Source organism: Kitasatospora sp. NPDC038210 (assembly GCF_055600605.1).
The window spans coordinates 1-57,314 of sequence record NZ_JBVJYK010000007.1; the positions used below are offsets into that span (position 1 = coordinate 1).

Annotated in this window: 48 protein-coding genes, 2 rRNA genes and 3 riboswitches (1 of these 53 running past the window's edge); of the genes, 30 read left to right on the top strand and 20 right to left on the bottom strand. The window is 72.8% G+C overall.

What is annotated here, in order from left to right; all coding sequences use genetic code 11:
- The 13 genes from ACZ7KX_RS16220 to ACZ7KX_RS16280 form a co-directional block, all read left to right on the top strand.
- Window positions 1-1,824: ribosomal RNA gene (locus ACZ7KX_RS16220) — 23S ribosomal RNA — on the top strand; the annotation flags it as partial.
- Window positions 1,825-1,903: 79 nt separating this feature from the next.
- Window positions 1,904-2,020, top strand: a 5S ribosomal RNA gene (gene rrf / locus ACZ7KX_RS16225).
- Window positions 2,021-2,118: 98 nt separating this feature from the next.
- A complete protein-coding gene (locus ACZ7KX_RS16230) occupies window positions 2,119-2,739 on the top strand; it encodes a CDP-alcohol phosphatidyltransferase family protein (RefSeq protein ID WP_350633128.1) in 621 nt (206 codons plus the stop codon).
- A gap of 124 nt (window positions 2,740-2,863) precedes the next feature.
- Window positions 2,864-5,359, top strand: a complete 2,496-nt coding sequence (locus tag ACZ7KX_RS16235; protein ID WP_350526591.1) for a mannose-1-phosphate guanyltransferase — start codon at window positions 2,864-2,866, stop codon at window positions 5,357-5,359.
- Window positions 5,360-5,554: 195 nt separating this feature from the next.
- Window positions 5,555-6,646 (top strand): DUF881 domain-containing protein, encoded by a 1,092-nt coding sequence (locus tag ACZ7KX_RS16240; RefSeq protein WP_350526590.1) that lies wholly within the window; start codon window positions 5,555-5,557, stop codon window positions 6,644-6,646.
- On the top strand, window positions 6,643-6,975 hold the full coding sequence (locus ACZ7KX_RS16245; RefSeq protein ID WP_030062488.1) for a small basic family protein: 333 nt from the start codon (window positions 6,643-6,645) through the stop codon (window positions 6,973-6,975). The genes ACZ7KX_RS16240 and ACZ7KX_RS16245 overlap by 4 nt, the downstream gene beginning before the upstream one ends.
- A gap of 352 nt (window positions 6,976-7,327) precedes the next feature.
- Window positions 7,328-8,230: a DUF881 domain-containing protein gene (locus ACZ7KX_RS16250; RefSeq protein WP_470327257.1), complete on the top strand. Its 903-nt coding sequence runs from the start codon at window positions 7,328-7,330 to the stop codon at window positions 8,228-8,230.
- A gap of 226 nt (window positions 8,231-8,456) precedes the next feature.
- Entirely contained in the window at window positions 8,457-9,338 is an 882-nt protein-coding gene (locus ACZ7KX_RS16255) for an FHA domain-containing protein (RefSeq protein ID WP_396546177.1), read from the top strand.
- Window positions 9,339-9,517: 179 nt separating this feature from the next.
- A complete protein-coding gene (gene ftsR, locus ACZ7KX_RS16260; RefSeq protein WP_470327258.1) occupies window positions 9,518-10,213 on the top strand; it encodes a transcriptional regulator FtsR in 696 nt (231 codons plus the stop codon).
- A 97-nt stretch (window positions 10,214-10,310) separates the two neighbouring features.
- On the top strand, window positions 10,311-10,787 hold the full coding sequence (locus ACZ7KX_RS16265; RefSeq protein WP_030062493.1) for a bifunctional nuclease family protein: 477 nt from the start codon (window positions 10,311-10,313) through the stop codon (window positions 10,785-10,787).
- A 223-nt stretch (window positions 10,788-11,010) separates the two neighbouring features.
- A complete protein-coding gene (locus tag ACZ7KX_RS16270) occupies window positions 11,011-11,652 on the top strand; it encodes a MerR family transcriptional regulator (RefSeq protein WP_470326980.1) in 642 nt (213 codons plus the stop codon).
- A 111-nt stretch (window positions 11,653-11,763) separates the two neighbouring features.
- On the top strand, window positions 11,764-12,474 hold the full coding sequence (locus ACZ7KX_RS16275; RefSeq protein ID WP_470327259.1) for a SanA/YdcF family protein: 711 nt from the start codon (window positions 11,764-11,766) through the stop codon (window positions 12,472-12,474).
- Between the two features lie 66 nt (window positions 12,475-12,540).
- Window positions 12,541-14,022, top strand: a complete 1,482-nt coding sequence (locus tag ACZ7KX_RS16280) for a DNA polymerase IV (RefSeq protein WP_470326981.1) — start codon at window positions 12,541-12,543, stop codon at window positions 14,020-14,022.
- Between the two features lie 194 nt (window positions 14,023-14,216).
- On the opposite strand, the gene ACZ7KX_RS16285 is transcribed toward ACZ7KX_RS16280, so the two are convergent.
- Window positions 14,217-15,713, bottom strand: a complete 1,497-nt coding sequence (locus ACZ7KX_RS16285; RefSeq protein ID WP_470326982.1) for an MFS transporter — start codon at window positions 15,711-15,713, stop codon at window positions 14,217-14,219.
- Window positions 15,714-15,926: 213 nt separating this feature from the next.
- The gene (locus ACZ7KX_RS16290; RefSeq protein WP_470326983.1) at window positions 15,927-17,033 is read right to left on the bottom strand and encodes a PRC and DUF2382 domain-containing protein; all 1,107 of its coding nucleotides are present in this window, start codon (window positions 17,031-17,033) and stop codon (window positions 15,927-15,929) included.
- A 223-nt stretch (window positions 17,034-17,256) separates the two neighbouring features.
- A riboswitch (glycine riboswitch) is annotated at window positions 17,257-17,359 on the top strand.
- Between the two features lies 1 nt (window position 17,360).
- Window positions 17,361-17,495: riboswitch (glycine riboswitch) on the top strand.
- A 103-nt stretch (window positions 17,496-17,598) separates the two neighbouring features.
- On the opposite strand from ACZ7KX_RS16290, the gene gcvP reads away from it, so the two are divergent.
- The gene (gene gcvP, locus ACZ7KX_RS16295; RefSeq protein WP_470326984.1) at window positions 17,599-20,499 is read left to right on the top strand and encodes an aminomethyl-transferring glycine dehydrogenase; all 2,901 of its coding nucleotides are present in this window, start codon (window positions 17,599-17,601) and stop codon (window positions 20,497-20,499) included.
- Between the two features lie 121 nt (window positions 20,500-20,620).
- Here gcvP and ACZ7KX_RS16300 read toward each other — a convergent pair whose 3' ends face one another.
- Together ACZ7KX_RS16300 and ACZ7KX_RS16305 are read right to left on the bottom strand one after the other, a co-directional pair.
- Window positions 20,621-20,812, bottom strand: coding sequence for a DUF5999 family protein (locus tag ACZ7KX_RS16300; protein ID WP_030256473.1), 192 nt, complete (start codon window positions 20,810-20,812; stop codon window positions 20,621-20,623).
- Window positions 20,813-21,348: 536 nt separating this feature from the next.
- Entirely contained in the window at window positions 21,349-21,921 is a 573-nt protein-coding gene (locus tag ACZ7KX_RS16305; RefSeq protein WP_350526584.1) for a hypothetical protein, read from the bottom strand.
- A gap of 382 nt (window positions 21,922-22,303) precedes the next feature.
- Between ACZ7KX_RS16305 and ACZ7KX_RS16310 the strand changes: the two genes are divergently transcribed.
- Together ACZ7KX_RS16310 and ACZ7KX_RS16315 are read left to right on the top strand one after the other, a co-directional pair.
- Window positions 22,304-23,809, top strand: a complete 1,506-nt coding sequence (locus ACZ7KX_RS16310) for a glutamate-cysteine ligase family protein (protein WP_470326985.1) — start codon at window positions 22,304-22,306, stop codon at window positions 23,807-23,809.
- Between the two features lie 174 nt (window positions 23,810-23,983).
- Window positions 23,984-24,772 carry a CPBP family intramembrane glutamic endopeptidase gene (locus ACZ7KX_RS16315; protein WP_470326986.1) on the top strand — a complete coding sequence of 263 codons (789 nt, stop codon included), beginning with the start codon at window positions 23,984-23,986 and terminating at the stop codon, window positions 24,770-24,772.
- Here the strand turns inward: ACZ7KX_RS16315 and ACZ7KX_RS16320 are convergent.
- The 6 genes from ACZ7KX_RS16320 to ACZ7KX_RS16345 form a co-directional block, all read right to left on the bottom strand.
- The gene (locus ACZ7KX_RS16320; RefSeq protein ID WP_470326987.1) at window positions 24,750-25,280 is read right to left on the bottom strand and encodes an HAD domain-containing protein; all 531 of its coding nucleotides are present in this window, start codon (window positions 25,278-25,280) and stop codon (window positions 24,750-24,752) included. The two genes, ACZ7KX_RS16315 and ACZ7KX_RS16320, sit on opposite strands and share 23 nt — an antisense overlap.
- Before the next feature lie 99 nt (window positions 25,281-25,379).
- Window positions 25,380-26,648, bottom strand: a complete 1,269-nt coding sequence (locus ACZ7KX_RS16325) for an MFS transporter (RefSeq protein ID WP_470326988.1) — start codon at window positions 26,646-26,648, stop codon at window positions 25,380-25,382.
- Between the two features lie 118 nt (window positions 26,649-26,766).
- Entirely contained in the window at window positions 26,767-27,468 is a 702-nt protein-coding gene (locus ACZ7KX_RS16330) for a dienelactone hydrolase family protein (RefSeq protein ID WP_470326989.1), read from the bottom strand.
- A gap of 57 nt (window positions 27,469-27,525) precedes the next feature.
- On the bottom strand, window positions 27,526-28,938 hold the full coding sequence (locus ACZ7KX_RS16335; protein ID WP_470326990.1) for a sugar porter family MFS transporter: 1,413 nt from the start codon (window positions 28,936-28,938) through the stop codon (window positions 27,526-27,528).
- A 118-nt stretch (window positions 28,939-29,056) separates the two neighbouring features.
- Entirely contained in the window at window positions 29,057-29,836 is a 780-nt protein-coding gene (locus ACZ7KX_RS16340) for an FMN-binding negative transcriptional regulator (protein WP_470326991.1), read from the bottom strand.
- Window positions 29,837-29,849: 13 nt separating this feature from the next.
- Window positions 29,850-30,521, bottom strand: coding sequence for a pyridoxamine 5'-phosphate oxidase family protein (locus ACZ7KX_RS16345; RefSeq protein ID WP_350524803.1), 672 nt, complete (start codon window positions 30,519-30,521; stop codon window positions 29,850-29,852).
- Window positions 30,522-30,555: 34 nt separating this feature from the next.
- Here ACZ7KX_RS16345 and ACZ7KX_RS16350 point away from each other — a divergent pair, with 34 nt between their 5' ends.
- Window positions 30,556-31,893 (top strand): aminotransferase class I/II-fold pyridoxal phosphate-dependent enzyme, encoded by a 1,338-nt coding sequence (locus tag ACZ7KX_RS16350; protein WP_470326992.1) that lies wholly within the window; start codon window positions 30,556-30,558, stop codon window positions 31,891-31,893.
- A gap of 282 nt (window positions 31,894-32,175) precedes the next feature.
- A complete protein-coding gene (locus ACZ7KX_RS16355) occupies window positions 32,176-33,378 on the top strand; it encodes a GDSL-type esterase/lipase family protein (RefSeq protein WP_396546166.1) in 1,203 nt (400 codons plus the stop codon).
- An 86-nt stretch (window positions 33,379-33,464) separates the two neighbouring features.
- Here ACZ7KX_RS16355 and ACZ7KX_RS16360 read toward each other — a convergent pair whose 3' ends face one another.
- Window positions 33,465-34,823 (bottom strand): NAD(P)/FAD-dependent oxidoreductase, encoded by a 1,359-nt coding sequence (locus ACZ7KX_RS16360; RefSeq protein WP_350524800.1) that lies wholly within the window; start codon window positions 34,821-34,823, stop codon window positions 33,465-33,467.
- A gap of 163 nt (window positions 34,824-34,986) precedes the next feature.
- Between ACZ7KX_RS16360 and ACZ7KX_RS16365 the strand changes: the two genes are divergently transcribed.
- The 4 genes from ACZ7KX_RS16365 (at window position 34,987) to purB (ending at window position 38,354) form a co-directional block, all read left to right on the top strand.
- Complete coding sequence (locus tag ACZ7KX_RS16365; RefSeq protein ID WP_470326993.1) at window positions 34,987-35,742, top strand: HipA family kinase; 756 nt, start codon at window positions 34,987-34,989, stop codon at window positions 35,740-35,742.
- A complete protein-coding gene (locus tag ACZ7KX_RS16370; protein ID WP_350524798.1) occupies window positions 35,739-36,155 on the top strand; it encodes a DUF3037 domain-containing protein in 417 nt (138 codons plus the stop codon). Before ACZ7KX_RS16365 ends, ACZ7KX_RS16370 begins: the two co-directional genes overlap by 4 nt.
- Before the next feature lie 151 nt (window positions 36,156-36,306).
- On the top strand, window positions 36,307-36,762 hold the full coding sequence (locus ACZ7KX_RS16375) for a MarR family winged helix-turn-helix transcriptional regulator (protein WP_350524797.1): 456 nt from the start codon (window positions 36,307-36,309) through the stop codon (window positions 36,760-36,762).
- A 152-nt stretch (window positions 36,763-36,914) separates the two neighbouring features.
- Window positions 36,915-38,354, top strand: a complete 1,440-nt coding sequence (purB, locus tag ACZ7KX_RS16380; protein WP_470326994.1) for an adenylosuccinate lyase — start codon at window positions 36,915-36,917, stop codon at window positions 38,352-38,354.
- Between the two features lie 39 nt (window positions 38,355-38,393).
- On the opposite strand, the gene ACZ7KX_RS16385 is transcribed toward purB, so the two are convergent.
- On the bottom strand, window positions 38,394-39,932 hold the full coding sequence (locus tag ACZ7KX_RS16385) for an MFS transporter (protein WP_470326995.1): 1,539 nt from the start codon (window positions 39,930-39,932) through the stop codon (window positions 38,394-38,396).
- A 312-nt stretch (window positions 39,933-40,244) separates the two neighbouring features.
- A riboswitch (cyclic di-AMP (ydaO/yuaA leader) is annotated at window positions 40,245-40,425 on the top strand.
- Window positions 40,426-40,427: 2 nt separating this feature from the next.
- On the opposite strand from ACZ7KX_RS16385, the gene ACZ7KX_RS16390 reads away from it, so the two are divergent.
- A complete protein-coding gene (locus ACZ7KX_RS16390) occupies window positions 40,428-41,402 on the top strand; it encodes a M23 family metallopeptidase (protein ID WP_470326996.1) in 975 nt (324 codons plus the stop codon).
- A 291-nt stretch (window positions 41,403-41,693) separates the two neighbouring features.
- Here the strand turns inward: ACZ7KX_RS16390 and ACZ7KX_RS16395 are convergent, their stop codons facing one another.
- From ACZ7KX_RS16395 to ACZ7KX_RS16410, 4 genes are all read right to left on the bottom strand, one after another.
- On the bottom strand, window positions 41,694-42,413 hold the full coding sequence (locus tag ACZ7KX_RS16395) for a DUF2470 domain-containing protein (protein WP_470326997.1): 720 nt from the start codon (window positions 42,411-42,413) through the stop codon (window positions 41,694-41,696).
- Between the two features lie 127 nt (window positions 42,414-42,540).
- The gene (locus tag ACZ7KX_RS16400) at window positions 42,541-42,987 is read right to left on the bottom strand and encodes a RidA family protein (RefSeq protein ID WP_470326998.1); all 447 of its coding nucleotides are present in this window, start codon (window positions 42,985-42,987) and stop codon (window positions 42,541-42,543) included.
- Between the two features lie 38 nt (window positions 42,988-43,025).
- Complete coding sequence (locus tag ACZ7KX_RS16405) at window positions 43,026-43,775, bottom strand: IclR family transcriptional regulator (protein WP_470326999.1); 750 nt, start codon at window positions 43,773-43,775, stop codon at window positions 43,026-43,028.
- Between the two features lie 31 nt (window positions 43,776-43,806).
- On the bottom strand, window positions 43,807-45,000 hold the full coding sequence (locus ACZ7KX_RS16410) for a sugar kinase (protein ID WP_470327000.1): 1,194 nt from the start codon (window positions 44,998-45,000) through the stop codon (window positions 43,807-43,809).
- Window positions 45,001-45,202: 202 nt separating this feature from the next.
- Here ACZ7KX_RS16410 and ACZ7KX_RS16415 point away from each other — a divergent pair, with 202 nt between their 5' ends.
- From ACZ7KX_RS16415 to ACZ7KX_RS16435, 5 genes are all read left to right on the top strand, one after another.
- A complete protein-coding gene (locus ACZ7KX_RS16415; protein ID WP_470327001.1) occupies window positions 45,203-46,534 on the top strand; it encodes a type III PLP-dependent enzyme domain-containing protein in 1,332 nt (443 codons plus the stop codon).
- On the top strand, window positions 46,534-48,216 hold the full coding sequence (locus ACZ7KX_RS16420) for an N-acyl-D-amino-acid deacylase family protein (RefSeq protein WP_470327002.1): 1,683 nt from the start codon (window positions 46,534-46,536) through the stop codon (window positions 48,214-48,216). Before ACZ7KX_RS16415 ends, ACZ7KX_RS16420 begins: the two co-directional genes overlap by 1 nt.
- The gene (locus ACZ7KX_RS16425; protein ID WP_470327003.1) at window positions 48,213-48,833 is read left to right on the top strand and encodes a bifunctional 4-hydroxy-2-oxoglutarate aldolase/2-dehydro-3-deoxy-phosphogluconate aldolase; all 621 of its coding nucleotides are present in this window, start codon (window positions 48,213-48,215) and stop codon (window positions 48,831-48,833) included. The genes ACZ7KX_RS16420 and ACZ7KX_RS16425 overlap by 4 nt, the downstream gene beginning before the upstream one ends.
- A 271-nt stretch (window positions 48,834-49,104) precedes the next feature.
- Window positions 49,105-50,718, top strand: a complete 1,614-nt coding sequence (locus tag ACZ7KX_RS16430) for an alpha-amylase family glycosyl hydrolase (protein WP_470327004.1) — start codon at window positions 49,105-49,107, stop codon at window positions 50,716-50,718.
- Between the two features lie 181 nt (window positions 50,719-50,899).
- Window positions 50,900-51,952 (top strand): ABC-2 transporter permease, encoded by a 1,053-nt coding sequence (locus ACZ7KX_RS16435; RefSeq protein WP_470327005.1) that lies wholly within the window; start codon window positions 50,900-50,902, stop codon window positions 51,950-51,952.
- Window positions 51,953-52,103: 151 nt separating this feature from the next.
- Here ACZ7KX_RS16435 and ACZ7KX_RS16440 read toward each other — a convergent pair whose 3' ends face one another.
- Window positions 52,104-53,303: a CaiB/BaiF CoA transferase family protein gene (locus tag ACZ7KX_RS16440; protein WP_470327006.1), complete on the bottom strand. Its 1,200-nt coding sequence runs from the start codon at window positions 53,301-53,303 to the stop codon at window positions 52,104-52,106.
- The gene (locus ACZ7KX_RS16445; RefSeq protein ID WP_470327007.1) at window positions 53,300-54,055 is read right to left on the bottom strand and encodes an APC family permease; all 756 of its coding nucleotides are present in this window, start codon (window positions 54,053-54,055) and stop codon (window positions 53,300-53,302) included. The genes ACZ7KX_RS16440 and ACZ7KX_RS16445 overlap by 4 nt, the downstream gene beginning before the upstream one ends.
- A 320-nt stretch (window positions 54,056-54,375) precedes the next feature.
- On the opposite strand from ACZ7KX_RS16445, the gene ACZ7KX_RS16450 reads away from it, so the two are divergent.
- Window positions 54,376-55,128 carry a FadR/GntR family transcriptional regulator gene (locus ACZ7KX_RS16450; protein ID WP_470327008.1) on the top strand — a complete coding sequence of 251 codons (753 nt, stop codon included), beginning with the start codon at window positions 54,376-54,378 and terminating at the stop codon, window positions 55,126-55,128.
- A gap of 51 nt (window positions 55,129-55,179) precedes the next feature.
- The gene (locus ACZ7KX_RS16455; RefSeq protein WP_470327009.1) at window positions 55,180-55,935 is read left to right on the top strand and encodes a PDC sensor domain-containing protein; all 756 of its coding nucleotides are present in this window, start codon (window positions 55,180-55,182) and stop codon (window positions 55,933-55,935) included.
- 94 nt (window positions 55,936-56,029) lie between these two features.
- Here the strand turns inward: ACZ7KX_RS16455 and ACZ7KX_RS16460 are convergent, their stop codons facing one another.
- The gene (locus ACZ7KX_RS16460; protein WP_470327010.1) at window positions 56,030-56,818 is read right to left on the bottom strand and encodes a (2Fe-2S)-binding protein; all 789 of its coding nucleotides are present in this window, start codon (window positions 56,816-56,818) and stop codon (window positions 56,030-56,032) included.
- A 201-nt stretch (window positions 56,819-57,019) separates the two neighbouring features.
- A protein-coding gene (locus tag ACZ7KX_RS16465) for a hypothetical protein (RefSeq protein ID WP_470327011.1) crosses the window boundary here: on the bottom strand, window positions 57,020-57,314 show its 3' portion. Its footprint extends 260 nt past the window's final position; the window shows 295 of its 555 coding nt (coding positions 261-555); the start codon falls outside the window, past its right edge — the gene reads right to left on this strand; the stop codon is at window positions 57,020-57,022.

Below are 57,314 nucleotides of genomic sequence, written 5' to 3' on the forward strand. Positions count from 1 at the left end.
GATGGGTAGGGGAGCGTCGTGTGCCGGGTGAAGCGGCGGTGGAAACCAGTCGTGGACGGTATACGAGTGAGAATGCAGGCATGAGTAGCGATACAAGAGTGGGAAACTCTTGCGCCGATTGACCAAGGGTTCCTGGGTCAAGCTGATCTGCCCAGGGTAAGTCGGGACCTAAGGCGAGGCCGACAGGCGTAGTCGATGGACAACGGGTTGATATTCCCGTACCCGCTTTGAAGCGCCAACGCTGAACCTCTTGATGCTAAGCCCGTGAAGCCGTCCTGGAGCCTTCGGGCAAAGGGAAGTGGTGGAGCCGGTGACCCAACGGGGTAGTAGGTGAGCGATGGGGTGACGCAGGAAGGTAGTCCAGCCCGGGCGGTGGTTGTCCCGGGGTAAGGGTGTAGGACGTAGGGTAGGCAAATCCGCCCTGCATATAGTCTGAGACCTGATGCCGAGCCGATTGTGGTGAAGTGGATGATCCTATGCTGTCGAGAAAAGCCTCTAGCGAGTTTCATGGCGGCCCGTACCCCAAACCGACTCAGGTGGTCAGGTAGAGAATACCGAGGCGTTCGGGTGAACTATGGTTAAGGAACTCGGCAAAATGCCCCCGTAACTTCGGGAGAAGGGGGGCCATTCCTGGTGACGAGTCTTGCACTCTGAGCTGGGGGTGGCCGCAGAGACCAGCGAGAAGCGACTGTTTACTAAAAACACAGGTCCGTGCGAAGCCGTAAGGCGATGTATACGGACTGACGCCTGCCCGGTGCTGGAACGTTAAGGGGACCGGTTAGCTCCACTTCGGTGGGGCGAAGCTGAGAACTTAAGCGCCAGTAAACGGCGGTGGTAACTATAACCATCCTAAGGTAGCGAAATTCCTTGTCGGGTAAGTTCCGACCTGCACGAATGGCGTAACGACTTCTCGACTGTCTCAACCATAGGCCCGGTGAAATTGCATTACGAGTAAAGATGCTCGTTTCGCGCAGCAGGACGGAAAGACCCCGGGACCTTTACTATAGCTTGATATTGGTGTTCGGTTCGGCTTGTGTAGGATAGGTGGGAGACTTTGAAGCAGCAACGCCAGTTGTTGTGGAGTCGCCGTTGAAATACCACTCTGGTCGTGCTGGATGTCTAACCTGGGTCCGTGATCCGGATCAGGGACAGTGTCTGGTGGGTAGTTTAACTGGGGCGGTTGCCTCCTAAAGGGTAACGGAGGCGCCCAAAGGTTCCCTCAGCCTGGTTGGCAATCAGGTGTTGAGTGTAAGTGCACAAGGGAGCTTGACTGTGAGACTGACGGGTCGAGCAGGTACGAAAGTAGGGACTAGTGATCCGGCGGTGGCTTGTGGAAGCGCCGTCGCTCAACGGATAAAAGGTACCCCGGGGATAACAGGCTGATCTTCCCCAAGAGTCCATATCGACGGGATGGTTTGGCACCTCGATGTCGGCTCGTCGCATCCTGGGGCTGGAGTAGGTCCCAAGGGTTGGGCTGTTCGCCCATTAAAGCGGTACGCGAGCTGGGTTTAGAACGTCGTGAGACAGTTCGGTCCCTATCCGCTGTGCGCGTAGGAGTGTTGAGAAGGGCTGTCCCTAGTACGAGAGGACCGGGACGGACGAACCTCTGGTGTGCCAGTTGTTCTGCCAAGGGCATGGCTGGTTGGCTACGTTCGGGAGGGATAACCGCTGAAAGCATCTAAGCGGGAAGCCTGCTTCGAGATGAGCACTCCCACCTCCTTGAGAGGGTAAGGCTCCCAGTAGACGACTGGGTTGATAGGCCGGATATGGAAGCCCTGTGAGGGGTGGAGTTGACCGGTACTAATAGGCCGAGGGCTTGTCCTCAGTTGCTCGCGTCCACTGTGTTGTTCTGAAACAACGACCCGCCCGATATTCGGGTGTGCGGTTGACAGTTTCATAGTGTTTCGGTGGTCATAGCGTGAGGGAAACGCCCGGTTACATTCCGAACCCGGAAGCTAAGCCTCACAGCGCCGATGGTACTGCAGGGGGGACCCTGTGGGAGAGTAGGACGCCGCCGAACAATTCTTCGAGAGAAGCCCCCGCCGGGTGAACCGGACGGGGGCTTCTCTGTTGTAAGGTCAATGTGCATTGTCGTCACGACGGACAGGAGGCCCCCGGGTGGAGGTCCAGGAGACGCGGGTCCAGACCGATCGCGTCCTCACCATCCCCAACCTGCTGAGCATGGGCCGGCTGGTCGGCGTCCCGCTTTTTCTCTGGCTCATTCTGTGGCCGGTCTTCGGCGGGCCCAACAATGACGGCTGGGCGCTGCTGATCCTGGCGCTGAGTGGTGTCAGCGACTACCTGGACGGAAAGCTCGCCCGGCGGTGGGGGCAGATCAGCCGGGTGGGGCAGTTGCTGGACCCGCTGGCCGACCGGCTCTATGTGCTGTCCACGCTGGTCGGATTGACCTGGCGTGAGATTCTGCCCTGGTGGCTGACGGCGATTCTGCTGGCCCGGGAGCTTTTCATCGCCGCGCTGCTGCCCATTCTGAACAAGCACGGGTACGGTCCGCTGCAGGTGAGTTTCCTGGGGAAGGCGGCGACCTTCAATCTGATGTACGCTTTCCCGCTCCTGTTGCTCGGCAGCGTGGACAGCTGGATCGCGCGGCCGGCCGAGGTGGTGAGCTGGGCCTTCATCTGGTGGGGGACCACGCTGTACTGGTGGGCCGCCATTCTTTACGCGGTGCAGGCGCGGCAGATCGTCAAGGGGCGTCCCGCGGGCTCGGCGTCCGCAGTCTGAGACGTGATCTGAGAGAAGCCCCACGCCTCATCGGTGCGTCGGACGATACCTTCCGGGTAGAGAACCCTCTGGAACGGTTTGATGGACCTGCTGGTCCACCACCGCGAAGGAGGACGCACCCGTAATGAAAGCCGTTGTAATGGCAGGGGGCGAGGGGACTCGACTCCGCCCGATGACCTCCAGCATGCCGAAGCCGCTGCTTCCGGTCGCCAACAGGCCGATCATGGAGCACGTGCTTCGGCTGCTGAAGCGGCACGGTCTCTCCGACACCGTCGTCACCGTGCAGTTCCTTGCGTCACTGGTCAAGAACTACTTCGGTGACGGCGAAGAGCTGGGCATGCATCTGACCTATGCCCACGAGGAGACACCACTGGGCACTGCGGGGAGTGTCAAGAACGCCGAGGACGCACTCAAGGACGACTCGTTCCTGGTGATCTCCGGTGACGCGTTGACCGACTTCAATCTCTCCGAATTGATCGACTTTCATCGCAGCAAGGATGCTCTGGTCACCGTCTGTCTCACCAGGGTGCCGAATCCACTGGAGTTCGGTATCACCATCACGGATGACGACGGACGGGTCGAGCGATTCCTGGAGAAGCCGACCTGGGGGCAGGTCTTCTCCGACACGGTGAACACCGGTATCTACGTGATGGAACCCGCGGTCTTCGACTACGTCGCAGCGGGTGAGTCCGTCGACTGGTCGAGTGACGTCTTCCCGCAGCTCCTGAAGGAGGGCAAGCGGGTCTACGGCTACGTCGCCGAGGGCTACTGGGAGGACGTGGGCACGCACGAGAGCTACGGCAAGGCCCAGGCGGACGTCCTGGAGGGCAAGGTCGAGGTCGAGTTGGACGGGTTCGAGATCTCGCCCGGCGTGTGGGTCGCCGAGGGGGCCGAGGTGGACCCCGAAGCGGTGCTCCGCGGGCCGTTGTACATCGGGGACTACGCCAAGGTCGAGGCCGGTGTCGAGATCCGCGAGCACACCGTGCTGGGCAGCAACGTCGTCGTCAAGCGCGGTGCGTTCCTGCACAAGGCCGTGGTGCACGACAACGTGTACGTCGGGCCGCAGAGCAATCTGCGGGGCTGCGTGATCGGCAAGAACACCGACGTGATGCGGGCCGCGCGGATCGAGGACGGGGCGGTGATCGGGGACGAGTGCCTGGTCGGCGAAGAGTCGATCATCGGGGCGAACGTCCGGGTCTACCCGTTCAAGACCATCGAGGCCGGCGCCGTCGTCAACACCTCGGTGATCTGGGAGTCGCGCGGTCAGGAGCACCTCTTCGGCGTCCGTGGCGTCTCGGGGATCCTGAACGTCGAGATCACCCCGGAACTCGCCGTCCGGTTGGCCGGGGCGTACGCGACGACGCTGAAGAAGGGGGCGACCGTCACCATTGCGCGTGACCACTCGCGTGGTGCGCGTGCGCTCAAACGGGCGATGATCTCGGCGCTGCAGACCTCGGCGATCGACGTCCGCGACCTGGAGAACGTGCCGATGCCGGTGGCGCGGCAGCACACGGCCCGGGGGAGTGCGGGCGGGATCTTCCTGCGGACCACGCCGGGGGTGCCGGACTCGCTGGACATCCTCTTCTTCGACGAGCGCGGTGCGGACCTGTCGCAGGGCGGGCAGCGCAAGCTGGACCGCGTGTACGCGCGCCAGGAGTACCGGCGGGCCTTCCCCGGCGAGATCGGGGACCTGACCTTCCCGTCCAGCGTCTTCGACTCCTACGCGGGCAACCTGCTGCGGACGGTGGACACCACCGGGGTCCGGGAGGCCGGGCTGAAGGTGGTGGTGGACACCGCGCACGGCAGCGCGGGCCTGGTCCTGCCGAGCATCCTCGGGCGGCTCGGGGTGGAGGCGCTTACCGTCTCCAGCGGGCTCGACGAGGCGCGGCCGACGGAGGACGCGGAGACGCGGCGGGCGGGGCTGGCCAGACTCGGTGAGCTGGTGGCCTCCTCGCGGGCGGCCTTCGGGGTCCGCTTCGACCCGGTAGGCGAGCGCGTCGCGTTCGTGGACGAGCTGGGCCGGGTGATCGACGACGACCGGGCGCTGCTGGTGCTGCTGGACCTGGTGGCGGCCGAGCGCCGCAGCGGGCAGGTGGCGCTGCCGGTGACCACGACCAGGATCGCCGAGCAGGTCGCCGCGTACCACGGCACCCAGGTCATCTGGACCACGACGACGCCGGACGACCTCGCGAAGGCGGCCTCCGCGGAGGGCACGGTGTTCGGCGGGGACGGACGCGGCGGCTTCGTGGTGCCCGAGTTCAGCGGAGTGCTGGACGGCGCCGCGGCCTTCGTCCGGCTGGTCGGCCTGGTCGCGCGGACCCAGCTCACGCTGAGCCAGATCGACGCGCGGATCCCGCAGGCGCACATCCGGCGCCGCGACATCGCGACGCCGTGGGCGGCGAAGGGCATGGTCATGCGCTCGGTGGTGGAGGCGGCCGGCAGCCGGCGGCTGGACACCACCGACGGCGTCCGGGTGGTCGAGGCGGACGGGCGCTGGACGCTCGTGCTGCCGGACCCGGCCGAGGCGATCACCCACCTCTGGGCGGAGGGCCCGGACGACGAGGCCACCGAGGCGCTGCTGGACGAGTGGGCGGCGGTGGTGGAGGGCGCCGGGCGGTGACGGACCGGGTCTGAGGACCGAAGGGGCCCGAGGACGGAACGACCCCGATCGGCGGGGCGCACGGCATCGTTCGTGCGCCCCGCTGTCCGTTTTCACATCAATCGGAACAATTCGTCACTTCCGCCTTGTGTGCAGCGTGTGTGCAGCTCAGGGGCCGTGCACGGACCCCCTCGCCGTCATGGGACGATGGTCCCCATGCCAGCGACGCCGACACCGAGTACCCCGAACGGGCGGTACAACCGCCCGGACGCCTCGATGTCCCTGCTGACCAACGTGATGGACCACAGCCTGGACGAGGGCTACGCCGAGGCGGCCGCGGCCCGCGGTGGCGCCCGCGACAGCCGGATACCCGGGACGCTCCAGGGCCTGCTCACGCTGGGCGCCGGTCTGGCGCTGGTCGGAGCGGTGGTGACGGTCGGCGCGGTGAACGCGCACAAGGCCGAGCCGACACTGGCCAAGGAGCGGGACGCGCTGATCCACCGGATCAACGACAGCAACACCTCGGCCGACCAGCTGCAGAAGCAGGTGCAGGAGCTGCGGCGGAAGGTCGACAACACGCAGCAACAGGCGCTCGCCTCGGGGGACGGTGACACGGGGGGTCTGAGCGGCGCCGTGGGCCTGGGCGAGGTCACCGGGCCGGGAGTGAAGCTGGTCCTGGAGGACGCCGCGGGGACGGGCCTGGGCGGCAACGTCGACCCGCGGGCGGGGCAGGGCTTCTCCAACAGCGGCCGGCTGCGGGACCGCGACCTGCAACTGGTGGTGAACGGCCTCTGGGGATCCGGCGCCGAAGCCCTCGCGATCAACGGCCAGCGGCTCACCGCGCTCTCCGCGATCCGGGCCGCCGGCGAGGCGGTGCTGGTGGACAACCGGCCGCTGGTGCCCCCGTACACCATCCAGGCGATCGGGGACGGGCCGAAGCTCCTCACCGCCTTCGAGAACGACATGGCCGGGCAGTACCTGCGGCTGCTCCAGGAGAAGTACGCCATCAAGTCGACGCTCTCCACGCAGAAGAGCCTGACGCTTCCGGCGGCGGTGGGGGTGACGCTGCGGACCGCGCAGCCGGTCACGCCCGAGCCCTCGCCGCCGGCGACACCGTCGGCCACGGCCACGGCGAGCGGAACGGCCTCGCCCGGCCCAGGAACCCCGGAGGGCCCGGGAGCGTCCGTCTCACCGTCGGCCTCATCGAGCCCTTCACCATCCGCGACCAGCGGTGGTCAGAACCCCAAGCGGCGCCCGTCGACCGGATCCGCCAAGACCACGACAGGGACAGGAGCAGCCAGACCGTGATTGCCGTACTGGGTCTTGTGATCGGGGTGGTCGTCGGCCTGTTCGTCCAACCCGAGGTGCCGGACGCCGTCGTGCCCTACCTGCCGATCGCGGTGGTCGCGGCCCTGGACGCGGTGTTCGGCGGCGTCCGGGCGATGCTCGACGGGATCTTCAACGACAAGGTCTTCATCGTCTCGTTCCTGTCGAACGTGGTGGTCGCGGCCCTGATCGTCTTCCTCGGTGACCAGCTGGGCGTCGGCTCGCAGCTGTCCACGGGTGTGGTCGTCGTCCTCGGCATCCGCATCTTCTCCAACGCGGCTGCGATCCGGCGCCATGTCTTCCGTGCCTGAGCAGGGCCGCGAGGAGGCGGCACAGGAGCAGCGGGACGCGGCGGTGGCCGAGCGGGCCGCTGTGCGGACCGTCGCCGGGCCGGCCGCGAAGCCGACCGCGGAGTCGGACGGCAGGACGGCCGAGGAGTCCGTCGTGGAAGCCGCCGAGGCGCCCGAGCCGGAGTCGGGCGGAGAGGCCGGGCCGGACGGGGCGGCGGAGCCGGACGAGGCTGCTGAGGCGGCCGGAGCAGCCGTCCCGGCCGCGCGGGCCGAGCCGGTCGGGGATGCCGCGGAGAAGCCGGCGGAGGACGCGACCGAGGAGAAGCCTGACGCTGAGGCTGAGCTTGAGGCCGACTCGCTGCCGGAGCCCACGCTGCGGCTGGTGAAGCCGGTCCGGCCGGAGCCGAAGGCCGAGCCGGCGCCGCCTGCCGCCCCGACGCCGAAGGCGATCCCGGCGCCGCAGGCCGAGCCGGAGTCCGAACGGGAGCCTGAGGGTGAGCCCGGCCCCGCAGCGGCGGAGCCCGGCGAGCAGGCGCCCGCCGTGGACGGGAGCGCCGGCCGGCGGCGTCTGAAGGCGGCGCTGTGGCCGCCGCGACTGTCCCGCGGGCAGCTGGTGGTGGCACTGCTGCTGTTCTCGCTCGGTCTGGCGCTGGCCATCCAGGTGCGGTCGACCAACGACCACCACAGCCAGCTGCGCGGCGCCCGGCAGGAGGACCTGGTCCGGATCCTCGACGAACTGGACAGCCGTCAGCAGCGTCTCCAGCAGGAGAAGGCGGAGCTGGAGCAGTCCCTGGCGAAGTTGGAGAACAGCTCCAACCAGGCCAAGGAGGCCCAGGAACAGACCAGGAAGAAGGTGACGGAACTCGGCGTGCTCGCCGGTACCGTCAGAGCCACTGGTCCGGGCATCGTACTCACGGTCGATGATCCCCAAGGGCAGGTGAAGGCAGATATGCTGCTGGACACCCTGCAGGAACTTCGAGCGGCGGGGGCGGAGGCGATTCAGATCAACGATGTGCGCGTGGTGGTCAACACCTACTTCACCGACCTCTCGGGCGGTGGGGTGCAGATCGACGGGAAGAAGGTCTCGCAGCCCTATCGGTTCACCGTCGTGGGGAACCCGCAGGATCTGACACCCGCGCTGAACATCCCGGGAGGGGTCGTCCGCACCCTGGAGAGCCACCAGGCGCGGGCGACGATCACCCAGCAGCAGAAGGTTGTCGTGGACGCCCTCGTGGATCCGAAGACGCCGCAGTACGCCAAGCCGGCTTCGAAGTGACGAGGCGTCCGACGAACGGCCCGTCACGGGCCGGCGGCCCCCGGTGCGGGGCGCCGCCGCCACGTGGGCGAGACTGGTTCGCACCAGTACGCTCCGGATCAAGAACCGCAGCACCAACTGTCGGAGTACCACTCAAGCGGGCCCGAGCCGCAACCGGGCTCGCAGCCTGTCCGAGGTTCTCACCCTGCCCCGCGGGCGGGTCTGTCACACGCAAGGGGATTCGCCCGTGAGTTTCTTCTCGAAGTTGTTCGGTCGCAACAAGGACAACGACGCGGCCGCCGTTGAGGCGCCGACCGCGCGGCACCGCCGGCCGGAGGACGAGCCCGCCGTGCCGGGCATGCGACCCGCCCCCGAGGCCGCGCCGTACGCCGGTCAGCAGCTGTTCCGGGACGGCGGCGCCGCCCAGTACGCCGGGAATCCGGCGGGCTACGGCGCGTCGGTTGACCCCTCCGGTGACCCGCGCATAGGTTTCCCGTCAGCACCCTCAACCTCTGGTGGAGGGTTTGCCCCGGACCCGTACGCCGGGCACAACCCGTCGGGTGTGCCGCGCCAGGAGGCTGTGAACATGGCTGGCCCCTCTCCGTGCCCCAGGTGCGGCAACCAGAACCCGGCCGCGGCCCGGTTCTGCTCCAACTGCGGTACGGCGCTGCGCGGCGGTCTGCTGCCGGAGGGGGCGGCGGAGACCACGTCGACCATCTCCATCTCCGGCCTGGAGTCGTACGACCCCAACACCACGACCGGCACCGGCGCCACGCCGGCCCTGTCGGCCGAGGTGCTGTCGGCGATCGACGCCCTGCCGCCGGGCTCGGCGCTGCTGATCGTGCAGCGCGGCCCGAACTCGGGCAGCCGTTTCCTGCTGGACTCGGACGTCACCACGGCGGGGCGCCACCCGCAGGGTGACATCTTCCTGGACGACGTGACGGTCTCGCGCCGCCACGTGGAGTTCCGCCGCACCCCGGCCGGCTTCAGCGTCGCGGACGTGGGCAGCCTGAACGGCACCTACGTGAACCGGGAGCGGATCGACGAGGTGTCGCTGAACAACGGCGACGAGGTCCAGATCGGGAAGTACCGGCTGGTGTTCTTCGCCGGCCACAACCGGGGGTACTGAAACCAACGTCGGCAGGAGCCCGAGTGAATACGAATACCCCTTCCTCTTCTCTCGGGGCGGCCACCCCAGCTCCGTCCGGTCCGCAGGCGGACCGCGGCGGGCGCGGGGTGGTCGCGGGCCCCAGGCAGCCGGTCCGCGCGGACCGGCCCGCCGGCCGGCGGCGCGGCGGTGACGAACTGCTGAGCATCGGCGCTGTGCTGGCCTTCCTGCGCGACGACTTCCCCGAGGTCACCATCTCCAAGATCCGCTTCCTGGAGGCGGAGGGACTGGTCGAGCCGCAGCGCACGCCCTCGGGGTACCGCAAGTTCAGCCCGGCCGACGTCGAGCGGCTGGCCTACGTCCTGCGGATGCAGCGGGACCACTACCTTCCGCTGCGGGTGATCCGCGAGCACCTGGACGCCATCGAGCGCGGCGAGAGCCCGCCGGCGCTGCCCGCCCCGGCCGACAGCCGGCCCGGGCCGTTGGAGGAGGCGGACCGCGAGCTGGTGGCCTCCGCCGAGGTCCCCTCCGGGGTCCGGCTGGGCCGTGCCGAGCTGCTCGCCGCCGCCGAGGCCGGGGAGCGGGAGCTCGCCGAGTGGGAGTCCTACGGGCTGGTCGCACCGGGCCAGGACGGCGGGTACGACGGCGAGGCGCTGCAGGTGGCCCGGCTGGTCGCGGAGCTCGGTCGGTACGGCCTGGAGCCGCGGCACCTGAGAGCCATGAAGGCGGCGGCCGACCGCGAGATCGCGCTGGTGGAGCAGGTGGTGGCGCCGCTGCGCCGGCACCGGAACCCGCAGACCAGGGCCCATGCCGAGGCCACCGCGCGGGAGCTCGCGACGCTTTCCGTCCGCCTGCACGCGGCAATGGTCCAGGCCGGTCTGCGGACCCGCGGGTAGCCTCCCGGGCGGCCTCCGGGCAGCGGTGGCACCGCGCTGACCAGCGGCGTCCGCTCTGCGCTTTCATATCCGGGACCGGAGCCATAGGGTTGCCTGTGTGAATGAGCTCGACGTCGTGGGTGTCCGAGTGGAGATGCCTTCCAACCAGCCGATCGTGCTGCTGCGGGAGGTCGGGGGAGATCGCTACCTGCCGATCTGGATCGGCCCCGGCGAAGCGACCGCGATCGCCTTCGCCCAGCAGGGCATGACGCCGGTGCGCCCGCTGACGCACGACCTCTTCAAGGACGTCCTGGAGGCGCTCGGCCAGCAGCTCACCGAGGTGCGGATCACCGATCTGCGGGAGGGCGTGTTCTACGCCGAGCTGGTGTTCGCCGGTGGGGTCGAGGTGAGCGCCCGGCCGTCCGACGCGATAGCGCTGGCGCTGCGGACCGGTACGCCGATCTACGGGAGCGAGGAGGTGCTCGCCGAGGCGGGCATCGCGATCCCGGACGAGCAGGAGGACGAGGTCGAGAAGTTCCGGGAGTTCCTCGACCAGGTGTCGCCCGAGGACTTCGGGGGCGGCGGCCCGCAGTAGTGGGGACCGGCTGAGCGGGCATTCGGCTTATCGTTTTGCCAAAAACCGTCGACCTACCCAGACTAGGGGCACGAAAAACCACTCTCCTGAGTGATGTGGTTTGTCTGGCCCGGCGTGGCGATCGTTGACGGGTCATAGGGGACTGCCTACCGTCAGGAGTGGCTGTCCGGGTGGCCGATGCCCGCAGTCGGGTTGCCCGCAGCACAAGTGGACGGAGGCAGGCATGAGCAGCACCGGCGATGACGCCGTGGGAGGCCTGTGCGCCGTGCACGTGCCGCGCACCGCCCGCACCGTCACGGACCTTCCCCGGGTGAGCAGGTTCCCCGCCGTACAGCCGGGGCAGCCGGCCATCGAGCGGCTGGCCCCGACGTCGGAACTGATCGGCTTCCGCGGCCCGACGGCCTGTGCGGCAGCCGGCATCACCTACCGCCAGCTGGACTACTGGGCCCGCACGGGGCTGCTGGAGCCCAGCGTCCGGACGGCCTACCCGGCGACCAGCCAGCGGCTCTACAGCTTCCGCGACGTCCTGCTGCTGAAGATCGTGAAGCGGCTGCTCGACGCGGGTGTCTCGCTGCAGAACATCCGGGTGGCCGTCGCCCACCTGCAGGCCGCCGACCAGGGCGGCCTCGCCGGGATGACGCTGATGTGCGACGGCGCGACGGTGTACGAGTGCACGACGCCGCAGCAGGTGGTGGACCTGCTGAAGGGCGGTCAGGGGGTCTTCGGCATCGCGGTGGGAGCGGTCTGGCGGGAGCTGGAGCTGACCCTCGGGCGGCTGCACGCGGAGCGCACGGACACCGGCGAGACCGTGGTCGGGCAGGACCCGGGCGACGAACTGGCCCAACGGCGCAACCGGGCGGTCTGAGCAACGATTCGACGGGGCCGCGGGCCCGGACGGGGAACCGTTCGGGCCCGCGGCCCCGTCGTGTTGCCTGGCGAAACGATCGAGGGAGGGCACGTGGGGGTCGGCACGGGGATGGCGGAGCTGCTGCGGCGCAGGGCCGTTCTGTCGTGGGCACGGCTGCGGCAGCGCAGGACGCAGCGCAGGGTCTTCCAGGTCGGGGCGCTGCTCTGCTCGCTGGCACTGGCGCCGAGCGCCTGGGTGTGGTTCTCCGCGGGTGACCGGGTGGGCACGGTGGAGAGCGCTCCGTCCGCGCCGGTCGCGGTGGTCTTCGGCGCCGGGCTGGACCAGGGCAAGCCCTCGCCGTACCTGGAGCACCGGCTCGTGGCGGCGGTGGACCTGTACCGGGAGGGCAAGGTGCAGGCGATCCTGGTGACCGGGGACAACGGGCGGACCGAGTACGACGAGCCCGACGCGATGTTCACGTACCTGACCACGCACGGGGTGCCCGCGGAGCGGGTGGTGCGGGACTACGCGGGCTTCGACACCTGGGACTCCTGCACCCGGGCGCACCGGATCTTCGGGGTGGACCGGGCGGTGCTGGTCAGCCAGGACTTCCACGTCCGGCGGGCGCTGGCGCTGTGCGAGGCGGCGGGCATCCGCTCGTACGCGGTCGGGGTGCCGGAGCTGCACGACGTGACCTGGCTGTACGGCGGGGCGCGGGAGGTGGCCGGGGCGGGCAAGGCGGCGGTCAACGCGTGGCTGCGACCGGACCCGGTGTTCCTCGGGCCCAAGGAGGACGGCATTCCCAAGGCGCTCGCGGACGCGGCGAGGACGCAGCCGTAGGCGGTCGCCCGCCGGGGCGCGGCCGGGTTCGCACGCACTGTCGGACCCGTGCGCGATGATCGGCGGGTGCGATCACTGCCGAGCATCATCCACCTCGACATGGACGCCTTCTTCGCGGCGGTGGAGCAGGCGGCCAAGCCGAGCCTGCGCGGCAAGCCGGTGATCGTCGGCGGGCTCGGCGGGCGCGGGGTGGTCTCCACGGCCTCGTACGAGGCGCGGAAGTTCGGGGTGCACTCGGCGATGCCGATGGCGCAGGCGCGGCGGCTCTGCCCCAACGCGGCCTTCCTGTCGGGCCGTTTCGAGGCCTACCGGCAGGTCAGCGAGATCGTGATGGGCCTCCTGCGGGAGCTGTCGCCGCTGGTGCAGCCGCTCAGCCTGGACGAGGCCTTCGTGGACCTGGAGGCCGGTCCGTACGGAGCGGTGCTGGCGGACACGGACCACGAGACCGGCGAGCGGCTGGTGCTCGCGCTGGCGGAGGACCTGCGGGCGGACATCGAGCGGCTCACCGGGCTGACCGGCTCGGTGGGGGCGGCGGGGTCCAAGCTGATGGCCAAGATCGCGTCCGAGCAGGCCAAGCCGGACGGCCTGGTGCTGATCGAACCCGGGCAGGAGCGCGCGGTGCTCGGGCCGATGCCCGTCCGGGCGCTGCCGGGGATCGGGCCGGCCACCGAGCAGGTGCTGCGGCGGGCCGGGCTGAACACCGTGGCCGACCTCGCGGAGGCCGGCGAGGCGGAGCTGGTGCAGCTGCTCGGGCGGGCGCACGGCGCCGGGATCCACCACATGTCGATAGGGCTGGACGAGCGGCCCGTGGTGGCCGACCAGGACGCCAAGTCCGTCTCGGTGGAGGACACCTACGAGGTGGACCTGGCCGACCGGGACCGGGTGCTTCGGGAGGTGGAGGCGCTGGCCGCGCGGTGCGTGCGGCGGCTGCGGGCGGCCGGGCGCTCGGGCCGGACCGTGGTGCTCAAGGTCCGCCGGTTCGACTTCTCCACGCTGACCCGCTCGGAAACGCTCGGCGGGCCCACGGACGACGAGGCGGTGATCACCGCGACCGCGCGGCGACTGGCCGAGCAGGTGGACATCACCGGCGGGGTCCGGCTGCTCGGTGTGGGCGTCGCCCAACTCGCCGACTACACCCAGGAGGACCTGTTCGCCCAGGCCCTGCGGGAGGAGGCGGCGGAGCACGCGGAGGCGGCGGCCGAGGCCGAGCAGGCCGAGGAGGAGCCGGAGGCGGTCGTGGTCCGGCGCTGGATGCCCGGACAGGACGTCCGACACGCGGAGTTCGGGCCGGGCTGGGTGCAGGGCAGCGGCGTCGGGAGGGTCACCGTACGGTTCGAGACGCCGTGGAGCGGGCCGGGGCGGGTGCGGACCTTCGGGGTGGACGACCCGGCGCTGGAGCCGGCCCGGCCGCTGCCGCTGCGCCGGGGCGCGGACGTGGATCCGGACGCGGGCCCTGTCGGGGGCGTGGATCCGGGCGTGGAGCCCGGTGGGGGCGCGGGCCGGGACCCGGACGCGAGCGCGGACGGCGGGGCGGGCGAGCGGGACTGAGAGGGGGCGCGGGCGCCGGCCGGGAGGGCGGGCGCCCGCGGACGGGGCCGGAACACGAAAACGGCCCCACCCGGTGGGGGAGTACCGGGTGGAGCCGCATCACCGTGCCGGACTCCGTACGTTCGTGATGCCCTCGCGACGTACGGGGACCGGGGCCCCGCGCCCTGTCCCTGAGCGCGGGGCCGGACGCCTCGTCAGGCGTCGGTCTTCACCAGCTTGTCGCTGGAGTCCTGCTGGGCCGAGCCCTCGACGACGGTCAGGGGAGCGGCCGGCTTGACGGTGCGGATCAGGAACGGGACGACACCGGCGACGACGCAGACCACGGCCGCCGTCCAGAACGCGTGCTTGTAGGCGTCCAGGGTGGGCAGCGTCAGCGGGATCTGCGGCGGCAGCTTCATGGTGTCGCCGGTCAGGATGGCGGCCATCACGGCGGTGCCGATCGCGCCACCGACGGTGCGCAGCACCGAGTTCATGCCGTTGGCGATGCCGCTCTGCTCGACCGGCACGGCGCCGTTGATGTAGGCCGGCATCGCGGCGAACGCGAGGCCGACGCCCAGGCCGAAGATCGCCGAGGCGGTGTAGATGTCGCCCTCGTGGCTGTGCCGCAGGGCCAGGTAGGCCATCGCGATGGCGCCGAGGACACCACCGAGGACCAGCGGCAGACGCGGACCGCGACGGGCGATCAGCACCGCGCCGAGCGGGGCGGCCACCATCGAGCCGATCGCGGACGGCAGCAGCATGACACCGGCGTGCAGGACGGTGGCGGTGAAGCCGTAGTGGGTCAGCTTCTCCGGGGTCTGGGCGAAGTTGCTGATGACCATGAAGGAGCCGTACATGCCGAAGCCGATCAGCAGGCCCGCGGTGTTGGTGAAGGCGACGGCCGGGCGGGACATCATCTTCATGTCCACGAGCGGGTGCTTGACCTTGGTCTCGATGATGCCCCAGACCAGGGCGACGACGGCGGCGACGGCGAAGAGGCCGAGGGTCTTGGTGGAGGTCCAGCCCCAGTGGTTGCCCTGGCTGACCGCGACGAGCAGTGCGGAGAGCCAGCCGGCCAGGGTGATCGCGCCGAGCGGGTCGGCGCCGCCCTCCTTGTCGGTGACCGGGTCGGACGGGACGCGGAAGGCGACCAGGGCGACGGCGATCAGGCCGAAGACCAGGCCCATCCAGAAGATCGACTTGTAGTTCCAGTGCTCCAGCAGGAGACCGGTCGCGACCAGGCCGAGGCCGGAGCCGACGCCCATCGAGGCGCTGATGGCGGCGACGCCGCCGGTCACCTTCTGCTTGGGCAGCTCGTCGCGGACGATGCTGATCGCCAGCGGCATCACGCCACCGCCGGCGCCCTGCAGGACGCGGGCGACGACCAGCCACGTGAAGGAGTGGGTGGTGACCGCCAGCGCCGAGCCGGCGACCAGACCGGCCAGCGAGATCAGCAGCATCGGCTTACGGCCCCGGAGGTCGCCGAAGCGGCCGAGAAGGGGAGTCAGCACTGCGGCGGAGAGCAGGTTGGCGGTCATCAGCCAGGTGATGCTGGAGGCCGAGACGCTCAGTTCCTTGGCCAGCGAGGGCAGGATCGGGACGACCGCGGTCTGCACCACGCTGAACGACAGCATCGCCAGGATGAGGGCCGGCAGGACCCGGGCGCTGCTCTGCTTCTCGGCCGCGGTGGTGGGCTGGGGTGCCTCACTCACGGTTGCTTCCTCCCGTACATAGTGAATGAACTGAAGTAACCATGCAGGGAGATACTTCAGAGTGTCAAATATCGAGTGGTTAAGCTTTGGCAAAGGCGGAGCGCCGGGCGCCCGTCGGGCGCCTGTGGCGGGCTTGGGGTGGCCGTCGCAGCGGGTGCCCGGGCACGGGGAAGGGCCCCGGCCGGGTGGTCGGGGCCCTTGGTGGGGTACCGGTCAGACGAGGGGACGCATGACGGCGGGGCGGGAGGTCTCCGGGGCGGGAGCGGCCGGCGACGGGTGCGGGCCCTCGGCGATCTCGGCGGGGGTGTCGTCGTGGACCTCGACGTGTTCGCGGCGGACTTCGTCCCGGATCACCTCCTCGGCGGTGTAGCGCTCGACGACGAGGCGGACGCGCTCGACGGGGGCGAGGTACTTGTGCACCACCGGACGCTCCTCGCGGAGGGTGACCTCCTCGACGGCCTCGGCGATCTCCTTCTCGGTGAGGGAGGCGCGCTCGGCCTCGCCGACCGGAATCCGCTCGACCCGGACGCGCTCGCGGACCACCGGGACGCGGCGCTCGATCTGCTCGGTCGTCACGTACTTGCGCAGCTTGGCGGTGCCCACGGTGTGCCACTCGGTGGTGACGTCCAGCCGCTCCTCGCGGCAGGTGATCTCGATCGGGTCGGTGGGGGCGGGGGCGGCGGCGCCCACGGTGCTCTCGGCGGGCTGCGACTGCGGGTGCGATTGAGGCTGCGGTTGCGGCTTGGGCTCGACGGGAGGCGTGACGGCGGGAGCGGGAGCGGGAGCGTGGGCGGGTGCGGGGGCACTGAGGGTGCGCACGTGGGCCTCCGGGGCGGTGCTGGTGTCGGTCGGGGCGGGCTCGGGCGAGTGGCGGGCGAGCGGCTTGGTGGTGGTGGCCGTGGCCACAGCCGCCGCAGCCGTCGCGGGTGCGGCGGCCGGGGCGGTGCCGAAGTCGAGGTCGGACTGCGCGGCGTGGCCGCCGCTCTCGCCGGCCGGGTCGTCGCTCCCCGGGGTGTCGAGGCCGTAGTAGCGGTAGAGCTGGAGTTCCTGGGCGGGGGACAGGTGCTGGCCCACACCGAAGTCCGGGGACTCCTTGACCAGCGACTTGTCGTACGGGACCCGGAGCTCTTCGCCGGAGAAGTCGCTCGTGGTGAGCGGGACGAAGGCGTCCCGGCCGAAGATGCCGGTCCGGACGGCGGCCCACTCGGGCCGTCCGGTGGCATCGTCCAGATAGACCTCGTCGACCGTGCCGATCTTGTCTCCGTTGCGGTCGACCGCCTTGTGGCCGATGAGGTCCCGGGGGTCGATGTCGGTCTGCACTCATTCCTCCAGGGCGCTGGGCCTGCGGAACCCCCGCAGGAAGGCGGCCGGAGCACCCGTTCCGTCCGCCACTTCACACCAAATGCCATGAATCGGACGGGCGCGACCGGGGTGCGCCGGACGGGCTGCGTGCTGCGCCGTCCGGGGGACGCGCGTAGACCCGGCGTGACCTGAAGCACCCGTGATCGGAAGGCCTCCCGCTGGTACCCTGGGCGGCGACCGCAGAGCCCGCTCGGGAGAGTCTCCGCCGCGAAAACCGCTGGTCGGGGCGCCGAAGGAGCAACTCCTCCCCGGAATCTCTCAGGCATCCGTACCGTGTGGGGTAGGTCACTCTGGAAAGCAGGGCAGGAGTGTCGGCACGGAAGCCGGCGACCACCACCCTCACCGACGGTGCAAGCCGACGGAGCGCTCACAGCGCGCTCCGTGCGGGCGAAGCTCTCAGGTCCCGATGACAGAGGGGGAGGCCTGTCGGGTTCGCCCGCCACGGCTGAGTTCGCTGTCCGCAGCGGGAAGGTCGGCCGGCGTGCGTACCCCCGCCGGTCCGTGACCAGGAGGCCTCGACCACATGAACGCCCAGCCGAACGCGGGACGCCCCACCGGCGCCCCGACCCTCACCGAGCTTGAGCTGGCCAGCCCCTTCGAGAACCGCCACATCGGCCCCGACGCCGCCGCGCAGGAGAAGATGCTGGCGTCCGTCGGCTACGGCTCGCTGGACGAGCTCGCCGCCACGGCCGTGCCCGAGGCGATCCGCTCCATCACCGGCCTGGACCTGCCCGCCGGCCGGTCCGAGGCGCAGGTCCTCGCCGAGCTGCGCGAGCTGGCCGGCCGCAACCAGGTGCTCCAGCCGATGATCGGCCTGGGCTACTACGGCACCTTCACCCCGCCGGTGATCCTGCGCAACGTCATGGAGAACCCGGCCTGGTACACCGCCTACACCCCGTACCAGCCGGAGATCTCCCAGGGCCGCCTGGAGGCGCTGCTCAACTTCCAGACCCTGGTCTCCGACCTGACGGGCCTGCCGACCTCCGGCTCCTCGCTGCTGGACGAGGGCACCGCGGCCGCCGAGGCTATGGCGCTGGCCCGCCGCGTCACCAAGGTCAAGGGCGGCGTCTTCCTGGTCGACGCCGAGACCCTGCCGCAGACCATCGCGGTGATCAACACCCGCGCGGTGCCGACCGGTGTCGAGGTCGTCGTCGCCGACCTGTCCGAGGGCATCCCGGCCGAGATCGCCGAGCGCGGCGTCTTCGGCGTGCTGCTGCAGTACCCGGGCGCCACCGGTGTGGTCCGCGACCTCACCCCGGTGATCGAGCAGGCGCACGGCCTGGGCGCGATCGTCGCCGTCGCCGCCGACCTGCTGGCGCTGACCCTGCTCAAGTCCCCCGGCTCGCTGGGCGCCGACATCGCCTGCGGCACCTCGCAGCGCTTCGGCGTGCCGATGGGCTTCGGCGGCCCGCACGCCGGCTACCTCTCGGTGCGCGCCGAGTACGCCCGCTCGCTGCCCGGCCGCCTGGTCGGCGTCTCCGTCGACTCCGACGGCAACCGCGCCTACCGCCTGGCGCTGCAGACCCGCGAGCAGCACATCCGCCGCGAGAAGGCCACCAGCAACATCTGCACCGCCCAGGTGCTGCTCGCCGTCATGGCCTCGATGTACGCCGTCTACCACGGCCCGGACGGCCTCGCCGACATCGCCCGCCGCACCCACCGCTACGCCGCGGCCCTCGCCGAGGGCCTGCGGGCCGGCGGCGTCGAGCTGCTGCACGGCGAGTTCTTCGACACCGTCACCGCCGTCGTCCCGGGCCGCGCCGCCGAGATCGCCGCCGCCGCCCGCGCCAACGGCATCAACGTCCACCAGGACGGCGCGGACCGGATCTCGATCTCCACCGACGAGACCACCACCCGCGAGCACCTGGCCGGCGTCTGGGCCGCGTTCGGCGTCGAGGCGGTCGAGGTCGCCGAGGCCGCCGACGCGCTGCCGGGCGCGCTGCTGCGCGAGGACGAGTACCTGACCCACCCGGTCTTCCACAGCCACCGCTCGGAGACCGCCATGCTGCGCTACCTGCGCCGCCTGTCGGACCGGGACTACGCGCTGGACCGCGGCATGATCCCGCTGGGCTCCTGCACCATGAAGCTCAACGCGACCACCGAGATGGAGGCCGTGACCTGGCCGGAGTTCGGCCAGCTCCACCCCTTCGCGCCGATCGACCAGGCCCAGGGCTACCTGACCCTGATCCGCCAGCTGGAGCAGCAGCTGGTCGAGGTGACCGGCTACGACGCGGTCTCGATCCAGCCGAACGCGGGCTCCCAGGGCGAGCTGGCCGGCCTGCTGGCCGTCCGCGCCTACCACCACGCCAACGGCGACACCCAGCGTGACGTCTGCCTGATCCCGTCCTCGGCGCACGGCACCAACGCGGCCTCCGCGGTGATGGCCGGCATGCGCGTGGTCGTGGTGAAGACCCTGGTCGACGGCGACGTGGACGTCGAGGACCTGAAGGCCAAGATCGAGCAGCACCGCGACAACCTGTCGGTGCTGATGGTCACCTACCCGTCGACCCACGGCGTGTACGAGACCGAGATCACCCAGATCTGCGCGATGGTCCACGAGGCCGGCGGCCAGGTCTACGTGGACGGCGCCAACCTGAACGCCCTGGTCGGTCTGGCCAAGCCGGGCAAGTTCGGCGCGGACGTCTCGCACCTGAACCTGCACAAGACCTTCTGCATCCCGCACGGCGGTGGCGGTCCGGGCGTCGGCCCGGTCGCGGTGCGCGCCCACCTGGCGCCGTACCTGCCGAACCACCCGCTGCAGGCGGAGGCCGGCCCGGCCACCGGTGTCGGTCCGATCTCGGCCGCGCCGTGGGGCTCGGCGGCGATCCTGCCGATCTCCTGGGCGTACGTCCGGCTGATGGGCGGCGAGGGCCTCAAGCACGCCACCCAGGTCGCGGTGCTGAACGCCAACTACATCGCCAAGCGCCTGGCGCCGCACTTCCCGGTGCTCTACACCGGCCCGGGCGGGCTGGTCGCGCACGAGTGCATCATCGACCTGCGCCCGCTGACCAAGGAGACGGGCGTGACGGTGGACGACATCGCCAAGCGCCTGATCGACTACGGCTTCCACGCGCCGACGATGTCCTTCCCGGTGGCCGGCACGCTGATGATCGAGCCGACCGAGTCCGAGGACCTGCACGAGATCGACCGTTTCTGCGACGCGATGATCGAGATCCGGGGCGAGATCGACAAGGTCGGCTCGGGCGAGTGGGCGGCCGACGACAACCCGCTGCGCAATGCCCCGCACACCGCCGCCGAGCTGGCCGGCGACTGGGCGCACGGCTACTCGCGGCAGGACGCGGTCTTCCCGGCGGGCGTGAACCCGGCGGACAAGTACTGGCCGCCGGTGAGCCGGATCGACGGCGCGTACGGCGACCGCAACCTGGTCTGCTCCTGCCCGCCGCTGGACGAGTACGGCGTCTGACGCACCCGGCCGCCACGGCGGCCGGACGCACGGCAGGGCCCCGGCGGAACTCTCCGCCGGGGCCCTGCCCGTACTGCGATCGATCCGGCGGCCGCGCCCGCCGTACGGTCGGACCGCGCGGTCAGGCCGCGTGGGCGACGGGGCGGCGCGGGGCGATCACCCGGCCGTCCGGCAGCAGCTCTCCGGTGTCCTCGAACAGGACGACGCCGTTGCAGAGCAGGCTCCAGCCCTGCTCCGGGTGGCAGGCCACCGACACGGCCGCTTCGCGGTCCTCGGACTCGGCCGATGGGCACTCAGGACGGTGCTGGCACATACGCGTACCCTCGCTTCGCTCTGCGATCCTCCCCGTGGTGCGGTCGCCGGAGGTCGTACCGTCCGGAGGCCGCCGCGGTAGTCGGATCCTGTCCGCACGCCGACCAGGTGTTGACCGGCGCTCAAGTGGGTAGGACAGGTGGTCCTTCCACGCTGGTTCCCAGTGTCGGCATCTGCGGACGTGCTCGCAGGCATTTCGTGACACGCGCCACAACTCCCGGGCAGAGATCACCCGTTCAGGTGGGGCCGACGGGAAATCGCGCACCGGTGGATCAGGTGGCGGATGGCCCGATCGGGCCATGGCGGGTGCCCCGTTCGGGTGGCGCCCGGCTGGCGTCCGGTGGGCAGCCCGTTCGGGTGACGTGTTCCGACCCCGGCTGCGGGCGCGGACGTGGGCGCGCGGCGGAGGGTCGTCGGGGCCGTCGGCGGCGGGGGAGGGCGGGCCGGCGCGCGGGCACGGGGAGGACCGGCCGGCGCGCGGACGCGGCGGAGGGCCGCCGGGCGGGTGGTCCGGCGGCCCGTACGGATGCGGGTGCTTCAGGGGGAGCCGAGCAGCAGCGGCCTGACGAGCGGGGCCCGGGCGAGCAGCGGCAGGAGTTCGGCGGCGGGGTAGGCGCGGTGGGCGGTGACGCCGAGCGGGGCCGGGGCGAGCGGGATCAGCAGGTCGGCGGCCGGGCCGGTGTCGGGGCTGTGCAGCCAGAGCGCCGTCGCGTACTGGCCGGGGAAGGTCAGCAACCGGGGCTGCTGGCGGATCCGGGAGCTCTGGGCGAGCTGCCAGGCCTCGCGCAGCGCCCGGACCGTGGAGTCGAGGTAGGGGCCGGCGGTGAAGTGGGAGAAGGTGTGGCCCTCGACGGCCTGCACCACCTCGGCGGCGGCGGCCACGTCGGCGCCGTCCTTGATCAGGAAGCGCCACCCGGTGCGGCGGGCGGCGGGGAGTTCGGGGCGCGGGCCGTCCAGGACGTGCACCGCGAGCGGATGCGCGGGGACCAGGGGGCCGGCCGGATGACGCAGCGCTGCGGCGGCGGGCTGGCGCAGCGCGGTCTCCGAGTCGAGTGCGCCCAGGACCGCGCGCAGGGCGCTCGGCGGGGGCTGGGGGGTCTGCAGAGTCATGGCGGGGTCCGCCTCTCCAAGCGAGATCGGCGTGCGAGTGCGGCATACCGGCATGGCGCGGCGCGTCATCGGTGACGGGGCCTGGCCGTGTCCGGTTGTGCAGGATCGCGGTGCCGGCGCGGTCGCCGCCGTCGACGAGGGGTTCCGAGGCGGGAGCCGACCGGCCGGAGGGCTGTGCGAATTCCATCGAACAGAAGCGCAGGGTGATCTGTTTATCACAGGCGGTGGCGCCGGGCAAGTCTGCAGATGGTCTGATATTCCGTCAGTTGCCTTGCATTGCAAGCCAGTACAAGCATTCGGGTATCGATCTTCGAGGTGGGCATGATGCTTCCACGGTCGGTCGGCCGGGTGGCTCAACGGGGTGTCTCAGAAGGAGGGGACCGTGGGCGAGAAGGTCGTGGCGACTCGGGCGGATCTGGCGGACCGGCAGCTGTACCGGCGCAAGCTCCAGGCCTGTCAGGAGGCACTGGGGCGGATGCTGCGGGAGGACCGCTTCGACCGGCCGCGGGCCGTGATGGGGCTGGAGATCGAGCTCAACCTGGCCGACGAGCAGGGCCTGCCGGCCATGAACAACGCCCAGGTGCTGAGCGAGATCGGCTCCAGCGACTTCCAGACCGAACTGGGCAGGTTCAACATCGAGGTCAACATCACGCCGCACCGGCTCTGCGGCCACGTCTTCGAGGAGCTGCGCGAGGAGATCGACACCGGGCTGCGCTACGCCGACCGGCGGGCCGCCGAGGCGGGCGCCCGGATCGTCATGGTGGGCATCCTGCCGACCCTGGAGCACGCCCACACCGGGCTCGACGCGATGAGCCACAACCAGCGGTACAGCCTGCTCAGCGACCAGATCCTGGCCGCGCGGGGAGAGGAGATCACGCTCGACATCGAGGGCGTGGAGCACCTCCAGCTGGAGTCCATCACCATGGTCGCCGAGGCCGCCGCGACCTCCCTGCAGCTGCACCTGCAGGTGACCCCCGAGCGGTTCTCCTCGGTGTGGAACGCGGCCCAGGCGCTCTGCGGGCCGCAGCTCGCGATCGGCGCGAACTCCCCCTTCCTGTTCGGGCGGGAGCTGTGGCGGGAGACCCGGCCGGTGCTCTTCCAGCAGGCCTGCGACACCCGTTCGGCCGAGCTCAAGGCGCAGGGCGTGCGCCCCATCACCTGGTTCGGCGAGCGCTGGGTGGACTCGGCGTACGACCTGTTCGAGGAGAACCTGCGGTACTTCCCCGCGCTGCTGCCGATCTGCGACGACGAGGACCCGCTGAAGGTGCTGGCCTCCGGCGGCGCCCCCAAGCTCGCCGAGATGCGGCTGCACAACGGCACCATCTACCGCTGGAACCGGCCGATCTACGACGTCTCGGGCGGGGTGGCGCACCTGCGGGTGGAGAACCGGGCGCTGCCGGCCGGGCCGACGGTGGCCGACACGCTGGCCAACGCCGCCTTCTACTACGGGTTGGTGCGGGTGCTCGCCGAGCAGCCCCGGCCGGTCTGGACCCGGCTGCCGTTCGAGCGGGCGGACGAGAACTTCCGGCAGGGCGCCCGGTACGGCATCGACGCGGTGTTCCAGTGGCCGCGCCCCGGACGGGCCGGGCGCGGGGGCGGGCTGCAGACGGTGTCCGCGGTCGACCTCGTGCTGGGCGAGCTGCTGCCGATGGCCCACCAGGGCCTTGACGAGTGGGGCGTGGAGCCCGCCGACCGCGACCGCTACCTGGGCATCATCGAGCAGCGCTGCCTGCGCCGCACCAACGGCGCGGCCTGGCAGAGCGCGACCTTCCACCGGCTGCGCGAGCAGTACGGGATGGACCGGCCGACGGCGCTCGCCGCGATGACCCGGCGCTACGCCGAGTACATGCGCGGCGGGGAGCCGGTCCACACCTGGCCGGTCGGCTAGCCGGAGCGCACCGGGCCGCCGGAGCACACCCGCCTGCCGGTGCGCACCCGGTGTGTAGGCGGAGCCGGTGACGGAGGCGCACCTGGCCGGTCGGCCGACCGGGCCGCTGTGTCAGGATGATCGCTCCGGCGGTCGGCCGACGGCCGGAGCGACCGCCCGTCCGCTGGAGCGCCCGTGACGACCCGCCCGACCGCGCCGGAGACCGAGCAGCCCACCCGCCGCCTGCTCGGGGCGGAGCTGCTGATCGTCCTCGGCCTCTCGCTCGGGGCCAGCGGGATCAGCGCGCTGATCAGTTTCGCCGGCTCGCTCGCCGAACCGATCAAGCTCGGCCAGCAGGTCGCCACGCTGAACGGGTCGCGGGCGCCCGGCCGGCCCTGGCTGGACCTGGTGTGGCAGCTGTACTACATCGGGCGCGGCCTGATGCCGGTGGTGCTGGTCGGGTACCTGCTGGTGCGCGAGGGTGTCACGCTGCGGGTGCTGGGCTTCGACCTCGGGCAGAAGCTGCGCGACCTCGGCCGGGGCGCGGCCGTCGCCGCGGCGATCGGCGGTTCGGGGCTGGCGCTGTACCTGGCCTCGCAGGCGGCCGGGTACAACCTGACGGTGGCGCCCTCGGGGCTGCCGGACGTCTGGTGGCGGGTGCCGGTGCTGGTGCTGTCGGCCTGGCAGAACGCCATCCTGGAGGAGGTCGTCGTCCTCGGCTACCTGCTGCGCCGGTTGGGGCAGCTGGGCTGGTCCTGGCCGGCTGCGGTGGTGGCGAGTTCGGTGCTGCGCGGCTCGTACCACCTGTACCAGGGGGTCGGCGGGCTGGTCGGCAACATGGTGATGGGGGCGGTGTTCTGCCTGCTGTACCGGCGCTGGGGGCGGGTGATGCCGCTGGTGGTGGCGCACGCGCTGATCGACACCGTGGCCTTCGTCGGGTACGCGCTGCTCGCCGGGCACGTCAGCTGGCTGCCGACCCCCTGAGCGCCCTGCTCGCCCGGCCGCGCGGCGGCCGGGCGAGCAGCCGGTCGACGTGCCGGCGTTCCAGGCCCCGGCCGGGGTCGATCGGCAGCAGCAGGCGCCCGCGGCGCCAGCGGGACCGGCGGACCAGCCGGGACGGGATGACGTCGTCCACCCAGGCGAACGGGCGGCTCCCGGCGTAGCGCAGCAGCGGGGCCCACTTGGCGGCCGAGAACAGCTCCATCAGCGGGACGCGCGGGTCGCCGGGCTGCGGGACGTAGCCGCTGAAGCGGACCACCGGGAGCGGGTCGAGCCCGATCACCGGGGCGATGTGGGTGTTGGCGTGGTCCTCCCAGGTGGTGGCCCAGACCAGCTCGTACGTGCCGGCGAGTTCGCGCAGCCACGCGCCGTGCCGGGTGGACAGCAGCACGGCGTGGCCGAACAGGGCGTGGGTGTCGAACCCGGCGTCCGGATGCGGGCAGACCGGGTTCAGGACGCCGTCGACGTCCAGGAACAGCAGTGGCTTCGGCACCGGTGGGCCCCCAGGGCAGTCGTGTCTCCTACCCGCTCGGACGACCCGTCCGTCCCACCGGTTGCGACCGGGTGGGCGCACGCACGGCGCACGGGGCGCTCAGGACGCGGGTACGGGCTCGGTGGCGGGCACCGGTGCGTCGGTGGTGCCCCGGCGGGTCAGCCGGCGCACCTGCGGCTCCAGCAGGACCGCCGCACTGAGGACCAGGCAGATGACGGCGCAGGTCCAGAGCGCGCCGCTCAGGCCGAGCACCACGGCGGCCGGGCCGGCCAGTGCGGTTCCGACCGGGGCCAGCGAGTAGGAGCCGAGCTCGTCGTACGCGGAGACCCGGGAGAACATCTCCTCCGGGATCTCCTGCCGGAGCGCGACCATCCAGTTGACGCCGAAGACGGTGACGCCGACGCCGGAGAGGAACATCGCGGCGACCAGCAGGGGCAGCGGCGCGGCGGCGGCGAGGGCCAGCGCGGGCACGCCGAACAGGAACACCCCCCAGTTGCCGACCAGCAGGATCCGCCGCGGCCGCCAGCGTGCCATCAGCAGGCCGGTGGCGACCAGGCCGACGCCGTAGGCGGACATCGCCAGGCCCCAGGCGCCCGCGCCGCCGAGCCGCTCCCTGGCGATGGCGGGCCCGTAGACCGACTCGACCGCGCCGACGCAGGCGACCAGGACGGAGAACTGCAGGACGACCACCCAGAGCCAGCGCCGGGAGACGAACTCCCGCCAGCCCTCCCGCAGGTCGCGCAGCATGCTGCTGCCCGCGGGGGCGGGGGCCTGCTCCGGCTCCAGGAAGAAGCGCAGCACGGCGGCGATCAGGAAGCAGAGGGCGTCCAGGGCGAGCACCCAGCCCGGGCCGAGGGCGGCGGTGAGGGCTCCGCCGAGGGCGGCGCCGCCGATCTGGGCGGCGCTCTGGCCCATCCGGAAGACCGAGAAGGCGCGGGCCGCGTGCTCCTGGGGGACGGCCTGCATGATCATGCCGCCGGAGGCGGGGGAGTAGAGCGCGTAGCCGGCGCCGCCGGCGGCGGAGAGCAGCAGGAGCTGCCAGAGTTGCGCGTCTCCCACCAGGACCAGCGCGGCCAGCACGGTCTGGGAGGCACCGCTGAAGACGTTGGCGGCGACCATGATCCGGTGTCGCGGCATGCGGTCGGCGAGGGCGCCGCCCAGCACCAGGAGCAGTACGGTCGGCAGCAGGCGGGCGGCCGTGACGTAGCCGACCTCGGTGGTCGTGCCGCCGTTGCCGAGGACGGCGAAGGCGGTGGCGATGGGGGCGCCGGCGTTGCCCAGGCCGCTGATCACGGTGGCGGCGGTCTGGATGCGGAAGTCGCGGCTCGCCCAGGCGAAGCGGCGGGGGCGTGGCGGTCGGGTCGGCACCTGGCGACTATCGCCGGACTTCGGACAGGTGTCCATCGGGTTTCTGCACCTGCCGGGACGGCCCGGTCGGCCGGGGCGAGGGTCGGGGGGATCGGCCGGGGCGAGGGGTGGGGCGGAATCAGCCGAGGTGACCCTGGAGGAAGGTGATCGTGCGGCCCCAGGCGATCCGGGCCTGGAGGGGGTCGTAGGTGCCGAGCGGGTTCTCGTCGTTCATGAAGGCGTGCCCGGCCGGGTAGAAGTGGATCTCGGGGCGGATGTCGGTGGCCTCGCCGATCCGGATCGCGGCCTCGTCCACGGCGGCCATCGGGACCGAGCGGTCCGACTCGCCGAAGTGGCCGAGGACGTGGGCGGTCAGGCCGCGGTAGTCGAAGTCCGGGTCGGGCGGGAGGCCGTAGAAGGGCACCGCGGCGGCCACCCGGTCACCGGCCCGGGATGCCAGCAGCAGGGCGAAGCCGCCGCCCATGCAGAATCCGACCACCCCGACGGCGTCGCCGACCACGCCGTCCAGCGAGAGCAGGTGGTCGACCGCCCCGGAGAGGTCCTCGACGGCCCGCTCGACCGGGAGTTCGCGCTTGAGCCGGGCCGCCTCGGCGCTGTCGTGGGTGGTCGCGCCGCCGAAGAGGTCGGGGGCGAGGACGGTGAACCCCTCGGCGGCGAAGCGGTCGGCCATGGTGGCGACGTGCGAGGTGAGCCCCCACCACTCCTGCACCACCACCAGGCCCGGCCCGGCGCCCAGCGGAGGGCGGGCCAGGTACCCGTGCGCCGTGCGGCCGTTGCTCGGGAAGGTGACGTTCTGCCGGGAGCCGTCCTGGTCGGACATGGCTTCCTCTCGCTGGGTCGGGCCGCGTGCGGCGGGGATTCGGTGGGGCGGGACGGGTCAGCCCATCTCCTCCAGGGCGCGGCCCTTGGTCTCCTTGATGCAGAAGGCCACGAACGGGATGGAGAGCAGCGCGAAACACGCGTAGATGACGTACGTCGCCGAGAGGTTCCAGTCGGCGAGGTCCGGGAAGCTGACGGTGATCGCCCAGTTGGCGATCCACTGGGCCGAGGCGGCGACGGACAGCGCGAGCGCGCGGATCCGGTTCGGGAACATCTCGCCGAGCAGGACCCAGACCACGACGCCCCAGGAGAAGGCGAAGCAGAACACGAAGACGTGCGCCGCGACCAGGGCGACGACGGCGTGGGTGTTGTCCAGCGTGGCGCTGTCGCCGGTGCCGTGCCGGTAGGAGAACGCCCAGGCGGCGGTGCCGAGCGAGGCGGCCATCCCGACCGAGCCGGCCAGCGCGAGCGGTTTGCGGCCGATCCGGTCCACCAGCACCATCGCGACCACCGTGCCGATCACGTTGACGATCGAGGTGGAGAGGCTGATCAGCAGCGAGTTGGCCTCGTTGATGCCGACCGACTGCCAGAGCAGGGAGGAGTAGTAGAAGATCACGTTGATGCCGACGAACTGCTGGAACACCGAGGCGCCGATGCCGACCCAGACGATCGGCAGCAGGCCGAAGCGGCCGCCGAGCAGGTCCTTGAGTCGCGGCTTGTGGGCGGACTCCAGCACCGCGCGGATCTCGGTCACCCGGAAGTCGAGGTCGACGCCCTCGCCCTCGACCTCGACCAGCACCTTGCGGGCCTGCTCCTCGCGGTGGTCGGCGATCAGGAAGCGCGGCGACTCCGGGATGGCGAGCGCCATCAGCCCGTAGACCAGGGCCGGGATGGCCTCGACGCCGAGCATCCACTGCCAGGCCTGGATACCGCCGAGGTGGTTGGTGGACTCGCCGCCGGCGGCCTGGTTGAGCGCCCAGTTGGCGAGCTGCGAGACGGTGATGCCGAGCACGATCGCCATCTGCTGGAAGGAGGCGAGCCGGCCGCGGTAGGCGGTGGGCGCCACCTCGGCGATGTAGGTGGGCGCGATCACGGAGGCGATGCCGATCGCGACGCCGCCGATCACGCGCCACATGGCGAGCACCTCGATGTTCGGCGGGAACATCGAGCCGATGCCGCTGGCCGCGAAGAGCACGGCGGCCAGCAGCATCGTGCGCACCCGGCCCATGTGGTCGGCGAGCCGGCCGGCGATCACCGCACCGGCCGCCGAGCCCAGCAGCGCGATCGCCACCACGAAGGCGGTGGTGCCGTGACCCACCGCGAAGTGCTTCTGGATGCCCGTCACCGCACCGTTGATCACTGCGCTGTCGTAGCCGAACAGGAAGCCGCCCATGGCGGCGGCCGCCGAGATGAACACCACGTGGCCTAGATGGGCCTCGCCGGCCGCCCGTTGGCCGTTGGCTGTGGACACGCGCGCTCCCCGGGGTGGACGGGCCCGCTCTGACGCGGAGTGGGCAGGGCTCGTGTCACATTGCAGCAGTGCCGGGGCCGTGCCGCCCGTCTTGCGGGGCCGAACGGGTGACGCGCAGTCAGTCGTCGGTCCCCGGTGTGGTGGTGCCCGGTGTGGTGGTGCGCGGCGCGGTGGTGCCCGGTGTGGTGGTGCTCGGAGCGGTGGTGCGCGGCGGGGTGGTGCGCGCTGCGGCGGTGCGCGGGCCGACGCTGCGCGGCGCGGTGGTGCGCCGCTGGTGACGGCGGAGCAGCTGGACGCGGGCGGCGGCGTACTGGTCGCGGCCGCGCCCGCCGCCTTCCGCCCGCTCGGCGAGCCGGTCGGCCATCGCGTGCTGCGTCTCGGCGGCCTTCTTGTCGTCGTACTTGAACTTGGCCCGCACCTCGTTCACGGTCAGCCGGAGCGCGCGCAGACCGGGCAGTTGCCGGGCCAGCTCGCCGTCGCCGGGCACCACCCGGACCTCCGGCGTCTCGGGCTGGAAGTGCGCCAGCTGGCGGTTGAGGATCTCCGCCTTGCCGGCGGCGGACTCCACGACCTCGGCGGTGCAGTGGAAGTGCACCGAGGCGTAGTAGCTGGTCGGTGTGCCGGGGGCGCCGCGCCAGTGGCCCGGGGCGAAGGCGTAGCCGTCGGTGACCGCGAGGGTGACCTGCGGGTCGGCTCGGACGGCGGCGAGCAGCGGGTTGGGCGCGGCGAGGTGGAGCAGGATCTCGCCGCGTTCGGCGTCCAGCAGGAAGTGTGTCGGGACGAGCACCGGGCCCTCGCCCGGGCCGCCGTTGGCGGCGAGCAGGCCGAAGTCGCGGCCCTCGGCCAGCCAGGCGCGCCACTCGTCTTCGTCGCCGCGGTCCCAGGACCTGATCAGCATCGGGTGTTCCTCGTCAGCGGGGGTAGCCGCGCAGGTGCGCGGGGAGCGGGATGGTGCGGTCGTCGTGCGGAACGGGCGTGCCGTGCACGGTGGTGACCGGTATCAGGCCGGACCAGTACGGGAGGTCAACGTCCGCCGGGTCGTCGCCGGCGTCGTCGTCGCGGGTCTTGGCCGAGACCTCGTCCAGCTCCAGCCGCAGGACGGCGGTCGCGGCGAGCTCCTTCGCGTTGGCCGGGCGGACCTCGGCGGAACGGCCGGGGATCGCGTGGTCGACCAGGGCGGCCAGTGCGACGTCCAGCTCCTCGGGGTCGGTGACCTGGTGGGCGGTGCCGTGGGCGACGACCGAGCGGAAGTTCACCGAGTGGTTGAACGCGGACTTGGTCAGCACCAGCGCGTCCACCTGGGTGACGGTGACGCAGACCGGCATGCCCTGCTCGCCGGAGGCGCCGCGCATCGGACGGCTGCCGGTCGAGCCGTGGACGTAGAGCCGGCTGCCGACCCGGGCGTAGATCGTCGGCAGGACCACGGGCGCGCCGTCGGCGACGAAGCCGAGGTGGCAGATGTAGGCGCTGTCGAGGATGGCGTGGATCGCCTCCTGTTCCCAGGTGGCCCGGTCCTTGTAGCGGGTGGGGGTGGTCCTGGGGGTGCGGGAGTAGGTCGGCGAGCCTTCCGTGCTGTCTGACATGACAACCTCTATGTACTAGTGCATAATTTTGTTTGTGCTAGGAGACTATCCGCTGAAAGGGCGACGCGCCAGCGAAATCGCGGCGCACATCGAGCAGGGCGTGAGCAGCGGACTGCTCGCCCCCGGAACCGCGCTGCCCCCGCTGCGCGACCTCGCCGCCGAACTGGGCGTCAACGCCAACACCGTCGCCGCCGCCTACCGACTGCTGCGCGACCGCGGCGTGATCGAGACGGCCGGCCGCAAGGGCAGCCGGATCCTCCCCAGGCCCGCCCTCACCCCGCGGGACCAGATCCGCATCCCCGTCCCGCCGCACGCGCGGGACCTGTCCACCGGCAACCCCGACCCGGCGCTGCTGCCCGACCTCGGCCCCGCCCTCGCGGCCGCCGCCGAGGCCGCGCGCGCCGAACCGGTCCTGTACGGACACCCGGCCGCCGACCCGCAGTTGCTCGCGCTCGCCCGCGCCTCCTTCGAGGCCGACGGCCTGCCCGGCGGCCCGATCGCCGTCGCCTCCGGCTCGCTCGACACCATCGAGCGCATCCTCGGCGCCCGGCTGCGCCCCGGCGACGCGGTGGCCGTCGAGGACCCGGGCTGGGGGAGCCTGCTCGACCTGCTGCCCGCGATGGGACTGAAGCACCTGCCCGTCCGGCTGGACGACGAAGGTCCGCTGCCCGACGCGCTCGCGGCGGCGCTGGCCGAGGGCGCCCGGGCGGTGGTGGTCACCAGCCGGGCGCAGAACCCGACCGGCGCGGCGCTCACCGCCCGCCGGGCCGAGGAGCTGAGGGCCGTCCTGGCCGGGCACCCGGGAGTGCTGCTGATCGAGGACGACCACGGGCACGGCATGGTCGACCAGCCGTACCACCCGCTGGCCGGCTTCGGCTCGCGGCACTGGGCGGTGGTCCGCTCGGCGGCCAAGGCGTACGGGCCGGACCTGCGGGTGTCGGTGGCGGTCGGCGACGCGGAGACGATCGGACGGGTCGTCGGGCGGCTGCGGCTGGGCGCCGGCTGGGTCAGCCACCTGCTGCAGCGCACCGTGGCCGAACTGTGGCGCACCGACGCCGCGCCGGTCGCGCGGGTGGCCGCGACCTACCGGGCCCGGCGGGACGTGCTGCTGGACGAGCTGGCGGCGCGCGGGATCGAGGCGCACGGGCAGAGCGGGCTGAACGTCTGGGTGCCGGTGCCGGACGAGACCTCGGCGCTGGCGGCGCTGGTGCAGCGCGGATGGGTCGCGGCGCCCGGCGCGCGGTACCGGATCCAGTCGCCGCCCGGGCTGCGCTTCACGACGGCCCGGCTGGAAGCGGCGCAGGCCAGGGGCCTGGCGGAGGACCTGGCGGCGGTGCTGGGGACGGGCGGGGGCGGCTCGCGGCTGGTGTGACCGTCGGCGTGGCGCGGAGGGCGGTCGGAGGGGTCGTCGGAGGGGCGGTCCGTGGGACGGGCGGGGTGGGTGCGGCGGGTGTGAATCGCAGGCGGCATCCGGACGTCGTTGCCGGTCTGGTCTGAACCCGCCGGTAACAAAAGCGGAAACCTGCTGCAGATACCTAGCGGTAACGGGAGAGGGCATGTCATCTTCATCGCGCCACCGGCCGGCGGCCCACCCTCACTTACGCGTCTTCCCGTTCCCCATGCCACGGGGAGACCGAGCCGCAGGAGTTCCGCAGTGCCCGAAATCCGTTCGAGCATCACCCGCAGCACGCCTCGACTCGGCCGACGGCTGCTCACCGCAGCCCTCGCCCTCCCGCTCGCCGTCGCAGGCCTGGCCGTCGCCGCACCGGCCTACGCCGCCCCGTCCGCGCTGACCGCCGTGCCCTCCGGGCCCACCGCCAGCGTCACGCTCGGCGACAGCTACATCTCCGGCGAGGCCGGTCGCTGGAAGGGCAACTCCGCCGGCACCAGCGGCAGTCGCAACGGCTCCGACCGTGCCTGGACCGGCAGTTCGTACGACCCCTCGCGGGTCTACGGCGCCACGGCGTCCAGCGGCTGCGACCGTTCCGACGTCGCCGAGGTGCTCAGCGCCTCGACCGGCGCCCAGAACGAGATCAACCTGGCCTGTTCCGGCGCCGTCACCGACAACGTCTTCCGTGCCTCCAACGGCGGCCAGTCGTACAAGGGCGAGGCCCCGCAGGCCGACCAACTCGCCACCGTGGCACGGCAGAACAACGTCAAGCTGATCACCCTGTCGATCGGCGGCAACGACCTGGGCTTCGCGGACGTCATCTCCAGCTGCGTCCAGGACTACCTGATCTGGTACTCGTACTGCCACGATTCCGCGCAGTCCCAGATCGACGACAAGATGCCCACCGCGATGGCCGGCGTCGGCAAGGCGATCGACGAGATCCGCGCCGTGATGGCGGGTGCGGGCTACGCGCAGTCGGACTACCGGCTGGTGCTGCAGTCCTACCCGTCGCCGATCCCGCGCAGCGCCGAGATGCGGTACCCGGAGAGCGGATGGACCCGATCCAACACCGGTGGCTGCCCGTTCTGGGACGGGGACGCCGACTGGGCCCGCGACTCGATGGTGCCGCAGATCTCCCAGGCGCTGGCGGGCGTCGCCGCGTCCAAGGGCGCGCAGTTCCTGGACCTGTCGGACATGCTGCAGGGCCGCGAGGTCTGCTCGACGGCCACCAAGCAGCCGACCGCGAGCTCCGGCCCGTCCGCGACCACCAGCGAGTGGGCGCGCTTCCTGGACGGCGGGCTCAACTCCACGCAGGGCGCGCTGCAGGAGTCGATGCACCCCAACTACTACGGCCAGCAGGCGGTCGGGCGCTGCCTGACGCTGCTGTGGGGCCGTCCGAGCGGTGACTACTCGTGCCACAACACGGCCGGGCAGGACGCGAGCGGGATGTACCTGACCGCGCGCTGACCGCAGCGCGCCGGTCGCGTGCTGACCGGCCGCACCGCTCCGGTGCCCCCGCGGACCTGACCGCGGGGGCACCGGCGTCGGCTCGCTCAGCCCTTGGCGAGCAAGGACTGGGCGTGGGCGCGTACCTGATCCTTCGTCAGATAGGCGTCGGTGTACTCGAAGTCGCGCAGCCGGGCGGGCTGGCGGGCCAGGAATCCGGTGCGGACGAAGTCGTCCCCGGCGGTCGCGTTGAGCAGCCAGTTGGCACCCACCCGGAACTTGGCCACATTGGTGCGCATCGCCATCAAGTGGTAACCGCGCGCCACCAGTTGGGCCGGTACGCCGCGCAGCTCCACCCCGAGGGGCTTGGAGACCGCGTCCTTGCCGCCGAGGTCCACCACCAGGCCCAGGTCCTTGTGGTAGTAAGGCTCCAGGGGCTGGTTGCGGAGCGAGGCGATCACGTTGTTCGCCACCACGCGGCCCTGGCGGGCGGAGTGCTGGGCGGTCGGCGGGCAGACCGCGCCGTCGCCCTTCGCGAGGTCGGGAACGGCGGCGGCGTCACCGAGCGCGAACACGCCCTCGAACTGCGGCACCCGCATCTCCGCCGTCACCGCCAGCCGTCCGCGGACGGTCTCGGCGTCCAGGGTGCCGATCAGCGGGCTCGCGGCCACGCCGGCGGTCCAGATCAGCGTCCGGCAGGGGAGCACCCGTCCGTCGGTGAACTTGACCGACTCGGCGCCGACCTCGGCCACCGACACACCCAGTGACACCTCGATGCCGCGCGCCCGCAGCACCTCCAGGGCGGCCTCGCCGAGCGGGTCGCCGAGCTCGGGCATCAGCTTCGGAGCGATGTCGATCAGGTGCCACTTGATCTGCCGGGCGTCCAGCCGCGGGTAGCGGTGCGAGGCCGCGGTGGTCAGACGCTGCAGGCAGGCGGCCGTCTCGGTGCCCGCGTAGCCGCCGCCGACGACCACGAACTGCAGTCGGGACTCGCGCTCCCGCTGGTCCAGGGAGGTCGAGGCGAGGTCGAGTTGGGCGATCACGTGGTCGCGGACGTAGGCCGCCTCGGCGAGCGTCTTCATGCCGCGGGCGTAGTCGGTCAGGCCGGGGATGTCGAAGGTGCGGGTGACGCTGCCCGGGGCGAGCACCAGGATGTCGTACCGCTGCGCGATCACCTCGTCGGTGATCTTGCGGACGACGCACACCTTGGAGGCCGGGTCCACGCCGATGGCGCCGCCGGGGACGATGTGGGTGCGGCGCAGCGAACGGCGCAGGGAGACGGCCACGGACTGCGGGGTGAGGACGCCGGCGGCGACATGGGGGAGGAGGGGGAGGTAGAGCTGGTAGCTGAACGGCGTGACCAGCGAGATCTCGGCCTCCGACGGTGACAGCTTGTGTTCGAGACGGCGGGCGCACTCCAGGCCGGCGAAGCCACCGCCCACGATCAGGATCCGAGGTCGTTCCATCGCTCATCCCTTTGCCGTGAAGGTCCCCGTTACTGTCCGCCACACTCGCACGGAGCAGCGGGGGCTGCCACTGGGGTGGGGTGGACGGGGGAGGTGGGGTGGGAGGGGCCGTGCGGCTGGGGGCGGCGGGTGCGGGGGTGGTGGCACCGATAGGGTGGGAGGCGTGCTACCCGAGGTGACGGCGATCCGGTACGTGACGCCACTGCGAGAAGGCGGCTCGATGCCGGGCCTGGTCGAGGCCGATGATCGGCGGCTCTACGCGCTGAAATGGGTCGGTGCGGCGCAGGGGCGCAAGGCGCTGGTCGCGGAGGTGCTCGCCGGGGAGCTGGGGCGGCGGCTGGGGCTGCCGGTGCCGGAGCTGGTGACCGTCGACCTGGACCCGGTGCTCGCGCGCAGTGAGCCGGACCACCAGATCCAGGACCAGATGCGGGCCAGCGGCGGGACCAACCTCGGGATGGCCTTCGTCAGCGGTGCGCTCAACTTCGATCCGCTCTGCTTCGAGGTGGATCCGGAACTCGCGGGCCAGGTGCTCTGGTTCGACGCGCTGATCGGCAATGTGGACCGGTCCTGGCGCAACCCCAACCTGCTGGTGGCGACCGGCGGGCTGCGGCTGATCGACCACGGCGCGAGCCTGATCTTCCACCACAACTGGCCCGGCGCCGCCGCCTGGGTGCGCCGCCCGTACGACGCGTCCGACCATGCGCTGCTGGGCGCCCGGCCGGATCTGGAGGCGGCGGACAAGGCGCTCGCGCCGCTCGCGGAGGCGGCGATCGAGGCGGCCGTCGCGGAGATCCCCGAGACCTGGCTGACGGACGAGTTCGGCTTCGACTCGCCCGACGAGGTGCGCGCCGCGTACCGCGCCCAGCTGACCGAGCGACTGGCCGGTCCGCGTGACTGGCTCCCGGAGGTGCCCGCATGACCGGGTCGTCGACGTCCGCGCTGCCGGCCATCGTCGAGTTGCACGACTACGAGTACGCCGTGATCCGCGCGGTGCCGCGGGTGGAGCGGGGCGAGTGCGTGAACGTGGGGGTGCTGCTGTACTGCCGGCAGAGTTCGCACCTGGCGGCGCGCACCCACCTGGACCAGGCGCGGCTGCTGGCGCTGGACCCGGTGGCGGACGTGCAGGGCGTGCGGCGGGCGCTGCACGGCATCGAGGCGGTCTGCCTGGGCGGGCCGCAGGCCGGTCCGGCGGCGGGGGACAGCCCGGGGCAGCGGTTCCGCTGGCTGACCGCGCCGCGCAGTGCGATCGTCCAGCCGGGGCCGGTGCACACGGGGCTGACCGCGAACCCGGACGCGGAGCTGCGGCGGCTGTTCGACCAGCTGGTGCTCTGAGCGGCGCTGCTGCGCGCCTGCCCGGCGGGCGGGGCCGGCCTGCCCGACGGGCAGGACCGGGGGGCCGACGGGCGGCGGCGTGAGCCGGCTCGCGGACGGTTGCCCTGGTCAAAGCTTGAGTTGCTGAAGCACCTGGTCGTACCCTGACCCCATGGGTTCGACAGCGACGACGACCGTACCGACCAACGCCGAGCTGATGGAGGTGTTGGCCGCCGTCGGTGCCGCCTACTTCCAGGACTTCGCGGCGGCCGCGGCCCGGCACGGGCTCTCCTCCTCGCAGGCCAAGGCACTGGGTGCGGTGCAGGAGCCGGTGCCGATGCGCGCGCTGGCCGGGCGGCTGGGCTGCGACGCGTCGAACGTCACCGGGATCGTGGACCGGCTGGAGTCGCTGGGCCTGGCCAACCGGGCGGCGGCGGCCGGTGACCGCCGGGTGAAGATCGTGGTGATCACGGACGAGGGGCGGGAGATCCTGGCCCGCATCCGCGGCGAGATGGCCCGTACGCACCAGGCCTTCCAGGAGATGACCGACGAGCAGCGGATCGCCCTGCACTCGATCTGCTCGCAGGTCCTGCCGGTGCTGGCCGGCCGGACGGGCGGCGCGCAGTAGGTCCCGCGCCGCCAGCGCCGTTCCTGCCGGTGCCGGAGTGCCGCTCGTGTTGCGCGCGCCGCCGGCGCCGGGCGGACCCGCCGTCGTCAGAGCAGCGCCGCGACCCAGCCCACCCCATCCGCCGACGCCCGGCGTGACCTCGGCTGTTACTCTTGCGAAGCGTGAGCGCGAAGCCCCAGATCCCCAATGTCCTGGCCTCCCGGTACGCCTCGGCGACCCTGGCCCAGCTGTGGTCCCCCGAGCACAAGGTGGTCCTTGAGCGCCACCTGTGGCTGGCCGTCCTGAAGGCCCAGCAGGACCTCGGTGTCGAGGTGCCGGCGAACGCCGTCGCCGACTACGAGCGGGTGATCGACCAGGTCGACCTCGGCTCGATCGCCGCCCGTGAGCGGATCACCCGCCACGACGTGAAGGCCCGGATCGAGGAGTTCAGCGAGCTCGCCGGCCACGAGCAGATCCACAAGGGCATGACCTCGCGGGATCTGACCGAGAACGTCGAGCAGCTGCAGATCCGCCAGTCGCTGGAGCACGTGCGCGACCGCACGGTGGCCGTGCTGGTCCGCCTGGCCAAGCTGGCCGCCCAGCACTCCGAGCTGGTCATGGCCGGTCGCTCGCACAACGTGGCCGCGCAGGCCACCACCCTGGGCAAGCGCTTCGCGTCGATCACCGACGAGCTGCTGGTCGCCTTCCGCCGCCTGGAGGAGCTGATCGCCCGCTACCCGCTGCGCGGGATCAAGGGCCCGGTCGGCACCGCCCAGGACATGCTGGACCTGCTCGGCGGGGACACCGAGAAGCTCGCCGAGCTGGAGCGCCGGGTCGCCGGGCACCTCGGCTTCGACAACGTGCTGACCAGCGTCGGCCAGGTCTACCCGCGCTCGCTGGACTTCGAGGTGCTCACCGCCCTCGTCCAGCTGTCCGCCGCGCCGTCCAGCCTGGCCAAGACCATCCGCCTGATGGCCGGCCACGAGCTCGTCACGGAGGGCTTCAAGGAGGGCCAGGTCGGCTCCTCGGCGATGCCGCACAAGATGAACACCCGCTCCTGCGAGCGCGTCAACGGCCTGGCCGTCATCCTGCGCGGCTACGCCTCGATGACCGGCGAGCTGGCCGGCGACCAGTGGAACGAGGGCGACGTCTCCTGCTCGGTGGTGCGCCGGGTCGCGCTGCCGGACGCCTTCTTCGCCTTCGACGGCCTGCTGGAGACCTTCCTGACCGTTCTCGACGAGTTCGGCGCCTTCCCCGCCGTGATCGAGACCGAGCTGGACCGCTACCTGCCGTTCCTCGCCACCACCAAGGTGCTGATGGGCGCGGTGCGCGCGGGCGTCGGCCGGGAGACCGGGCACGAGGTCATCAAGGAGCACGCCGTCGCCTCGGCACTGGCGATGCGCGCGGGCGCCCGGGAGAACGAGCTGCTGGACCGTCTGGCCGCCGACGAGCGGATCCCGTTGGACCGCGCCGCGCTGGACGCGCTGCTGGCCGACAAGCTCTCCTTCACCGGTGCGGCCGGCGCCCAGGTAGCCGAGGTGGTCCGCCGGGTGGAGGCCGTCGCGGCCGCCTACCCGGAGGCCGCCAAGTACTCGCCGGGTGACATCCTCTGAGGTCGATGTCCCGTGACGTCCCGGTGAGGTGACGTCGCGTCAGCTCTCGGGCGTGGGCCCCGCCGCCGGACCGGTGGCGGGGTCCACGCGCGTGTGGACGTGGCCCGGGTCGAAGGGCGGCGTGGTGGTGCCGCAGGGCCAGTCGCAGTTCGGCTCGGCGACCGGCTTCTCCTCGGGCGCCAGCACGTTGCCCCGGATGGTGGCGAACGCGATCAGCCCGCCGGTGGCCAGCAGGCCCGCGCAGATCAGCATCGCCGTGTGGAAGGCGGAGTCGACCTCGGAGGGCACCTGGTAGGCGTTGCCGCTCAGCCCGGCCAGGGCCGGCAGGGCGGCCACCGCGAGCAGGCCGGCCGCGCGGGCGGCGGCGTTGTTGACCCCGCTGGCGATGCCCGCGTGCCGGACCTCGACAGCGGCCAGCACCGTCGCCGTCAGCGGCGCCACCAGCAGGGTCATCCCGCAGCCCATCACCGTGACGGCGGGCAGCACGTCCGTCCAGTACGACGAGTCGGAGCCGATGCGGAGCATCAGCAGTACCCCGGCGGCGCAGATCAGGGGGCCGACGGTGAGCGGGATCCGCGGGCCGATCCGCTTGCCGAGCCGGCCGGCGCGGGCCGACAGCAGCAGCATCAGGATGGTGATCGGCACCAGCGCGAAGCCCGAGACCAGCGGTGAGAACCCGGCGACGATCTGCAGCTGCACCACCAGCAGGAAGAACACGCCGCTGAAGGCCGCGTACACGCAGAGGGTCACCAGGTTCACGGCGGTGAACAGCCGGGAGGAGAAGAGGCCGAGCGGCAGCATCGGTTCGGGCGCGCGGCGCTCGACGGTGACGAAGGCGACGCCGAGCACCACGCCGATCACGCCGCTGACCCAGACCGCGGGGGACACGCCCTCGCCGGCCGCGGTCAGCGCGTAGGTGATCGCGCCGAGCGCGAGCGCGGCGAGCACCGCGCCCGGCACGTCGAAGCGGCCGGTGGCGCTCTCGTCCCGGCTCTCCGGTACGGACCGGGTGGTGACCGCGATGACGGCGGCCGCGAGCGGCAGGTTCAGCAGGAAGATCCAGCGCCAGCCGGGGCCGTCCACCAGCCAGCCGCCGAGGAAGGGGCCGACCGCGGCCGACACCCCGCCGAGGCCGGACCACAGGCCGACCGCCGCCGAGCGGTCGTCAGGGTGGAAGACGGCCTGGAGCATGGCGAGCGAGCCGGGCGTGAGCAGCGCCCCGCCGATGCCCTGGACGGCGCGGGCGGCGATCAGCACCTGGATGTTCGGCGCGGCGGCGCAGGCCGCGGAGGCGACGGCGAACCAGACCACGCCGATCAGGAAGACCCGGCGTCTGCCGTACCGGTCGCCGAGCGCGCCGCCGAGCAGGATCAGGCCCGCCAGGGTGAGCAGATAGGCGTTCAGCGTCCATTGCAGGGACGCCAGTGAGGCGCCCAGGTCGGCGCCGATGCGGGGCAGGGCGACGTTCACCACGGTGCCGTCGAGCATCGCCATGCTGGATCCGAGCACCGTTGCCAGGAGTACCCAGCGACCCTGCGCGGTGCCCAGGCGCAGGGTGCCTGCTTCGGAGGTGGCCACGGCCCGATCCTGGCCCCGTGGGGCGTACGTGACAAGGCTCACCGGTGGGTGTGTTGGAGGCTGCCGGTGCGTGAGCGGACGACTGCGCAGTGCCGTCGTCGTCGGCGCAGGGTCGTGGATCAGTGGCACGGGGTGAATGGATGGTGTACACACCGTGCCGCGGATCATTCGGAGGGTGACCGGATCCCCGGGGGTCGTCGCGGATTCAAGAGATCGACATTGCTTCACCCGAACGGATGGGTTTTAGTTCAGCGACCGCCCGGCCAGCCCGGACGGATCCACCGGGTGGAACGCCGAGTCCTGCCGCTGCCCGGGTGGTTCGAACTGAACTCTGTACGGCAGGAGCGGGGGACCCACAGGTAAGTCGCCGGACCGGAGTTCGCGCCTCAGGGCGCGGGCGTCCAGGGCCGGCTTGGGGTGAAGCCGCGCATGCGGCCGGGCAACTCCAGCCCGAACCCGACAGCTCACCTCGCAGGCGTCGGAGAGGAAACTTCCATGCCTGCTCAGGCTCGTCGTATCGCCCTGCCCCGCGCCGCCCGCATCGGCATCGCCACTGCCGTCACCGGCGCCGCCTTCGCCCTTCCGCTCGTGACCGCGATCAGCGCCCAGGCCCACACCGCCCCGGCCGCCCCCGCCGCTGCTGCCGCCCCCGCTGCTGCCGCTGCTGCCGCCCCCGCCGCCGACGCCAAGCCGGCCGCTCCGGCTGCCGCGCACGAGAGCTACCGCGTCGTCAGCGGTGACACCCTGTCCAAGATCGCCGACGTCAAGAACGTCGAGGGCGGCTGGCACGCGCTGTACGAGCAGAACCGCTCGGTCGTCGGCGCCAACCCGAACCTGATCTTCCCGGGCCAGCAGCTCACCATCGCGGGTCACGCCGCCGCGCCGTCCGCCGACGCCGCCCCGGCGAAGCCGGCCGCTCCGGCCAAGCCCGCCGCTCCGGCCAAGCCGCAGGTCAAGGTCCAGGCCAAGACCGAGGCCGCGAAGCCGGCCGCCCCGGTGCAGACCCAGGTTCAGACCGCCGCTCCGGCCCCGGCCGTGACCGCCGCTCCGGTCGCCGCCACCGCCGGCTACGTCGCGCCGCTGGCCAACCCGGTCCTGGGCGAGGCCTACGGTGTCGCCGGCTCGATGTGGGCCTCCGGCCACCACACCGGCCAGGACTTCGTCTGCTCCACCGGTACCCCGCTGCGCGCCGTCGCCAACGGTGTCGTGGTCAAGGCCGGCAACGGCGGCGCCTACGGCAACGAGGTCGAGATCAAGCTCGCCGACGGCAAGTACGCGCAGTACGCGCACCTCTCGTCGATCGGCGTGAAGATCGGTCAGACCGTCACCGCCGGCCAGCAGCTCGGCCTCTCCGGCGCCACCGGCAACGTGACCGGCCCGCACCTGCACTTCGAGATCCGCACCACCCCGGAGTACGGCTCGGACATCAACCCGGTCACCTACCTGCGCGCGCACGGCGTCGCGCTCTGACCCTTCCGGGGTTTCAGGAACCACCGCTGCTGCGGAGCGAATCGATCCTCCGGGATGGTCATGTCGGGTGACCGCTCGACCGGGTGATCGCCGCACAGTGGACATGGGCGCGGGACACGCCCAGGCCGGCCCGGCTCGCGGGACCCACCTCCCTCGCGAGCCGGGCCGGCCGCTGCCATTTCCGGGGCCGGTGCGGCACGGGGGTTCGCTCCGGCGTGGTTGGTGCGGCCGGCCGGTGGGTCGATCCGTTCGCACGGTCCGCCTGCTGAACGCGCTGAAGGGGATCGGGAGTCAGGCGCGGTGGGCGGGCTGGCCGTACCGGGCGGCGGTCAGCAGGTCCTGCATCCGGTGGCCGAAGTCCTCGACGTCGCGGGCCGGTTCGGGGAAGACCAGGCGGACGTCGCGATGGCCGTCGGGGTGGTCCAGGCGCAGCACCAGGCCGTGGCGGTCCAGGGCGAGCGGGCGGACGTCCGGGTTCCGGGCGAGCAGCACCGGGTCGAGCAGGCGGGTGAGGACGTCGAGCGCGTCGGCGTGGTCGTCGGCGAAGTGGGTGAGCATCGCGGCCTCGTGGCGGGCCATCGGGTCGGGGGTGGCGTGGGCGAGGCCGGCGGCGGTGACCGCGCCGGTGCCGTACGGGGTGGCGAGGACGGCGTGTGCCACGTCCACGCGCAGGTGGACGCTGAGGCCGTCGTCGGCGAGGTGGGCCAGCCGGAGCCGGCCGGCCAGGGTGAGGCGGGCGCGGACGCGGTCGCGGACGGCGACGGGGGAGACGTCGGTGACGTCGAGGACGACGGCGAGGCCGTCGGTGGCCCGGGTGGCGGCCGCGGTGAGCGGGGCGTCCAGCGGGGCGCGCAGTCGCAGGCGGGAACCGTGGACGGAGACCGGGGTGTCCAGGTCGTGGTGCTCGCCCAGCGCGCGGACGGCGAGCGAGGAGGTCGTGCCGAGCAGGCTCAGGATCCGTTCGGCGGTGGTGGGCTCGGGGACCTCGGTGTCGCCGGTGGGCAGGCTCATGGACGGACCTCCAGTTAGTTAGGTGAGCCTAACCTAATGTTGCTGCCCGGGTGTGGCAAGCGCCGCAGGGCCCGGACGCGCGGGAGGCGTCCGGGCCCTGCCGTGGGTGCAGTCGGGGGCGGGAGCGTCAGGCGACGACGGCCTGGGCGTCGATCTCGACCAGCATCGGCTCCTGCGGGAGCTCGACGAAGACGGTGGTGCGGCAGGGCTTCACCCCGCCGGGCTTGACGTTCTCCTCGATGAACTCGGCGTAGACCTCGTTCATCAGCGGGAAGTCGGCGCGCTTGGTGAGGTAGACGCGGAACATCACCACGTCCTCGATGGTCGCGCCGCCGGCCTCGACGACGGCCTTGACGTTCTCCAGGGTGCGCCGGGTCTGCGCCTTCACGTCGCCGTGGTGGAGGTACTCGCCGGTCGCCGGGTCCTGCGGGCCCTGGCCGGAGACCTGCAGGATGGGACCCTTGCGGACGCCCTGGGAGAACGTCCAGGCCGGGGCGGGGGCGCCGTCGGTGCGGATCTCGACCTTCTCGGCGGCCTGGGCGGTCTCGGCGGGCTGGGGGCGCTCGGCGGGCATGGGGCTCCTTGGCGTGAAGTACGTGAGGTGACGGATCGTCAGTTCTGGCCGGGGCGGCCGCAGTCGGCCGAGACGGCGCGGGCGGTGGCGAGCAGGTGCGGGAGGAGGTCCAGCACCTGCTCGTACGGCAGGACGACGTCCGGGACGGAGATGGAGGCCGCGGCGACGACCCGGCCGCTGGCGTCCCGGACGGGCGCGGCCACGCAGTTGATGAAGGACTCGTGCTCGGCGTGGTCCTGCGCCCAGCCCTGGGCGGCGACCTTCTCCAGTTCCGCGAGCAGCGCCTCGGGCGTGGTGAGGGTGCGTTCGGTGTGCGGGGTGAAGTCGATCCCGGCCACCACCCGGCGCCGCTCGGGCAGCGGGAGGTCGGCCAGCAGCACCTTGGAGACGGCGGCGCTGTGCAGCGCGGCGCGCAGGCCGATGCGGGAGTACATCCGGACCGGGTGACGGGAGTCGAACTTGTCGATGTAGACCACCTCGCCGCCCTCGTACGCGGCCAGGTGCACGGTCTGGCCGGTGGCGGCGTTCAGCTCGGCCAGGTGCGGGGCGGCGATCCGGCGGATGCCGCGCTGCTCCAGGGCCAGGCCGGAGAGGGCGAAGAGGCCGGCGCCCAGGTGGTAGCGGTAGGCCGCGTCGCGATAGACGAATCGTTCCTCTTCGAGGCTCTGGAGCAGCCGGAGAACGGTCGTCTTGTGGACGCCGAGCACCTCGGCGAGCTGGTCGAGGGAACGTTCGCCCTCGCCGAGCTGGGCGAGGATGCGCAGGGCGCGGGTGACGGTCTGGCTCATCGTGCTCCGCTTCGAGGGCCGGGGTTGCTGCTCATTGTGCCCGGGTGCGGTCGGCGGGCGGGACGTGGTCGGCGAGGCCGGTGGGGCCGGCCGGATCGGTGGGGCCGGTCGGGCCGGTGGGGCGCGTGCGGTCGGCGGGCAGGGCGGGGCCGGTGATGCCGTCCGCGGTGACCCGGGTGGCGGCCCAGTCCGCGGGCGAGGCGTCGAGCAGCGCCGCCACCACGGCGGCGGGCGGCGGCTCGGCCTGGTCGCCGTGGGCGGTCAGGGCGCAGGCGGCGCTCAGGTGGCCGAGCCGCAGGCGGCGGCGCTGGTCCAGGCCCCGGACGGTGCCGGCCAGGTAACCGGCCGCGAAGGCGTCGCCCGCGCCGGTGGCCTCGACCACCTCGACGGCGAGGGCCGGTTCGGTGACCGCCGTGCCGTCGCGCCCCAGGGCGGTGACGTGCCGGGCGGAGTCCTTGACGACGACGGTCGCGGGGGACGGGAAGCGACGGCGCAGGGCGGCCGGGTCGCCGGTGCCGAACGCGGCCTGCGCCTCGTCCGTGCCGAGCAGCAGCAGGTCGGCGGCGTCCAGCAGCGGGGGCAGCACGGCCGGGTCGCGGTCCCGCCACAGCGAGGGGCGCCAGTTGAGGTCGAAGCTGACCAGCCCCCGGCCCCCGGCCGGCCGGGCCCCCGTGGTGTGGCGGCGCTCGACGACGAGGTCACGCAGCAGGGCGAGGCAGTCGTCGGAGAGCGCGGCGGTGATGCCGGACAGGTGCAGCAGTCGGGCGTCGGCCAGCAGCCGGGCGGTGTCCGGGTCGGCGAGCAGTGCGGGGGACAGTGCGGCGGCCGCGGAACCGCGCCGGTGGTAGTGCAGCCGGCTGCGCCCGGGGCCGAGGTCGTGGTCGTGGCCGGTGGAGCCGCCGACCTCCTTGAGGTAGAGGCCGGTCGGGCGGTGCGGGTCGACCGCGACCGCCGAGACGTCCACGCCGCGGGCGGCGAGCTCGGCCAGCAGCCGCCGGCCGAAGCCGTCGGCGCCGACCCGGCTGATCCAGGCGGTCGGCACGCCGAGTGCGGCCAGCACGCCGGCCGTGTTGGACTCGGCGCCGCCGACGGAGAGCCGGAAGGTCTCCACCGACTCCAGCGGGCCGGGGCGGTCCGGGAGCAGGACGGCCATCGACTCGCCCACGCACACGGCCGTCGGAGGAGGGCCCGGGCGGGCCGGGCCCGGGGTGTCCTGTCGCGGCATGTGCGGGGCTCCTCGTCTGTGGCCGTTGCGTCGAGAGCGGGCCCACGCCGTCGATCGACCGTCCGCCTGGTCGGGTGCGGGCCTGGTCCGTTGAACGTGAGTCAGTTCCGTTGACCGTGATCCGGCGCCGATGCTAGAACCGTGCTGCCAGCATGCGCAACCCGCGTTGCACATGTTGCAACCTGGCGGATGGAGGAGGAGCGTGCAGCAGACCTTCGCAAGCAGCGGCACCGGGCCGGGCATCGCCCGCGACGCGGTGGCGGCGCTGGCCGACGAGCCGCTGGACTGGCGGTTCAAGGCCGCCCCGCCGGACTCCCACTCCGACCGGCGGCCGGGGGCCGCCACCGGGAGCCGCGCCGTGCGGGAGTGGCTGACCGGCGGCCCGACCCTCTCCTCGCTCGGCACCCCGCTGCTCACCCTCGACGGCGCCGCACTCGCGCACAACGTCCGCACCATGGCCGACTGGTGCGCCAAGGCGGGCGTCGCGCTCGCCCCGCACGGCAAGACCACCATGGCCCCCGCCCTGTGGCAGGCCCAGCTCGACGCCGGGGCCCACGGCATCACCCTCGCCAACCTGCCCCAGGTGCGGGTCGCCCGGGCCTTCGGGGTGCAGCGGATCCTGCTCGCCAACACCCTGCTCGACCCGGCCGGACTGGCCTGGCTCGCCGACGAACTGGCCGCCGACCCGGACTTCGCCTTCCTCTCCTGGGTCGACTCCGCCGAGAGCGTGCGGCTGATGGACGCGGCCCTGCGCGCCGCCGGGGCCGAGCGGAAGGTCGAGGTGCTGGTCGAACTCGGCGGCCCCGGCGGGCGCTCCGGCGCCCGCGGGGAGGACGCCGCCGTCGAGGTCGCCGCCGCAGTGCTGCGCGCCCCCACCCTGCGCCTCGCCGGCGTCGGCGGGTACGAGGGCGCGCTCGCGCACGACGCCTCGGCCGCCGGACTGGCCGCCGTCCGCGGCTACCTCCGGGCCCTGGCCGGGCTCCACGGCCGGCTCGCGCGCGCCTACCCGGACGACGCGCCACCGGTGGTCACGGCCGGCGGCAGCGCCTACTTCGACCTGGTGGCCGAGGAGACGACCGGTCTGCCGGACGCCCTGGTCGTCCTGCGCTCGGGTGCGTACGTCGCCCACGACGACGGCTTCTACCGCGGCGTCTCGCCGCTCGCCCGGGCCGACGGCGGGACGCCGTTCCGCGGCGCGCTGCACGGCTGGGCCAGGGTGATCTCCCGGCCCGAACCGCAACTCGCCCTGCTGGACGCCGGAAAGCGCGACCTGCCCTTCGACGAGGGCCTGCCCGAGCCGCAACGGGTGCGCGGAGGAGCCGAGTTGACGGGGACGGCGGCCCGGATCAGCGCGCTCAACGACCAGCACGCCTTCCTGCGGGACGCGGGCGACCTCGCGCCGATCGGCGCGGTGCTGCGCCTGGGCGTGTCGCACCCGTGCACCGCCTTCGACAAATGGACGGCGATCCCCGTGCTGGACTCCGCGGACGTGGCCGAGCCGAAGGTCACCGGGCTGGTCAGGACGTTCTTCTGATGGCCGGGGAGGGAGCGGCAGGGGCGGTCGGGGAGAGCGCGACGAGCAGCGTGAGGGCGGCGAACCGGGCGAACCCGGTGGGCCCGACCGTCTTCCGGGGCGCCATCGTCGTGGACGGCACCGGTGCGGACCGCTACCGCGCGGACGTACGGATCGCCGACGGCCTGATCACCGACGTCGGCGACCGCCTCGACGCACCCGAGGTGGTGGATGCCGACGGGCTGGTCCTGACCCCCGGCTTCATCGACATGCACGCCCACTCCGACCTCGCCCTGCTGCTCGAACCCGAGCACCCGGCCAAGGTCACCCAGGGCGTCACCTGCGAGGTCCTCGGCCAGGACGGCCTGTCCTACGCGCCGGTGGACGACACCACACTGCCCGCGCTGCGCCGCCAACTCGCGGGCTGGAACGGCGATCCGGCCGGCCTCGACTGGGACTGGCGCGACGTCGCCGGCTACCTCGACCGGATCGACCGGACCGGCGTCGCCGTCAATGCCTGCTACCTCGTCCCGCACGGCACACTGCGCACCCTCGCCATGGGCTGGGCCGACCGGCCGCCCAACCCGGCCGAACTCGACCGGATGCGCCAGGTGTTGGCGAAGAGCCTGCTGGACGGCGCGGTCGGCATGTCCAGCGGCCTCAGCTACACCCCGGGCTCGTACGCGGACACCGCCGAACTGGTGGAGCTGTGCACCATCGTCGCGGCCTACGGGGGCTTCCACGCTCCGCACCAACGCTCCTACGGCGAGGGGGCGTTGGATGGCTATGCGGAGATGGTGGAGATCTCCCGGCGGAGCGGCTGCGGGCTGCACCTGACCCACGCCACGATGAACTTCGGCGTCAACCGGGGCCGGGCCGGCGAGCTGCTGGAGCTGGTCGACCGAGCGCTCGCCGACGGCGTCGACCTCACCCTGGACAGCTACCCCTACCTCCCCGGATCCACCACCCTCGCGGCCCTGCTGCCGAGCTGGGCCACCGAGGGCGGACCGGAGGCGACACTGGCCAGACTGACCGACCCGGCGCAGTGCGCCCGGATCCGGTACGAGGTGGAGGAGAAGGGCAGCGACGGCTGCCACGGCGTGGTCACCGACTGGGCGACGATCCAGGTCTCCGGCGTCCGGTCGGCAGAGCTGGCCCCGGCCGTCGGCCGGACCGTCGCCGAGATCGCCGACGAGGAGCGACGCACGGGCACCGAGGTGTTCCTCGACCTGCTGCGCCGGGACGAGTTGGCCACCACGATCCTCCAGCACGTCGGGCACGAGGAGAACGTCCGGGCGATCATGCGCCACCGGGTACACACCGTCGGCAGCGACGGGCTGCTGGTCGGCGCCCGGCCGCACCCGCGGGCCTGGGGCACCTTCCCGCGCTACCTCGGCCACTACAGCCGGGAGTCGGGCGTGCTGACGCTGGAGGAGGCCGTCGCCCGGATGACCGGCCGGCCCGCCGCCCGGCTGGGCCTGCACCGGCGTGGCCGGATCGCCCCCGGCCACCACGCCGACCTGGTGCTCCTCGACCCCGAACGGGTCCGGGACACCGCGACCTTCGAGCACCCCCGGCGGCCCGCGGAGGGCATCGAGTCCGTGTACGTCAACGGCACCGCCGTCGTCCGGCAGGGTCGCACCACCGGGGCCCGCCCCGGGCGCGCCCTGCGCCGCACCGACCGAGGAACCCGAGCCGCATGACACCCCTCGCCTCCCTGCAGACCGACCGGGTGATCGCGGTGGTCCGCGCACCGGACATCCCGGACGCTCCCGCGCTGTGCGCCGCACTCGCCGCCGGGGGCATCCGGTGGACGGAGTTCACCTACACCACGCCGGATGTGACGACGCATCTGCGGCACGCCGCGCAGGCCGGGCACCGGGTCGGCGTCGGCACCGTGCTGACCGCCGAGCAGGCCGAGCGCGGGGTCGCGGCCGGCGCCTCCTTCCTGGTGACGCCCGGCTGCCGCCCCGAGGTCGCGGCGGCGGCGAAGGGCGCCGGGGTGCCGGTGGTGCTCGGGGCGCTCACCCCGACCGAGGTGGCCCGCGCGGTGGACCTGGGTGCCGCCGCCGTCAAGATCTTCCCGGCCCGGGCGTTCGGGCCCGGCTATTTCAAGGACCTCCGCGGCCCGTACCCGGGCGTGCCGCTGGTGGCCTCGGGCGGGGTGAACGCGGGCAACGCCGCCGAGTTCCTGGGGCAGGGCGCGCTCGCGGTCTGCGCGGGGACGGACGTGGTGCCGCCGGAGGCGGTCGCGGCGGGGGACTGGACGGAGATCACCCGGCGGGCCCGGGCGTTCACGGAAGCGTGCGGCGAGGCGTAGCGGCGCTGCCGCCACGCGCGGCGGTACACCGCGGCGGAGGGGCGCGGAGGGACGCCGGGAGGTGTGCCGGGAGACGGGCCGCGACGCGCAGCGGAGACACGCCGGGAGGCACGGGGGCCGGGAGCGGCGGTGGCGGGGCGAGGCGGACTGTCGGGACGGCCGGGAACGGACGAGAATCGGTGGCACCCGGTTCGGCCCCCGGCCGAGTCCGGCCCGGCTCAGCCCCGCCCGGTGCACCCCGGGCCCCGGACCCGGTAGGAGGAACCCACCCATGACCTCGACCCGCCCCGGCCCCGACTGGCTCGCCGACGCCGTCCTCTACCAGATCTACCCGCAGACCTTCGCCGACTCCGACGGCGACGGCATCGGCGACTTCGCCGGCATCGCGGAGCACCTCGACCACCTCGCCTGGCTCGGCGTCGACACCGTGTGGCTCAACCCCTGCTTCGCCTCGCCGTTCCGCGACGCCGGCTACGACATCACCGACTACCTCGCCCCGGCCCCGCGCTACGGCAGCACCGAGGACCTGGTCGGGCTGGTCGAGGCCGCCCGCCGCCGCGGCATCAGGATCCTGCTGGACCTGGTCGCCGGGCACACCTCCGACCGCCACCCCTGGTTCCTGGCCGCCGCCGAGGACGCGTCCGACCACCGCTACATCTGGTCCGACCGGCCGGTGGACGGCTTCGTGGCCTCGCCCGGCAGCCGCCCGGGCTGGTACCGGCCGAACTTCTTCGACTGCCAGCCCGCCCTCAACTTCGGCTACGCGCGCAGCAGTCCGGCCGAGCCCTGGCGTCAGCCGGTGGACGCCGAGGGGCCGCGCGCCAACCGGGCGGCGCTGCGCGACATCATGGCGCACTGGCTCGGCCTCGGCGTGTCCGGCTTCCGGGTGGACATGGCGTACTCGCTGGTCAAGGACGACCCGGGCAAGGCCGAGACCGCCAAACTCTGGACCGAGCTGCGGGACTGGCTGGACCGCGCCCACCCCCGGGCCGCCCTGCTCGCCGAGTGGGGCGAGCCGGCCGCCGCCGTCGCGGCCGGCTTCCACGCGGACTTCTTCCTGCACTTCGGCGGCGAGGACCACGGCCTGCCGCTGCGCTCCCTGTGGAACAACAACGGCGGCACGGTCGAGGAGTTCTGGCAGCAGGAGGCCTGCTACTTCGAGGCCGAGGGCCGCGGCACCCCGCAGCCCTTCCTGGACGCCTGGCGCTCCGCCGCCGAACTCACCGAGGGCAACGGGCACATCGTGCTGCCGACCGCCAACCACGACTTCTCGCGGCTGGCCGCCGGCCACCGCACCGCCGAGCAGCTCGCGCCCGCCTTCGCCTTCCTGCTCACCTGGCCCACCCTCCCGGCCGTCTACTACGGCGACGAGATCGGCATGCGCTACCTGGCCGGCCTGCCCGACACCGAGGGCAGCGTGCTCGGGCCGCGCTTCAACCGGGCCGGCTCGCGCACCCCGATGCAGTGGACGCCCGGCCCCACTGCGGGCTTCTCCGGTGCGCAGGCGGAGCGGCTGTACCTGCCGGTGGACCCGGACCCGCACCGCCCGGACGTGCTCTCCCAGCGCGCCGACCCGACCTCGCTGCTGCACACCGTCCGGCGGCTGATCGCGCTGCGCCGGGCGCACCCGGGGCTGGGCTCGGCCGGTGGGGTGGAGGTCCGGCAGGCCGGCTACCCGCTGGTGTACACCCGGGCCGGGCGGTACCTGGTGGCGGTCAACCCGCGCCGGGAGCCGGGGGCCGTACGGCTGTCGGACGTGCTGCCGGAGCAGCTGCGGGGCGTGGTGCCGGCGGCCGTCCGGCCGTTGCAGGTGCAGGGCGTGCGGCTGGCGGACGGGGAGCTGCGGGCGGACGGGTTCTCCTACGGGGTGTTCGACCTGGGCTGATCGCGGGCGGCGGGGGCCGGTCCCGGGGGCTCGCCCTCGGGGCCGACCCGGGGTCGGCTTCCGTCCGATGTCGGATGGTTGTAAGCTGCATCCATAGATAGTTGCATTTGCCACCTGCATTGGTTGCATTTACCACTCTCTTGCCCCGTGCGAGACACCACCGGAGGACGGTACGAACGCCATGAGCACACCCCAGAACCCCGCCGCGGCGCCCACCCCGGGGCACTCGCTCAAGCACCTGGCCGTCCATCTGATCACCCCGCTGCTGATGTGCCTCGGCATGGCGCTCGCCTACCAGAGCGCGTTCCACCAACCCGAGCCGCACCACCTCAAGGTCGCCGTCGTCGGCACCACCGAGCAGGCGCACGGCCTGGCGCAGACGATCCGGGAGAAGGCCGGTGACGCGCTCGACGTCCGCACCGTCGACGACCGGTCCGCCGCTGAGCGGCAGCTGCGCGACCGCGACCTGGTCGGCGCCTTCGTCCCGGACGCCAGGAGCCCCGAGCTGATCGTGGCCAAGGGGAACTCGGACACCTCGGTGGTCGCCGCCACGGCGGTGTTCACGAACGTCACCGACCGGCAGGGCGTCCCGCTGCACGTCACCGACCTCACCACCCCGGCCGAGGGTGACCCGACCGGCCAGGGCCTGTTCTTCCTGCTGGTCGCGCTGAGCATCGGCTCGTACGCGAGCGTGGCGGTGATCGGCGCCGCCGGGGCCGGGCTGGGCATGGCGGTCCGGGCGCTCGTCGGGGTGGCGGTCTCGCTGGTGGTCAGCGTCATCGGGATCGTCACCGCCGGGCCGGTGTTCCACGTCGTCGACCACGACGTCGCCGCGGTCTGGGCGTTGGGCTGGCTCTACTCGGCCGGCATCGTGCTGGTCGGCATCGGCCTGCACGGCTTCCTGAAGAAGTGGACCACCCTGGCACTGATGGTGCTGTTCGTGATGCTCAACTTCACGTCCTCGGGCGGCATCTACCGGCCCGAGCTGCAGAACGGCTTCTTCGGTGCCCTGCACGGCTTCTGGACCGGCGCCGGCTTCCTGGAGGGCGCGCGCAGCATCCTGTACTTCGACGGCGGCGCGGGACTCGGCGGCCACGTCGTGACCCTGCTGGTCTGGCTGCTGCTGGGCGGGGCCGCCCTGGTGGCCGCGGCGGCGTACGAGCGACGCGGTCGCCTCCCGGTGGAGACGCCGGCGGAGGCCGAGGAGGAGATGGCGGAAGCGGTCGCGGTCTGACCCCGCCCCCGGAAGGCTTCACCCGGCGCCAGGGCATCGGCACCGGGTGGGGATTCGCGGCCCGCGCCCGGCCCTGGACAAGCCGGACGCGGGCCGACGCGCGGGCCGTGCTCAGACCGGTTCCCCGGGGTCCGCGGGGCCTTGGGGGCCTTCAGGGCCTCCGGGGCCTCCGGGGCATCCGGCCCCCGGGTGGTGCGGGGGTCACGGGGGCGTCCAGCCAGGCGGTGAGCTCGGCCGTGTGCTCGCCGAGCCGGGGCGGGGGCAGCTGGTAGCGCGGAGGGGTGCGGGACAGGCCGATCGGGTTGGCGACCAGGTCCAGCGGGCGGCCGTCCGGGCCGGGCAGCGGGGCACGCGGATCCAAGCCGAGCGAGTCGGCCAGGGCGAAGGCCTCGGCCACGTCGTTGACCGGGCCGCAGGGCACGCCGAGCGGGGTGAGCACCGCGAACCACTCGGCGGCGGTGCGGCGTTCGAGCCGGGCCGTGAGCTCGCGGGCGAGCACGGACACGTGCGCGACCCGCTCGGAGTTGCCGGCGAACCGCGGATCGTCGGCCAGCTCGGGCGCACCGACACCCCGGCAGAGGGCGGCGAACTGGCGGTCGTTGCCGACCGCGACGACCAGCGGGCGGTCGGCGGCAGTGAACACCTCGTACGGGGCGATCGAGGGGTGGCGGTTGCCGAGGATGCCGGGCACGGCGCCGGCCAGGGTGTAGCCGGCGGACTGGTTGACCAGACCGGAGAGCAGGGTGGACAGCAGGTTCAGCTCCACAAGCTGGCCCCGCCCGGTGCTCTCGCGCTCGCGCAGCGCCGCCAGCACGCCGACCGCCGCGTGCAGCCCGGTGAGCACGTCCACCAGTGCGACCCCGGCCTTCACCGGCTCGCCGGGCGCCGGGCCGGTCACCGACATCAGGCCGCCGACCGCCTGCACCAGCAGGTCGTAGCCGGGGAGTCCGGCGCCCTTGCCGGAGCCGAAGCCGGTGATCGAGCAGTAGACGAGCCGGGGGTTGAGGGCCTGTGCCCGGGCGGGGTCGAGGCCGTGCCGCGCCATCGTGCCGGGACGGAAGTTCTCCACCAACACGTCGGCGCGGCGGACGAGTTCGACGGCGCGGGCGAGATCGGCCGGGTCGTGCAGGTCGAGGGTGAGGGAGCGCTTGTTGCGGTTGACGGAGAGGAAGTAGGTGGCCTCGCCCCGGGCGTGGGGCGGGCCCCAGGCGCGGGTGTCGTCGCCGGTGCCGGGCTTCTCGACCTTGATCACGTCGGCGCCGAGGTCGGCCAGCAGCATGGTGAGGTAGGGCGCGGCGAGGACGCGGCCGAAGTCGGCGACCAGGACGCCGTCGAGGGGGAGCCCGGTCATGTGACCGGTCCCCGGTCGGCGGCGGGGCTGTTGGCGGCGGCGCTGTTGGCGGCCGCCGCGGAGCCTGTCGCGGGGCTCGTCTCGGGGCCTGCCGCGGAGTCCGTCTCGGGGCCCATTGCGAGGCCCGTCGCGTCGCCGGAGGGGGCGTCGCCGCGCAGGTGGGGGCGGGCCAGGAGGAGGTAGAGCCCGCCGGCCGCGAGCACGATCACCGCCGAGAGCAGCACGAGGTAGTCGTCGTACCAGGCGGCGTCCGGGGTGCGGCCCCAGCAGATGTTGACGATCGCGGCGACGCCGTAGACCAATGCGCCGACGTTCACCGCGAGCCCCCAGCGCCCGAGCCGGAAGTCTGCGACGGCCGCGATGGTGGACATCAGCGCCAGCAGGTAGACCCAGCCGGTCAGCCAGCCCCAGGTGCGGCCCCAGAGCCGGCGCGCCCACGGGTACACCCCGCCGGCGACCGGGAACTGGGCGACCACCTCGCTGAACACCAGTGCGACCAGCAGCTGGCCGACACCCGCGATCAGGAAGCTCCAGACCATCGGCGGGCCGGCGGTCTTGAGGGAGGAGGCGAAGAGCGTGTACACGCCGACGACGGGGGAGAGACAGGTGAAGCCGAGGGAGAAGTTCGCCCAGAGGCTCATGTCGCGTTTGAACTCGGAGGTGTACCCGAGGGCGGCCAGCCGTTCGGCGTCCGCGTCGGGGGCGTCGCCGGGTGGACCGGCGGCGGTGGCACGTGCACTGGCATCGGTCATGACCTGCTCCTGGGAACGTGTCGTGATGCGTCGGGGGAGTGCGTTGCGGGCGTGCGTCGGGGGAGTGCGTTGCGGGCGTGCGTCGGGGGAATGCTGTTCGGCGGTGCGGTGCGGTGCGGTGCGGTGCGGTGCGGTGCGGTGCCGTGAGGTGCGGTGGTGCGGTGTCGTGCAGCAGGGCCGAGCGGGGTCGGCGCTCGGGCCGAGGCTGCGGGAAAACATACGAGATTGGGTTTCTAGCGGCAAGGGTGCGCGCCGACCGGCGGTACCCTGCCGGAAGCCGGGCGGTGTACCGGCGGCGGCGATCGAGGAGGGGGTACGGCATGACGATCATCGGCAGTGCGACCCCGCTGCTCAGCGCCGTGCTCGCGCCGCTCACCGACCTCGGGCGCGCCGACGCCGTGGCCCGCCGGATCACCGAGGCGATCGCCCTCGGTCTGGTCGCGGACGGGGACCAACTGCCCAGCGAGAACGACCTGTCCGACCAACTCGGCGTCGCCAACGGCACCGTCCGGGAAGCGCTCGCGCTGCTCCGCGAGGCCGGCCTGATCGAGACCCGGCGCGGCCGCAACGGCGGCAGCTTCGTCCGCACCCCCGTCGAGGGCTCCGCGCCCCTCCAGCTCGCCCGGTTGCGGGACACCGCCACGGTGGACCTGCGCGACCTGGGGGACGAGGAGCTTGCCGTGTTCGGCACCGCCGCCCGGCTCGCCGCCGAACGCGCCCCAGCCGACCTCGGCCCCCGGCTCACCCGCCTGGTGCACGAGCTGCGCGACGCCGCCGGGCCCGCCGAGCAGCGCCGTGCCGACGCCCGCTTCCACATCGAACTCGCCGTTGCCGCCCAGTCGGTGCGCCTCACCCAGCTCGCCGTCCGGCTGCAGGCCGAACTCGGCCCGCTGCTCTGGCTGCCCGCCCCGTACGGCCCCGACCAGGAGCGCCTGGCCGAGCAGCACCGGGAGATCCTGGTCGCCGTCCTGGCCGGCGACGCGGCCGGCGCCCGCGCCGCAGCCGAGGCGCACGTCATCGGATGCGTGCACCACCTGGTCCGGGGGCACCTGGAGTTGGCGGACGACGGCTGACCGGGCGTCGTGCCGTCGCACCCGGAACCCCACCCGCCCGCCGGAGCCGTCATGACCAGCACGGTCACCCTGCCCGCCACCGCCGCGGCCTGTGCTCGGCAGGTCGCCGCCGCCGTCGACGCGGTGCTCGCCGACCTGGACGGCCTGCGGGCGGCCACCGCCGAGTGCTGGGACCGGACGGCCGCCGCGGGGCGACGGCCCGTCGCGGCCGAACTCGCCGTGCTGCAAGGGCCGGTGCGCGAGCTGCTGGCCCGGCCGGGCTCGCGCTGGTTCGGCTGCGGCGCCGTCGTGGCGCCCGGCGCGCTCGCCGATGCCGAGCTGCACGCGGAGTGGTGGTACCGCGGCGGGCGGGGCGCCGGGGAGCGGCGGTTGCGGCTCCCGCTGGACCCGGGGGACGCCGAGTTCTACGACTACCGGACGCTGCCCTGGTTCGCCCGGCCCCGCGACGAGGGGTGCGCGGCGGTCGCCGGGCCGCAGGTCGACCTGCTCTGCGCGGACCGCTACGTCCTCTGCTGCGCCAGGCCGGTGGCGGTTCCGGGTGCGGGCTTCGTCGGGGTGGTCGCCGGGGACGTCCCGCTGGCCGCGCTGGAGCGGCTGGTGGTGCAGCCGCTGCGCGCGCTGCCCGGCGAGGCCGCACTGCTCGACGGCGAGGGGCGGGTGCTGGCCGCCACCACCCCGGTGCTGCCGGTCGGTTCGCTGGCGCGGGCGCTGCTCGGCGGTCCGGCGGGTGAGCCGGTAGGTGGTCCTACGGTCGAGCGGGTGCGGGTGCCGTCGGAGGCGGTGGACTGGGTGGTGGTGCAGTTGTGACGGCCGGCGCGGGGCGGTACCGGTGCGGCGCCGAGTATGACATTCATTTGTAAAGGTATCGGGTGCTCCGCTCCCGCTCCCGCTCCCGTTTCCACTACCCGTTCCGGCCGGCTTCCCGCCGCGTGGGCGGTGCGGTGAAGCAGCAGTCCCCGCAGAGCCCGGCACCAGGTCCGACCCGGTAGTAGAGGCAGCAGCTGTTCCGTCGGAACGCCGTGCCGCGCGGGCCCGTGCGCAGCGTGCCCGTTCCCGCCAGCGGCGGACGGTCCAGCAGCTCCGCGACCAACGCCCGTGCGGCGCCCGGCGCATGGGGGTCCAGCACCCGCAACGTGCCGGCCAGGGCGGAGGCGGCGTTGCCGAGCAGCAGGCGCGGCGAGAGCGGCGCGGCGGCCCGGACGGCCGCCGCCAACGGCTCCAACTGGCCCGTCAGCACGGCGGCGTGGAGCCGGTCGGCGAGCGTTCCGGCCTCCGGCCGGTCGGGCTCCGGCGGCGTCCAGAGGTCGAGCGGGCCCTGGTCCGGGATCCGCACCCAGGCGTGCTCCAGCGTCGGGACCGTCCCGAGCAGGACGGCCGAACCGAGGCCCACCGACCAGAACCGGGCGGCCAGCCCCAGGTGCAGGATCGAGGCGGCGACCCGGGGTTCGTCGGCGCCGAGCCGCCGGGCCACCACCCGCAGGCGGTCGGCCAGCGGTGCGTCCGGGCCGGTGCCGTACAGCTCGGGCAGCGGGCGGAAGCCCTCGGGCGGCGTTCCGGAGGAGGTGTCCAGCGCGAAGTACGGGCCGACGGCGGCGAGTCGGCCGTAGTCGGGGACCGCTGGTCCGGGCGCGGGGACCGGCGATCCGGGCACCGGGCCGAGCGGGCCGGTCGGCCCGGGCGCGGGGTTCAACGGCCCTCCCCTGTGGGGTCGTTGAACCCCGCGCCGGCTTCGGGCGGCCCGGGTGCGGTCGGGCGGTCGGGCGACATCGGGGCCTCCAGGGTGTCCGGGTGCTCGGGGCGGCAGCGACCGGCCGGCGGCGTACGGGCCCGTACGGACGGACGGTGGGCCCGGAGGTCCCGGGAGGCCCGGAAGGCCCTGGCCGGGCGGGTGTCAGCCGCGCACGGTGAGGTCGCCGGCGGTCGTGCGGATGAACGGTACCGTGCCCTGGCAGTCCGCCACCGGCTGGCCCAGCGCGCCCCAGACCCAGCCGAGCCGGTCCCCGTGACGGCCGTTGTCCTCCACCGAGATCGAGACCTTCTGGCCGACCACCCCCAGGCCCGGGAACCACGGAGCCTCGCCCTTGGTGATCACGCCGGTGGCGATCGCCTCCCGTCCGCCGACGCCCAGGCAGGTGATGTCCCCCTCGAAGTCGGCGACCAGCCGGCCGTCGTTGTGCACGTGACGG

Excerpts from the sequence above, each read along its gene's own strand:
- ACZ7KX_RS16440 (WP_470327006.1), bottom strand. The coding sequence starts at position 53,303 with ATGACCGGGCTCCCCCTCGACGGCGTCCTGGTCGCCGACTTCGGCCGC.
- ACZ7KX_RS16370 (WP_350524798.1), top strand. The coding sequence starts at position 35,739 with ATGACCGGGTCGTCGACGTCCGCGCTGCCGGCCATCGTCGAGTTGCAC.
- ACZ7KX_RS16435 (WP_470327005.1), top strand. The coding sequence starts at position 50,900 with ATGAGCACACCCCAGAACCCCGCCGCGGCGCCCACCCCGGGGCACTCG.
- ACZ7KX_RS16235 (WP_350526591.1), top strand. The coding sequence starts at position 2,864 with ATGAAAGCCGTTGTAATGGCAGGGGGCGAGGGGACTCGACTCCGCCCG.
- ACZ7KX_RS16390 (WP_470326996.1), top strand. The coding sequence starts at position 40,428 with ATGCCTGCTCAGGCTCGTCGTATCGCCCTGCCCCGCGCCGCCCGCATC.
- ACZ7KX_RS16375 (WP_350524797.1), top strand. The coding sequence starts at position 36,307 with ATGGGTTCGACAGCGACGACGACCGTACCGACCAACGCCGAGCTGATG.
- ACZ7KX_RS16345 (WP_350524803.1), bottom strand. The coding sequence starts at position 30,521 with ATGTCAGACAGCACGGAAGGCTCGCCGACCTACTCCCGCACCCCCAGG.
- ACZ7KX_RS16340 (WP_470326991.1), bottom strand. The coding sequence starts at position 29,836 with ATGCTGATCAGGTCCTGGGACCGCGGCGACGAAGACGAGTGGCGCGCC.
- gcvP (WP_470326984.1), top strand. The coding sequence starts at position 17,599 with ATGAACGCCCAGCCGAACGCGGGACGCCCCACCGGCGCCCCGACCCTC.
- ACZ7KX_RS16330 (WP_470326989.1), bottom strand. The coding sequence starts at position 27,468 with ATGTCCGACCAGGACGGCTCCCGGCAGAACGTCACCTTCCCGAGCAAC.
- ACZ7KX_RS16405 (WP_470326999.1), bottom strand. The coding sequence starts at position 43,775 with ATGAGCCAGACCGTCACCCGCGCCCTGCGCATCCTCGCCCAGCTCGGC.
- ACZ7KX_RS16450 (WP_470327008.1), top strand. The coding sequence starts at position 54,376 with ATGACGATCATCGGCAGTGCGACCCCGCTGCTCAGCGCCGTGCTCGCG.
- ACZ7KX_RS16445 (WP_470327007.1), bottom strand. The coding sequence starts at position 54,055 with ATGACCGATGCCAGTGCACGTGCCACCGCCGCCGGTCCACCCGGCGAC.
- ACZ7KX_RS16300 (WP_030256473.1), bottom strand. The coding sequence starts at position 20,812 with ATGTGCCAGCACCGTCCTGAGTGCCCATCGGCCGAGTCCGAGGACCGC.
- ACZ7KX_RS16455 (WP_470327009.1), top strand. The coding sequence starts at position 55,180 with ATGACCAGCACGGTCACCCTGCCCGCCACCGCCGCGGCCTGTGCTCGG.
- ACZ7KX_RS16360 (WP_350524800.1), bottom strand. The coding sequence starts at position 34,823 with ATGGAACGACCTCGGATCCTGATCGTGGGCGGTGGCTTCGCCGGCCTG.
- ACZ7KX_RS16425 (WP_470327003.1), top strand. The coding sequence starts at position 48,213 with ATGACACCCCTCGCCTCCCTGCAGACCGACCGGGTGATCGCGGTGGTC.
- ACZ7KX_RS16400 (WP_470326998.1), bottom strand. The coding sequence starts at position 42,987 with ATGCCCGCCGAGCGCCCCCAGCCCGCCGAGACCGCCCAGGCCGCCGAG.
- ACZ7KX_RS16430 (WP_470327004.1), top strand. The coding sequence starts at position 49,105 with ATGACCTCGACCCGCCCCGGCCCCGACTGGCTCGCCGACGCCGTCCTC.
- ACZ7KX_RS16420 (WP_470327002.1), top strand. The coding sequence starts at position 46,534 with ATGGCCGGGGAGGGAGCGGCAGGGGCGGTCGGGGAGAGCGCGACGAGC.
- ACZ7KX_RS16240 (WP_350526590.1), top strand. The coding sequence starts at position 5,555 with ATGCCAGCGACGCCGACACCGAGTACCCCGAACGGGCGGTACAACCGC.
- ACZ7KX_RS16275 (WP_470327259.1), top strand. The coding sequence starts at position 11,764 with ATGGCGGAGCTGCTGCGGCGCAGGGCCGTTCTGTCGTGGGCACGGCTG.
- ACZ7KX_RS16395 (WP_470326997.1), bottom strand. The coding sequence starts at position 42,413 with ATGAGCCTGCCCACCGGCGACACCGAGGTCCCCGAGCCCACCACCGCC.
- ACZ7KX_RS16270 (WP_470326980.1), top strand. The coding sequence starts at position 11,011 with ATGAGCAGCACCGGCGATGACGCCGTGGGAGGCCTGTGCGCCGTGCAC.
- ACZ7KX_RS16410 (WP_470327000.1), bottom strand. The coding sequence starts at position 45,000 with ATGCCGCGACAGGACACCCCGGGCCCGGCCCGCCCGGGCCCTCCTCCG.
- ACZ7KX_RS16305 (WP_350526584.1), bottom strand. The coding sequence starts at position 21,921 with ATGACTCTGCAGACCCCCCAGCCCCCGCCGAGCGCCCTGCGCGCGGTC.